Genomic DNA, 57,671 nt, shown 5'->3' with positions numbered 1-57,671 from the left:
ATTATTAAAAAACATCCTATTGATGATAGAAATATGATGAATGATGACCGCTATGAATCACCATACTGAAATTATAGGCGGCCTCATAACCTGAATAATTGCTTTTACTCTTTCCAAAATAGGCGGTTTCTAGCGCAACTTTGTGGATTGAAGTGCCTTCGATGGTATAGGTGCTGGGGTGATGAAATACGCTCAGTGGCAACATCCATAGCCAGCACTTATACCCCTATCTGGCGAGAGAAACATACTTTTATATCAATGAGATACTAGCGCCAAAGCGAGCCATTGCAAGAGCCACTTTTCTTCTGTCTAGCTCTACCTAGTAGCATGGCGTACCAGCCCCCCCGACAGACAGACAGACAGACAGACAGACAGACAGACAGACAGACAGGAAACAGTAGCATTCTGTTAACCGACCTATCGTCAATACGTCATCAACATAGAAGAATATCTGGCGGCAATAAGAGCGTGTTTCATCACCCTCATACCCATTACTTCAAACCACAAAACTGCAGTAAAAGCCGTTTATTTTAAAAAGGGAAAAGCAACTACTCAGGTTATGAAACAGCCTCTAAGAACGCAGACGCTAGTAAGCGATCAGAACCGCATGCCATCGCCATCAAACATACCATCACCGATGAAAATGGACGTAGGGCTATTGCCAACAGCACCCAAGGAGAGGGGGAATGAAAGTGCGAAAGACCCATAAACACACAGGCCCGATGGCATTGCCACCGGGCCTGCATTGCCGCTAGGGGCAATGGATTATTTCAGGCGTTTGAACGCTTCGACCACGGCATCACCCATCTCGGAGGTCGTAACGCGACGAGCCCCCTCCTGCATGATGTCCGCCGTGCGCAGCCCCTGATCCAACACGTCGCCTACGGCGCGTTCGATGCGATCGGCCAGCTCTGGCGCTTCCAGCGAGTAACGCAGCATCATAGCCGCGGAGAGGATCGTTGCCAGCGGGTTAGCGATGTTCTGACCCGCGATATCTGGCGCACTGCCGTGGCTCGGTTCGAACATGCCCTGACCGCTGGCATTGAGGGAAGCGGACGGCAGCATACCGATAGAGCCCGTCAACATGGAAGCTTCATCGGACAGGATGTCACCGAACATGTTGCCGGTCACGATCACGTCGAACTGCTTCGGCGCACGCACCAGCTGCATAGACGCATTGTCGATGTACATGTGGGACAGTTCGACATCCGGGTAGTCCTTCGCGATGTCGTTCATGATTTCGCGCCACAGCATGGATGCTTCCAGCACGTTCGCTTTATCGACAGAGCACACTTTGCGATTGCGTTTACGGGCCAGATCGAACGCCGTACGACCGATACGACGAATTTCTTTTTCATCGCTGATGTACGTGTTGTAGCCATAGCGCGTGCCATCTTCTTTCTCGCCAAAACCACGCGGCTCACCGAAGTAGATGTCACCTGTCAGTTCGCGCACGATCATAATATCCAGACCGGACACTACTTCTGGGCGCAGCGTAGAGGCTTCCGCCAGCTGCGGGTACAGGATGGCCGGGCGCAGGTTGGCATACAGTTCCAGACCCTTGCGAATACCCAGCAGCCCTTTTTCAGGACGATGTTCGCGCGGCTCCAATGCTTCCCATTTCGGGCCGCCAACGGCGCCCAGCAGGATGGCATCGGCATCATGCGCGGCTTTCAGGGTTTCATCGGGAAGCGGTACGCCTGTGGCATCAATAGCATCCCCGCCGACCTTTCCGAACACCAGCTCCATGTCGAAGCCTTCTTCATAACAGGCATCCAGCACCTTGACGGCTTCTGCTGTGATTTCCGGCCCGATACCATCTCCCGGCAATACCAGAATGCGGTTTGTCATCTTTCTTCTCCAGAATGAATGATCGCTATCGGAGGCCTTTTGCATTCAACCTTCGCGATATGCGCCTGTATTTTCAGCGGCCATGATGCCCTATCACACCAGGGCCAGAAAGGGGCCGATCGCCTCGGCCCCTTGGAAGTCATCCCTTAGGCCAGCCAAGGGAACTGTTGATGATAGCGCGCTTCAAAGGTTCGAATAGCATCCGCCTGCTGGAGGGTAATGCCGATGTCGTCCAGCCCCTCTTCAAGACAGTGCTTGCGGAACGGGTCAATATCAAACGAGAACGTTTCACCGCTTGGCGTGGTGACCTTCTGTTCGGTCAGGTCGATATCCAGCGCATAGCCTTCGTTCGCATCAACTTCTCGGAACAGCTGATCGACGATCTCGGCATCAAGACGGATCAGCAACAGCCCGTTCTTGAACGAGTTATTGTAGAAGATATCCGCGAAGCTTGGCGCGATGACCGCACGGAAACCGAAGTCCTTCAGTGCCCACGGGGCGTGCTCGCGAGAGCTACCGCAGCCAAAGTTATCGCGCGCGATCAGCACCTGCGCCCCTTTGTAGCGCGGCTTGTTGAGGACGAACTCGGGGTTGAGCGGTCGTGTGCTGCAATCCTGACCCGGCTGCCCTTCATCAAGGTAGCGAAGCTCATCGAACAGGTTGGGGCCGAACCCCGTCCGCTTGATGGACTTGAGGAACTGCTTCGGAATGATGAGATCGGTGTCCACGTTGGCGCGATCAAGCGGTGCCACGAGGCCGGTCATGCGAGTGAATTTTTCCATGCCAATATTCTCCGAACGGACTGTGGTCAGAAATCAGGCGGTAGCCGCCAACGGTTCAGGGTCGAAATCACGGACATCGACAAAATGGCCCGCAATCGCTGCTGCCGCTGCCATGGCAGGGCTGACGAGGTGCGTACGACCGCCGTATCCCTGACGTCCTTCGAAGTTGCGGTTGGACGTAGAGGCACAGTGCTCACCGTTGCCCAGCTTGTCGGCGTTCATCGCCAGGCACATGGAGCAACCCGGTTCACGCCATTCAAACCCTGCCTCGATCAAAATACGATCAAGACCTTCCTTCTCAGCCTGTTTCTTGACCAGCCCAGACCCCGGCACCACCATCGCCAGCTTGACGGACGGTGCAACATGGCGACCTTTCGCAACGCGCGCGGCTTCACGGATGTCTTCGATACGACCGTTGGTGCACGAACCGATAAACACTTTGTCTACCGGGATATCAGAAATTTTCTGATTCGCTTCAAGGCCCATGTATTCAAGCGCACGTTCGATGCTGCGACGGCGCGTTTCGTCCGCTTCCTTGGCCGGATCAGGCACGGCAGCACTGACCGGCAAGACCATTTCAGGACTGGTGCCCCAGCTGACCTGCGGCTCGATATCCGCTGCGTTAATCTCGACGACGCGATCGAAGTGAGCATCCTTATCGGAGACCCAATGCTTCCAGCTCTCAACGGCCGCGTCCCACTGCTCCGGCTTCGGTGCAAACGGGCGGCCCTTGATATAGTCGATGGTGGTCTGGTCGACGGCGACAAGCCCTACACGCGCCCCCGCTTCGATCGCCATGTTGCACACCGTCATACGGCCTTCCATGCTAAGGCTGCGGATCGCGCTACCAGCAAACTCAATGGCATAGCCGGTACCGCCAGCCGTACCGATGCGGCCGATTACGGCCAACACGACATCCTTCGCCGTGACACCAGCACCCAGTTCGCCCTCGACACGCACCAGCATGTTCTTCATCTTCTGTTGGATGAGACACTGTGTGGCCAGCACATGCTCGACCTCGGACGTACCGATACCGTGTGACAGGGCCGCAAAAGCACCATGAGTAGACGTATGGGAATCGCCACAGACCACTGTCATACCCGGCAAGGTCGCGCCTTGCTCCGGCCCCATAACGTGCACAATGCCCTGACGTTCATCGTTGATCGAGAACAGCGTGACACCAAAGGCGCTGCAGTTATCGTCAAGCGTGGACACCTGAATACGGGCGATATCATCACGGATACCGTCAATGCCTTCCTTGCGTTCCTGCAGCGTCGTCGGCACGTTATGGTCCGCCGTGGCAACGTTGGCACTCAGACGCCACGGTTTGCGACCCGCCAGACGCAACCCTTCGAAAGCCTGCGGTGACGTGACTTCGTGCAGCAACTGACGGTCGATGTAGAGCAGTGAAGAACCATCTTCACGCTGCTGCACGAGGTGCGCTGCCCAGAGTTTGTCGTAAAGCGTCTGTCCTGCCATGTCATTCTCCCAGAATCACCTTTCTTTCCAAGCAACAAACACCTTCATGCTTGCCACAACCACCATTTTATTGCTGTGATTAAGCAAGGAAAGAAACAAGATATCATTTATAGTCAAACACGCGCTATATGCAGCAAGACTACACTGCCACAAAGCATGAAATCAATTCATATTTCTAATACAACCCATTCCATTTTAGAATATAAAATGAAGTGGCCGAGAGACATGCAGCGGCTCTTCCCAAATCAACGATGCCAAGCCAAGGTGATGCGTTATGGATACCCAAGGACTGCGCGCCTTCATTGCCGTTGCAGAAGCCCACTCGTTCTCAACGGCCGCCGAGCACCTTCATCTGACGCAATCCGCCGTCAGCAAGCGCGTGGCTACCTTAGAACACCAGCTGGGCAAGCGGCTGTTCGACCGCATTGGCCGACAGGTACGTCTGACCGAGGCGGGCCAGCGTCTGCTGCCACGCGCGCACCAAATTCTGGAACTGATGGATGACACACAGCGTTCGTTGCAGCATGAGCAGCACGAGATCACCGGGAGACTCACGCTAGGCACTAGCCACCACATTGGCCTGCACCGCTTGCCCTCGATCCTGCGCCAATTTCGGCAGAGATATCCTAATGTACAGCTCGACCTGCGTTTTTTGGACTCAGAAGACGCCTATCACGGCATAAAGGAAGGTGAACTGGAGCTGGCAGTGGTTACCCTTGCTCCCAATGAAGACGCACGTTATGCCGTCATGCCACTGTGGTGCGACAGACTCTGCTTCGTCACCAGCCACGACGACCCTCTGTGCAGCCAACAACCACTGACACTGGAAACGCTGAGCCAGCACGATGCGGTACTGCCGAACCCTCTGACCTTCACGCGCTCTCTGATCATGGACCGTTTCACCCGAGCACACCTTGCCCCACGGGTGGTGATGGCGACCCATTACCTCGAGACCCTCAAGATGATGGCCTCGGTGGGACTCGGCTGGAGCCTGCTACCCGACACCATGGTCGATGACAGCGTAACGCGCCTGACCGTTGACTGCCCCCCTATTGAGCGCTACCTAGGCGCACTGCATCATCGCGACCGTACCTTGTCTGCCGCGGCCAAGCAGATGCTTGCCCTGCTGAGCGCCACGCAGGACAGCACAATTAATTCCAATATCCCATCCCCTCAAAACAACAAAGGTTAAGAAGGCAGGAAGGCAGGAAGGCAGGAAGGCAGGAAGGCAGGAAGGCAGGAAGGCAGGAAGGCAGGAAGGCAGGAAGGCAGGAAGGCAGGAAGGCAGGAAGGCAGGAAGGCAGGAAGGCAGGAAGGCAGGAAGGCAGGAAGGCAGGAAGGCAGGAAGGCAGGAAGGCAGGAAGGCAGCGTTGTCCTTCCCACCGTTAATGGCAATAGCGTTATAAGATGACATCTGTGAAATCCACAATTTCTCTTGATTCGCCCCGCCACTAACGGCCCCTTTCATCCGGCAACAAAAAAGCCTGAAGCAGGATCTGCTTCAGGCTCAGCGTTCTGGACTCATTTATTGCCAGCGGCGTTATAGCTGCGGTAGTACCGGTGTATCGACGTGAACATCACCGCACTGACCACGATGGCGCATCAGGTGATCCACCAAGGTCAATGCCATCATGGCCTCGGCAATCGGAGTAGCACGAATGCCCACACAGGGATCATGACGCCCTTTGGTGACCAGCTCTATCGGCTCGCCCTGGATATCAATGCTACGCCCCGGCGTGGTGATACTGGAGGTTGGTTTTAGCGCCAGGCGCGCAACGATTGGCTGCCCGCTGGAAATGCCGCCTAAGATGCCACCCGCATTGTTGGAGAGGAAACCTTCCGGCGTCATCTCGTCACGATGTTCTGAGCCACGCTGCGTCACGCTGGCGAAACCTGCGCCGATTTCAACACCTTTCACGGCATTGATGCTCATCAGGCCGTGCGCCAACTCGGCATCCAGACGGTCAAAAATCGGCTCGCCCAGACCCGGCGGTACGCCTTCAGCCACGATAGTAATAATGGCACCAATAGAGTCCTGCGCGCGGCGCAGTTCATCCATATAGGTTTCGAGCGCTTCTACCTTGCTCGGATCGGCACAGAAGAACGCATTCTGCTCGACGTGCTCCCAGCCAACGAACGGCAGTTCGATCGGCCCCAGCTGGCTCATGTAGCCGCGCACCTGAATGCCTTTAGCCGCCAGCACCTTCTTCGCCACGGCCCCGGCCGCCACACGCATAGCGGTTTCACGGGCACTGCTACGGCCACCGCCACGGTAATCGCGGCGACCATATTTATGCCAATAAGTGTAGTCAGCATGAGCCGGTCGGAACTGCTCACTTATCTGTGAGTAGTCCTTGGAACGCTGATCCGTATTCTCAATCAGCAGCCCAATCGGCGTGCCGGTCGTCACCCCTTCGAATACGCCGGACAGAATGCGCACCTGATCCGGCTCGCGGCGCTGCGTGGTATGGCGAGATTGCCCTGGTCGACGACGATCCAGATCGTGCTGAAGATCCGCTTCGGTTAGCGGAATTCCCGGCGGGCAGCCATCTACGATCGCGCCTAAGGCCAGACCGTGGCTTTCGCCGAACGTCGTTACAGTGAATAGGGTGCCGAATGTGTTACCCGCCATTTCCTCTACCTTATCATTGCCGTCTGGCGCAGCCGCCGATTACCGTGAAAGCAGCTCCAGATCACTGGCCTGCAAGGCAAACACACCGTGGCCGCCGCGTTCGAATTCGATCCAGATGAACGGCAGTTCAGGGAAAGCGTCTTGCAGGTGGCGCTCGGAGTTGCCAACCTCAACGATAAGAATACCATCATCTGTCAGATACTGGCGCGCTTCTGCAAGCATCCGGCGCGTCAGATCAAGACCGTCAGCCCCAGAACCGAGCGCCAACGCCGGTTCATGATGATATTCAGCCGGCATGGCCGCCAGATCATCAGCATCGACATAGGGCGGGTTGGAAACGATCAGGTCAAAACGCTGACCTTCTAGCCCAGAGAAAAGATCACTCTTAACGACATCCACGCGCTGCTGCAGATCGTAACGGTCGCGGTTGATACGCGCCACGTCCAACGCATCGTCGCTGATATCGGCCAGCACGACGTGGCTGGTAGGCAACGCCAGCGCTGCTGCAATACCGATACAGCCAGACCCCGTGCACAGATCAAGCACACGCGCCGGATCGCGTTCCGGGAACCAGCTCGAAAAGCCGTCTTCGATAAGCTCAGCAATGGGCGAACGCGGAATCAACACTCGTTCATCAACCTTGAAGCGCAGCCCTGCAAACCAAGCCTCACCGAGCAGATAGGGCAGCGGACGGCGCGTTTCGATGCGCAGGCGGGCCAAGCGGATGATGTGATCACGCTCAGCGCGCAGCAGACGCGCATCCAGCACTTCCGGTGCTGCTTCATGAGGCAGATTCAGCGCCCCCATTACCAGCGCCGCCGCTTCATCCCAGGCCGTTGTCGTGCCATGCCCGTAGTAAAGTGGCTTTCCTTGCTGACCCTGCTCGAAGACGCTCGTGCACCAGCGCAGCAGATCGCGCGGCGTCAGTAGCGCCTCGGCCACGATATGATCGCTTAGTTGAAGCGTATCTAGGCTCGGCAGGCGGACGGAAGGCTGCTCGCCGGGCACTGCGGCATAATTATCGAAGTTGGACATAGTATGATTATGATTCGTGTAATTGAGGGATGATTCAATCAGAGATGCGGGAAGTTTACCCCGACGCAAGGGGCAATCAAGCGATAACCTGCATCATTGTGTAATCGAGAGTAACGTGTCGCACAGACATTTGTTCATGCAACCCGCTGTTTTATATAATATCAGTAAGCGCTACCTAATCCGGCACATTTCTAACATGCGCATATCGTAACCGATCCTGCTTTGTAACAAGCATCACGCCGACAACTATAAAAATGGCTTTTGGCATTCAATCATGGTTACAGAAGAATAATGTTTACATGAGATCACTCTATCTTCTGCGCGCCATTATAGCGAGCACACAAGGTATGGGCTATGAGCCGGCACGTTATGGCGCTTAAACATAATGGGATAGCGCAATATCTAAAAGTCTCTTGACCATCTTTTTATGTTTAGAAGACGTTCGAAGTGGTAAAAAAGCTCCTTGCGTGCATTAACAAGAGAGAAACAACAGTGCTTCGTTCCCACTCATACTGAAGCCATCTTATGATCACTCCCTATCGCCCATTGCCAAACGTGCTTTGTGCTTGTTCTCTTAGGGCCATGGCACACGACATTGCCCGAGGGTTAGTCTCCACGCTAACGTTATCGCCAAGAGGGTGGCACGACGACAACCTTCTGGTTGGATAGCCAGTGTTTCCAACCAATTCATGCCCGCGCGATGGTCTTCAACACCGCTGCCACTACGGCTTCAGGCCGATCCTCCTGCATGAGATGACCACAGTCGGGCACCCGTATACAGGACTTATCGGAAAGAGTATCCGCCAGAGAAATACCCTGATGGACAGGCAACCAGCCGTCTTCCTCTCCCCACAGTACAGTGACGGGACAGTCCATTCCCTCGTACTGCTCTTCTATTTCATCGGTATACACCTGATCCATCTGAGCAATCTGCCGGTAGAACGCAGGCTGCCCCACCTCACCGATCCAAGGCGTCATGTAGACAGCCAGCGCTTCTTCGGACAGCGGCTGTACTGCTGCTGTCTGCAGGTACTCACGTAGCACGGCACGATGCATATAGTCAGGCATGCCAGCGAAAGCCTCTTCATGCTGACGGACATGCTGCACAAGCGGCGATCCCCACGGGGCCTGTGAAACTGCATCAAAAAGAGTCAGCGAGGCATAGCGCAGTCCATTCAGATAGTAACCCCGCAGCGCAGTCGCACCGCCAAAATCGTGTGCGAGTACATCCGGTCGCACAAGGCCCCATTCACCAAAGAGTGCTGCCAGCACCCGATTCTGCACGCCCAAGGAGACGTCCTGCCCTTGCCGCATTTCGGACTGACCATACCCCACCAGATCGAAGTAATAGACGGTACGGTGATCCACCAGCTGAGGCACAATGCGCCGCCAGACCTGCGATGAAAAAGGCGTACCATGCAGCACAACCAGCGGAGCCCCTCGCCCCATCTTTCCCCAGCGCACGGCATTACCCTCAATGAAACAGGTATAGGGCAGCGCCAGCATATTCATATTTTTGATCCTTATCGCCTACTTCACTTTCTAATTTTGCAATATGACTATATGATGAACACATGAATAGATCAATGCAAATAAAGGCAATGGCAAGCGAACTGCGGATGACCATCCTTCGGCTGCTGAAAGCCCCCAAGACTCACTTTAGTCATCAGTGGTCGGCTGACCCGGAGGCTTTCGGCGTCTGTATGACGCTGATTGCCGAGGCACTTGGCATCGCTCAGCCGACAGTCAGTCGCCACCTCGACATTCTGAAGCAAGCGGGCTTCATTACCGTCCAGAAACATCAGAAATGGTCCTACTGCATGCGCGATGAGCAGGCCATTCAGGACTATCTGGATTGGCTGAAGCATGAAATAGCACGGGACTGATGAGCTTGGATATCGCACCCCACCCCCACCCTATAGGCCTGTCCGTATGGACCATAGGCGATACGATTAACAGCTGATCGCATTACACATGACAGCGATCGAATCAGACAACAGCTGTTAGAATACGGCGCCTATCGCCGACATCTTCATGCAAGCATATGGTTTTATGTCACTATTATGCTATGTGTAACAATTCGCTTTGGTGACTTTTTTGGAGGCCCCTGATGAACAATGACAGTTTCGACGATGATCTTGACGTGTTCCGTCAGGCACTCAAGGACATCAAGGTACAGCGTCTAGACGAGCGCCATACCAATCGTGTCGACGTACGCGCAACACTGCGGGCCAAGAAAGAACAGGACGAAGCCGTGCTGGCACGCCGGATGGCCGCTACCCATACAGACGATACCCAAGCGCGCTCACGCACCAGCGACGGCCGGGTCGAGCCCGTTACGCCGGGCCAGTCGTTGCTGTTCTTCCTGCCAGACCTTCCCGCTCGCACTATCAGTAAACTGAAAAAAGGTGAGTACGAATGGCAGGCGGGACTTGATCTTCACGGCTATACGCTGGAAGAAGCCCGCCAAGAACTGGAAAACTTCATTCACGATGCCATGACGGAAAGGATGCGCTGCGTGCTAGTCGTGCACGGTAAGGCATGGGGAGGATTGGCGGACTACCCGGTCATCAAGAGCCATGTCAATGCATGGCTACGCGAACTGCCAGAGGTAATTGCCTTCAGCTCGGCCCAGCCCGTTGACGGAGGCACCGGCGCTGTCTATGTACTTTTGAAAAAGGGACGTTATAACGGGTGATTTACGAGCGCAGCGCCTCTGCAGGGTCAGAGGCTGCCGTAGCGCTGATGACCACCGGGCAGGTCATGACTGCGGCCGATAGCGCGAGCGAGCATAAGCACAGCCTGCCGCCCAGACATCTGCCTCGTACTGCACGACCTCTGCCGTAGCGAAAGCATCGCTGCCCACACCTTTCCCTTCTATTAGATAGCGCCCGAGATAGCCCACCAACGGCATATGGCTGACCCAAACCCAGCACTGCGCGTCGTCAGCCGTCATCCATAGAGCATCCCACCCCGCCATTACCGCAGCTACTGGCGTATCAGGCGTCAGCCATGGCTGAGACTCAATGGGAACATTCAACGCCTGAGCAACATAATGCGCCGTCTGCTGGGCTCGCGTGAACGGGCTTGCCAGCAAGCGGACGTTACGCCCCGCCATCTTTTCTGCGAGCCACTGGGATGTTTCGGCGGCCTGCCGATGTCCTCGTTCACTGAGCGAGCGCTGTGGATCAGGTGCATCAAACAGCGCCTCGCCATGGCGCATGATGAAAAGTTGCTGCATGGATAGTGGCCTCGCATTGGATGAAAGGGACTGTACGTCAGACTTTCCTCTCTGGATTTGTGCATCTTCAGAGCGATGCCCAATAATTTCCAGATCGCACACGGCGGTCACTCGATCAAGCGATGGCCGTATGCGACATGCAATATCAGGAAGACGATGTCAGATCATTGTGATGAGAGCGCGTTTCCTCACGCGGCAGAGTGAATTCGACGTCACTACTCAGCTCACCTCGCATCAGCGCTTTCGCCATATAGTGAGGAGGCACCCCTTCAAACATGACCTGGTGAAGACCACTGACCAACGGCATATAGATATCTTCTTCGGCGGCTTTTTTCTGAATGAGCGCTACTGTATTGACCCCCTCAGCCACCTGCCCCAACGCTTCGATGGCTTCCTCCAGCGTTTTTCCTTCTCCCAGCGCCAGACCGACACGGAAGTTGCGCGACAATGCTGACGAACAGGTCACGATCAGGTCACCTACGCCGGCCAAACCGAGGAAAGTCATAGGGTTGGCGCCTTGATGCACGGCAAAACGGCTCATTTCTGCCAGCGCACGCGTGATCAGCATGCTACGCGTGTTCTCACCCATGCCCAGCGAATGCGCCATGCCTGCCGCAATGGCATAGATATTCTTGAGTGCCCCACCCAACTCGACGCCATAGCGGTCATTGCTGGCATAAACACGGAAATAATCACAGCTCAGCGCCTGCTGAGCACGCGTGCGAGTCACCGGGTCATCACTGGCGACCACACTACCGGTCAGCTGGCGGTCAGCGATTTCAGACGCCAGATTGGGGCCCGACAGTACACCGACATGGCGGCTGGGGGTCTCTTCAAGCAGGATTTCACTCATCAATGTGAAACGCTCTGCTTCAATTCCTTTCGTAGTGCTGACCAGAATCTGATCCGGCGTAATCCACTGAGCAGCGCGGCGCACTACCTGCCGGAATGCCTTGGAGGGAATGGCGACCAGCACCAGCTCGGCATCGCTCAGCACGTACTGCATGTCCGTGGAGGCTTCGACATTGTCGTCGATACGGAATGTAGGCAGATAGCGGTCGTTCACACGGTCACGGTTGATACGCTCGACCAGCGCGGGATCTCGCAACCACTGCCGCACCCGTGCGCCCTTTGCCGACGCAATGCTGGCCAATGCCGTCCCGAAGCTGCCACCGCCCAGTACGGCCACCCGTTGTCCTTGCTCAGACATAATCTTCCATTCCTTCCCTGTTGCTAAGACGTCATTACGGCAGCGCGCCCCCATCCGAAGGGCTAGATACGCCATCGTTTTCACCATGATACCCCGCGTCGCCCTGAAGCGTCGCGGCCATTAACTGCTTTATCTTATTTCGCTCGGCACATACGTTCCATTCTGGAACGATGAGGACCGCCGCATGGACTACGCTATCTAGCAATAGCACGCGATCGAGGAAACGGCATGCGCCTATTGCTCAGCATGAATGATCCCACGTCAGAAAAATCTGTCAAAGCGCTTCTGGAAACAGAGGGTTATCACGTTAACGTTATCGAGCAGGATAACCAGCTTCTGAACACCGTGGCCGAAAATGATTTTGCAGCACTTATCATGGACCTTCCGACACCTGCCGAACACGGTGTGCAATTGTTACGCCAGCTGCGTGAAACTTCTACGCTGCCCGTCATGGTGGTTACTCCGCAGAAAGCGCTCGCTGTGAAGGTCAGCGTTCTGGATATCGGCGCCGACGACTACGTACAGGTGCCGTTCGAAGTCGAGGAACTGCTGGCTCGGCTCCGGATGATCATCCGGCGCTCGGCGGGTCGCGCCAGCCGCGTCATTGCGCTCGGCCTGCTGCGCATCGACGAAGGCAAACGCGAGGTGTACTGGCAGGGGCAGTCAATTACGCTGGCCCGCCGTGAATATGCACTGCTGGTGGCCTTTGCCAATCATCCGGATCAAGTGCTGACCAGAGCGTACCTAGAACAGGTAGTCTATGGTCAGCGCGACGAGGTGGATTCAAATGCGCTGGAGGTGCATGTACACCACCTGCGGCGAAAGCTGTCCGCGATGCTAATTGATACGGTTCGGGGGGTGGGATATCGGTTCAATACACCAGAGGGTGATGAATAACGCCCTGCAATATCATCAGTGATCACTATAACGCTGCGTTATGCCGGTATCGTTACAACGATCGGCTATCCGCTATGAGGTACGGCACTTTTGATAGATTGTTGATCCCAGATATGACATCGCCCCTGCTGCGTGACACAGCAAGGGCGATGATGTCGATCGGCAACCGTCGATCGCTGCGGGCTTATACGCGTGGAGCGTTGACGTTGTCAGCCACCATCATGCGATCTTCACTACTGCGCTGATGGTGACGCTCAATCAAGGAGCGGTTGGTCGTCAAAAGCGAACGCAGCTGGGCCAGATACAGCGGCCCACGCTCGGAATAGCGTTCCAGAGAGGCGATCAAGGTACCCGCCTGCACAGGACGACCCTGACGACGTAGCTGGGCGCGCTGCTGGCGCAGCCCTTCATAAGCCGCATGGGTGTTGATGTTCAGCAGATAGGCGCGCACGTTATCTTCAACGGACGCGAACTGCTGGAAGCGCTGGGCCTCGTCAGGGTCGATTCCCTGCTGAGCCACGCCGCAGTTGCGGCCAAAGCAGCGCATGCCAAACAGATTATTGCTTTCGCGTGCAAAACGCGATGTGCCCCAGCCAGACTCTTCGATGGCCTGAACCATCACCATCTGGGAGGGAATCACATCAACACGACTGAGCAGCCGGTCCCAGGGAATCTGGTTGGGCTGGGCGCTGGTGCATGACACACCATAGCGCTTGCAGATAGCATCGAAGCGGGTTGCCGCCTGATTGGTCCATTCATTTGCCCGACGCGCTGTCAGTAACCATTCCCGGTCTCTGGCGATCTGGGCATTCTGTTCCTTGATGATGGGCATCAGTAGACTGATGAAAGCTTCCTTGCGCTCTGGACCTGCAGGCTGATCGCGAAGATCAGGCATGGTCGTCAGGGAAACAGCAGCATGCGCTGCTGCCGGCGTAATGGCAGCCTTTGGCGAGTGCTGTGATACAGGCACACTGGCAATTGCCGATGTACCCAGCGTCACCAACGCCAAGGACAGCATCCATACGGGCCGTGAAAAAGCTCGCGTCATCGTAAAGGTTCTCGGACTAAACACCCGGCAAACCCTACCATAATCCACACGGAATACCGTGCTTTTATGACCTCTATTTAAGGAAACGAGCGTCTTGTAATAATGCCATAACGTAGAGTAAATGATTGCTATCACCCCTCGTCATCAGAAAAACTTCCTTTCAAAACATATCGATAAATCATTTTTCCATTCAATACACGTCGTTTCACTAAAAAAGTGCAAAAAATATGGAAATAACGTCAGCTTATGGAAAACCCGCCACTGAATACGCTACGCGCGCCTGAATCGACAAAACTCAGGCGCGCGCCATGGTCAGAACGACAAAGTAAACAACCGATGACTTAGAGGGTATCGGTCAGCACTTTGTTCAAGCGCCTTACATACGCTGCCGGGTCATCAAGATGCCCGCCTTCAGCAAGGATCGCCTGATCCAGCAGGATGGCCGCCAGATCGTCAAAGCGCTCGTCGGGCGCTCCTTCCAGTCCTTGCACCAGGGCATGGTCTGGATTGATCTCCAGAATCGGACGGCTTTCAGGAATTGGCTGCCCTGCAGCCTCCATAAGGCGACGCATCTGGAAACCGACATCATGCTCATCCAGCACGACACAGGCCGGCGAATCGGTCAGGCGGTGCGTGACGCGAACATCTGCCACTCGCTCGCCCAGCACGCCTTTCAGACGCTCAATCAGCGGCTGTTTCGCCTTAGCCGTTTCTTCCTGCGCTTTCTTCTCTGCTTCGTCTTCGACGTCGCCAAGATCCAGATCGCCCTTCGCCACATCGGCAAACGACTTACCGTCGAACTCACCCAGATGCGCCATCAGCCAGTCGTCAATGCGGTCGGACAACAGCAGCACTTCGATGCCTTTCTTACGGAAGATCTCAAGCTGCGGGCTGTTGCGAGCGGCATTGAAACCATCAGCCACAACGTAATAGATCTTCTGCTGCCCTTCTTTCATTCGGCTCACATAATCAGCCAGCGACTGATCCTGCAGCGGCTGATCGGTGTGGGTCGTCGAGAAGCGCAGCAGTTCGGCAATCTGCTGACGGTTGCTGAAATCTTCAGCAGGACCTTCCTTCAGTACTGAACCAAACGCATTCCAGAAGTTCTGGTATTTCTCGGCATCGTTCTTGGCCAACTTCTTCAGCATGTCGAGCGCACGCTTGGTTAGCGCACTCTTCATTTTCTCGACCTGCGGATCCTGTTGCAGGATTTCACGCGAAACGTTCAGGGACAGATCGTTGGAATCGACCACCCCTTTGATAAAGCGCAGGTACAGTGGCAAGAACTGCTCGGCGTCATCCATGATGAAGACGCGTTGGACGTACAGTTTCAGACCGCGAACACCTTCGCGCTGGTACAGATCAAACGGTGCCTTGGACGGCACATACAACAGACTGGTGTATTCCAATTTGCCTTCGACGCGGTTATGACTCCAAGCCAGCGGTGCATCACCGTCGTGCGCGATATGCTGATAGAAAGAGGTGTATTCGTCATCGGATACATCGCTACGCGGGCGCGTCCACAACGCCTGTGCTTCATTAACGGTTTCCCACACCGGCACCGTTTTTTCTTCACCTTCTTGTTCGCTGCTATCAACCACCGTCTGCATTCGTACGGGCAAGTCGATGTGGTCAGAGTATTTGCGAATCAGATGGCGCAGACGGTATTCCTCCGCGAACTCCAAGGCATCTTCACGCAGGTGCAGGATGATTTCCGTGCCGTGCTCCGCACGCTCTAGCGGTTCTACAGTGAACTCACCTTCACCTCGCGACTGCCACTGCACACCCGTGGACGCTGGCGTCCCCGCTTTGCGAGTATTGACTGTCACTTCATCAGCCACGATGAAGGCCGAGTAGAAGCCGACACCAAACTGTCCGATCAGGCGAGAGTCTTTCTTCTGTTCACCTGTCAGCTGCTTTAGAAACTCCATGGTGCCAGAGCGTGCGATAGTCCCTAGGTTAGCGATGACATCGTCACGGTCCATACCGATGCCGTTGTCACGCAGCGTCAGCGTATGAGCTTCACGATCGGCACTGATCTCAACGCGCAGCTCCGCATCACCTTCATAAAGCGCGTCATTGTCGAGCGCCTGATAACGCAGCTTATCGCACGCATCTGAGGCATTAGAGATCAATTCGCGCAGGAATATCTCGCGGTTGGAATACAGAGAGTGAATCATTAGCTGCAATAGCTGTTTCACTTCCGTCTGAAAGCCGAGGGTCTGCTTGGATTCCACTTTAACCTCCTAAACTGCAGTATTTATTGGCTTAGAGCGCGTTTCTAAACAAGATTCCAGGGCAGATTCTGCAAGAAATCTGGGGGGTAAAGGGGCTGACGATTTCGTCTCCCGAAAGAGCTATATGGTTGCTGAAATGGAAATTCCAAGTGGAACACCCCATGCTTTTTAGAGCTGTAGAAAGCTCGCCTCATCCAGGGAACTGTAGGCACAAGGAACATCAAGGACCGACTTCGGCTGAGATAGAAGATAAAGCGAGAGCCACAGAAAACGGCTTAGAATATTTTTAAGGTTATAGCCAAAATACTCACGAATAACACTATTTGCGATGTCTCCTACCTTCCAGAAACAGCTTATTAGTTACGATCTCAACATTAATAAGCATTATTTGAAATTCAAAACAAAAATGTATTCAATGCGATACAAGGTTATTTCAACAAATATATAAATAATTTATATTAAATTATTATTTATTAAATTATGCTTGCTGGTCCGAGATACTTAACCTTGCCCCACCAAGATCGGAAGTTGACTCCGGCACAATGAACTAGACGATATACTAGATGCTATCAAAACGTAGAGAAAAAATCAGAAGTCGAAATTATCGAACGATATAGCTTTCAAGAAAACACCCTTCCTTAATAAAAATAAGCCAACATTAGATACGCGAGTAAAAATATAACCTATTACTCACAACCATCACTACACCACAAATACCAATAATCAATTTAAAAAAATAAAACCATTACCACCACTACAAATAGTTAAGAAAAACCCAACCTATTTAATAAAATACAGTAAAAATTGTGACATTTCCCGATCCAAAATATATTAATTTATTCCAACCTAGCGCTACAGGGAATTAGAGCGTGTTTAATAACTTTAATATCTCTGTTATTTAGGGAATTTTAAGTCACAAAAGTGCAGCAGAAACCACTTATTCTAGCAAGGTAAAAATCAACCACTCAGGTTTTGAAACGATCTCTTAATGCGCATTATGGTTCTTTATTAGCAGGTACCTAGTATCCCCACTCACTTAATACCCTTTTGCCACCCTGTCTATTGGTTCAGTAGCTGCTGGCATGTAGATTTCTTTACAGTAACAAGCAGCATTAAACCAGTCATAAAGGTACGACAAAATGAACAGCCAATGGCAGATAGACCTATTTGACGGCCTAAACAATGCAACAAATATGCAAGACGTGCTCGATGCCACAGTCAAGATAATAAAACCATTCGGATTCGATTACGCCGGTTGGCGAACTGCCTTGCCAATACCCCTAACCAGAAGAAAGGCAATGGTAATGAATACTGCCGAAGACGAGATGATGAAGAAGGCAGAGGACGGTGGTTATGATGATGGTCCGGGAGTAAGGCATTGCGCGAGGTCGATGGAACCCATTTATTGCAGAGGAACGACAAATGAACCTCTGTTCTTCGAAGCCCCCGAATTATGGGAAGAGTACTATGGATTTGGTCGGAAAGCATGCTGGGCACAGTCGCTCATTGAAAGCGAATCTATATTTAGCATGTTCTGGGTGGACTCAACTGATCGAATGTCTCAAAAAGATATGGATAATATCCACTTTCAAATGCAATGGATTTCCATATCAGTCTTAAGCAAAATGAATCAATTCAAAAACAATGCTACAAATAGAATATCATTAAGCGAAAGAGAAAAAGAAGTATTGAGATGGACTGGTGATGGAAAAACTGCCGATCAAATTAGCCAGATTCTTAGCTTGAGCCACAGCACTGTAAACTTCCATTTGCGCAAGGTAATGCACAAGCTTGACTGCCCGAATAAAACGAATGCCGTTATTAAAGCCATCTACCTTGGCCTTCTTCATTAACTTTATTATTTATAATAACCCGCCTACTGGCGGGTTTATTGTCTCATAACATCTCTAAAAAGACTTTTTTCTGCGCCTCATTCTGACACAATCATTCCCGTGCTCTTTTTACAGAACACGTCAGTACGCCCTCTCACATGCGCCGCCCTCTCTCTTTACAAAGGCGCAAGAGTCTATCTACACGCCACACACGGGCCAAAGCGTACACATGGCTTACTTTGGATGAAGCGCATGCCATTCGCGCCACGGCTGCATAGCATCGTAAAGACGCGACAATAGCCAACCGCAGATCACCACATCGTCAGCCAATCCCCACAGTGGGATAACGTCGGGAATCAAATCAAACGGGCATAGCAGATAGCCGACGATCACGAGCGACAAAATCAGCGCTTTCCACGGCAAGGGCCGATAGCGCCCCAGCAAGCAGTCGCGCCACATGGGCACCAGCAGTTTGAGGGATTTCCCCGCTTGCCAAAGCAATCGCCAGCGACGTGGAGCCAACAGGCGCTTCCATTTTGGTGAGGTATTTCGCGTCATATTCGCCTCGTCTGAAAATTCAAAGCGTGATGGCTATCATGCCTGCATATCCATCCCGCAAGATCAGGTATTATACAGCGACAGCCACCTAGGTACGTCTTATCCTCACTGATAGTCAATGCCCGCTATCACGATGGGTCACCATTGGCACAATCTCAGCGTAATACGGATAATGTCAGCTGTCCCGTTGTCCCATGACACGGCACCGCGTTTCCAGCGTATTGCGCCACACTCAATGAACCCGTGAGAGGTTCTGACACTGCCCCGCCGCCGTTCTCTTTTCAGGTTCAAGCGGAGCAGCGACACTATGTGGGAACGCTCGCCCGTTCCTGCTATTCAAGGAGATGATGTATGAGCGCTTCTTTCGGCACGCTGTCGCTGACCTCGCGACGCTTGGCCTTCTCACTGGCATTGGGCCTGACAGGCCTGATGGGGCCTGCGTTCGCCACAGAGGCGGCATCCGATCAGGAAATGCGTCAGGCGCTCAGCGATGCTCGCAGCAGTGTCTGGGACACGATGGATCAAAAGGCACTTTCTCAGCATGTGCTGGAAGGCTACCTCACCTATCACCGGCTGCTTCAGCAGCTGCCCAGCGTGGCTCCAGCCACCATCAACCAGTTCATCAGCGCTCATCAGGACTCCCCGGTGTCCGAATGGATGCGCAATCAGGCTCAGCTGCAATACGGCAAGGCCAGCAACATGGCAGCGCTATTGGCCGTCAGTAATGAGACGTTGCCCAAGAATCTGCAGGCCCAGTGCTACCTGCTGTCGGCACGTTTAATGCAGGCTGCTCCGGTGGCCAACCAAGCCGCCGCCGATGCCCGCGAGCTGTGGCGCAGCGGCCAGAACATTCCCAATGAGTGCAACGGCCTGTTCACGCAGCTGCGCGATACAGCACGACTGGATAATGCCGATGACTGGCAACGCATGATGGCTGTCTGGCGCAAGGGGGACATGCGACAAGTCGATCAGCTTCGTAAGCGGTTCGAGGGTTCACCGCGCTGGCAAGGTGCGCTGGACGCGTTTGATAACGTACGCAATCAGCCGGAAGCAGTGGCACAATTGCCCGCTCTTAGCACATCTGACGGCCATGCTCGCGAAGCGCTGATCTACAGCAGCCTCTATCGCTATGCACGCCAGAATACGGCTGCAGCACTAAGCTTCTGGCAAGCGCGGGGCAACCAGTTGGTGCTGATGCCTGAACAGCGTACTCAGCTTGAGCATGATCTGCTTCAGCTCACCCTGTCACGCCAGACGCCCGGATTCAATAGCTGGGTCGATCAGCGATTGATGCAGCGCCAAGACGATGATCTGACACTATTGCGCATACGCAATGCGCTGCTGGCCCAGTCTTGGCAGGATGTCATTCGCTGGGTCGATCACCTATCACCGCGCACCCACGGCGATGCTCGCTGGCAATACTGGCAAGGACGGGCTCTGGCCGCACTCGACCGCCAACAGGAAGCCAATGCGGCCTTCAAACAGGCCGCACAGGGACACGATTTCTACGCCTTCGTAGCGGCAGATCGTCTGCACCAGCCCTATGCGCTGCCGATTCAGCCCGCCGCGGTCGACAACGGTACCCGCCAGCGCCTTAGCCAAATACCGGCCATCCAACGCATCCAGGCACTCTACAAAATCGACGAACCATCACTGGCCTTAAGCGAGTGGCAATGGCTGTTGAAAAACGCTTCGCCAGAAGAACGCCGACAGTTCGCGGCTTTTGCGCAATCCCAACAGTGGTACAACCTGACCGTAGCGGCCGCTCTGGATAGGCGCATCTGGGATGCCGTTGAATTGCGCTTTCCGCTGGCCTACCCGGACATGTTCAATCGCTGGGCCACCACACGTCAGCTCGACACCTATCTGCTGATGGGCGTTGCGCGCCGTGAAAGCGCCTATAACCCCGTCATTCAATCCTCTGCCGGTGCGCGAGGCTTGATGCAGCTGATGCCGGCAACGGCCAAGCATGTCAGCCGCAAGGAAGGTATTCCCTATGCGGGCGTCAGCGATCTGAATGACCCTGACACCAACATCGCGCTGGGCAGCGCTTATCTGCGCTCACTGCTCGACCGCTATCAGGGCAATCGCATTGCCGCCGTGGCCGCCTACAATGCAGGCCCCAATCGCGTAGACCGCTGGCTAAGCACCAGCGACCTGCCCTTTGACCTGTTCATCGAACAGATTCCGTTCAAGGAAACACGCGAGTACGTCCTGGCCGTGCTGAGCTACCGTACAATTCTAGAACGCCAAGCCCAACCTGACAGTCAGCTTCCCGTACTGACTGCCCCCGAACGTATGCGTACCTACAATAGTGATCTAGTCAACTTTCAGCCGAATGCCTGAAAACGAACCTTCCTCACCCTAAAGAAACGGCGCTCAAGGGCGCCGTTCGTGATTCTGCTTTAAAAGGGCTACGTTGCGTCCAGCGCCGCCAACCACTTCGGCAGCCACGCCAATGCTTCTTCATCAGGATATTCCGAACCGCTGGCATCCAATTCCAGACGCTCCCCGATTCGAATGGCCCCTTGCTGCGTCAACACGTCATCCAGATGACGCCCTGCGCCACAGAATGTCGGATAGCGACTGTCCCCTAGCGCGATCACGCCATAGAGACACCCGGTAACGGCAATGTGACCTACTTCGATGCCATTGACCAAGGGAACGAGCGCACTCGGGAAATGGCCTCGCCCAGTCGTCGAGGTGCAAAACAGCAGCACGTCAGCATCGGGGATATCCTGTGGCTCATCCTCTAAGATAACGGTATACCCTTCAGATACCAGCACCTCCTGCAGCTGCTCAGCAACATCCAGTGCCGTACCCAGTACGCTTCCCACTATCAGTGCAACAGTCGTCATCACCTCTCCTATTTGCTGGCCCTACTATCGCAGGGCGCCAGCATACCGAGCCTTGGCAACAGATACCATGTTCGGATACGACAATGCCCGCACTGGCGACAAAGCCAGTGCGGGCATTGAGAGTAGAACGGACAAGCGGCCGCGGTACTATGCCTTGCCAGTCGCCTCGCGCTCGCTGCTACCGTCGTCTACGCGCCCTTTGAGCTTCTGCCCCGGGCGGAACGTCACGACGCGACGCGCCGAAATGGGAATCTCTTCCCCTGTTTTGGGGTTGCGGCCCGGACGTTCACGCTTGTCGCGCAAATCGAAGTTGCCGAACCCTGACAATTTCACCTGCTCGTTCTCACGCAGGCAATGGCGAATTTCCTCGAAGAACGATTCCACCAGCTGCTTGGCATCGCGTTTCGATACGTCAAGCGTCTCGTGAAGATGTTCGGCAAGGTCAGCCTTGGTCAACGCACTCATCCTGATCTCCTCCATCATCCTGGAACATCAGCTTCTCAGCGTAGCACCATATCGGGAAGATACTGCGTCTACGGCCTGAGAAACCCATGTTTCGATCTCTTCATCCGTGAGCGTACGTTCGGGATGCTGCCAGCTCAGCGTCAATGCCAGACTCTTGTGCTCGGCAGCGATACCGTCTCCAGCATAGACATCGAACAGATGAACATCGTTCAACCATTCTCCGCCCTGCTCGCGCAGCAGCGCCATCAGTTCGGCTACCGGAACGTCTTCCTTGGCAACGAACGCTAGGTCGCGACGCACTTCAGGGAAGCGAGACAGCGTACCGCCCCACGGCAGTCGGCCCGCCAGCAGAGGAGCCGTTTCCAGCTCGAACAGATAGACGTCGCCCGGTACTCCCAGCTGCGCTGCGACTTCAGGATGCAGTGCACCCAGCCACCCCACAGTACGTGCCGCACCGTCATCCTGCAAGTAGTCGATGCGTGCAGACTGTCCCGGGTGCAGTGCCGGATGCGTATCTGCTACGAAATGCCAGCGTTCGCTGTGTTGCCCCTGCGCCATCAGATTCTCGACGATCCCTTTCAGGTCGAAGAAATCCGCGCGCTCACGCGGTTGGTTCCAATCACTCGGGAAGCGAGAACCATACAGAACACCGCCGATGTAATCGACCTGAGCAACGTTGTCGATGTCACTGCCACGGAAAACCTGTCCCGTTTCAAACAGTGCAACGCGTGTCTGCTGACGGTTGAAGTTGTACATCAGTGCATTGCACAACCCCGGCCACAGACTGGTACGCATCACGGACAAATCAGCAGACAGCGGGTTTGCCAGCGCCGGTGATGTCAGCTCAGGCTGCAGCTGCTGCTGAAGCTCAGGTGCCACGAAACTGTAGGTGATGGCTTCGCTGAAACCCGCGGACTGCATCACACTGCGCAGATGGCGACGGGTCAGCGTTGCTTCACGAGACGCCGCTGGAGCCAATGCCAAACGCGGTGCATGAGAAGGGATATTATCGTAGCCGTGGATACGGGCCAGCTCTTCAATAAGATCCGCAGGCTGTTCGATGTCGAAGCGCCATGTCGGTGCCGTGACCTGCCAGCCTTCGCCTTGCTCTTCTACACGCATACCTAAGCGAGTGAAGATATCGACGATTTCTGCATCGGGCAGCGCAATACCCAGTTTTTTGATTTCAAAACCGCGCGGGAAGAACAGCGTGGACGGCTGCGGTAGGCTTTCTTCAGCCACGGCACCGCCGATCTGACCTGCCTTGCCACCGGCCAGCTGAGCCAGCAGTTCGACAGCACGTTCAAGCGCCAGCTGCTGCAATGCCGGGTCCACCCCACGCTCGAAACGATGGGACGCATCGGTGTGCAGACCATAGCGGCGTGCACGTCCGGCAATCGCGATCGGCGAGAAGAAAGCCGATTCCAACACGACGCGACGTGTAGCCGTCGTCACACCGGTTGCCTTGCCTCCCATGATGCCCGCGATGCCTTGGACACCCTGGTCGTCAGCGATGACCAGGGTATCACTATCAAGCGCAATCTCTTGGCCGTCGAGCAGCGTCAGAGATTCGCCCTGCTTAGACCAACGTGCCGTCAGTGCCCCTTTGAGGATATCGGCGTCATAAGCGTGCAGCGGCTGCCCCAGTTCAAGCATGACGTACTGCGTGACATCGACAACAATGTCGACGCTGCGTACGCCCGCACGGCGCAGACGCTCAGCCATCCACAACGGCGTTTCCGCACCCGCGTTGACGTTTTCAACCACGCAGGTCAAAAGCTTCGGACAGGCAACCTTGTCTGCCAGCTCGACAGGCCATGCGGCCACGCTGCTGTCAAAGGAGGCCTGCGGTTTAACGTCGGTAACCGGTACTCGGTTGAGAACGCCCACTTCACGTGCGATACCGCGGATGCTGAAGCAGTCACCGCGGTTCGGGGTCAGATCGACGTCGATAATGGTATCGTCGAGCGCCAGCCATTCACGGATATCGGTACCCACAGGTGCCGTGCTGGGCAGCTCCATCAGCCCCGCTGAATGCTCTTCTTCAAGCCCCAGCTCTGATGCACCGCACAGCATGCCGTGAGACGGAACCCCACGCAGTTTGGCTTTCTTGATTTTGAAGTTGCCCGGCAGTACGGCACCGATGCGCGCCAGCGGAATGACCAGCCCTTCAGCAGCATTCGGCGCACCACAGACGATCTGATGCACTTCCGTACCGTCGTTGACCTGACAGACTCGCAGTTTGTCAGCGTCGGGATGCGGTTCTACTTTTTCGATACGTGCGATGACGACGCCGGAAAATTCAGCCGCAGCGGACTCGACGCTATCGACCTCAAGCCCTGCCATGGTGATCTGATCGGCAATGCCCTGCGCGTCCAGCTCGGGGGCAACCCAGTCACGCAACCATTGTTCTGAAACTTTCATGATGCCTCTCTGGATAGTGGTCCGGGTTAGAACTGACGCAGGAAGCGCAGATCGTTATCGAAGAAGACACGTAGGTCTTTGACGCCATAGCGCAGCATGGCCAGACGCTCGACCCCAAGACCAAAGGCAAAACCTGATACTTTCTCAGCGTCATAGCCCGCATGTGCGAAGACCTTCGGGTTGACCATCCCGCAGCCCATCACTTCAAGCCAGCCGGAATAGGCGTCCTGATCGGGGCTGACGCGGCGGATATCCACTTCGGCGGACGGTTCCGTGAACGGGAAGTAGGACGGACGGAAGCGCACTTCGATATCATCGCCTTCGAAGAACGCTTTGAGGAAGGATTCAATCGTGCCTTTCAGCTCTGCGAAAGTGACGTTTTCGTCGACGTACAGCCCTTCCACTTGGTGGAACATCGGACTATGGGTCATGTCGGAGTCACAGCGATAAACGCGACCCGGGCAGATGATGCGCAGCGGCGGAGTCTGCTTCTCCATAGTGCGCACTTGCACGGGCGAGGTGTGCGTGCGCAGTACGTGCGATGCATCGAAGTAGAAAGTGTCGTGCATAGCACGCGCCGGATGGTGCGCCGGAATGTTGAGCGCTTCGAAGTTGTGATAGTCGTCTTCGATTTCCGGACCTTCGGCCACTTCGTAACCAATTTCACCAAACAGACGGCTGATACGCTCGATGGTGCGCGTGATGGGATGTTCGGTGCCCCATGCTTCACGGCGACCTGGCAATGTCACGTCGATACGCTCAGCTGCCAGACGTTTTTCCAGCGCCTCACGCTGCAAAAGCGCCTTGCGCGCGTCGATGGCGTCGGCCACGCGGTTTTTGGCTTGGTTGATGGCCTCACCGGCGGCTGGACGCTCTTCCGGAGACAGCTTGCCCAGCCCTTTGAGCTGCGCGGTGATTTCACCTTTCTTACCCAGATAACGTACACGCACGTCATCGAGGGACTGTATATCCTCAGCCGCGGCGACCGCGGACTGTGCGGCTTCGACCAGTCTGGACAGTTCGTCCATCGATTTGCTCCGATTCCTGTAGGCGATTCGCGTCCGCGAACCCACCTGTATTCGAGGCAGGGACTGTTGTGTTGCCCCAGCGCTATGGTATGCCTTGCCCGTTTGGCAGCGTCTGCCATGTGCCAAGCGCCTGACGTGATGATCAGCCACTAGAACAGCACCCTAAAAACAAGAAAGGGAAGAGCCGCAGCTCTTCCCTATCAGGGCAATGCACTTCCGATTGCGTCAAGCCAGCCTGCTCTCAAGAGAGTCTAAGCGGGCTACGATCACAAGGCCGGATTACAGAGCGGCTTTGGCTTTCTCAACGATAGCACCAAAGACCTCTTTCTCGTGAACAGCCAGATCCGCCAGAACCTTACGGTCGATTTCGATGTTGGCTTTTTTCAGGCCAGCAACGAAACGGCTGTAGGACAGACCGTTGATACGAGCAGCAGCATTGATACGCGTGATCCACAGAGCGCGGAACTGGCGTTTACGCTGGCGGCGGTCACGGTACGCATACTGACCAGCTTTGATGACTGCCTGTTTGGCTACGCGGAATACGCGAGAGCGCGCACCGTAGTAACCTTTGGCCAGCTTGAGGATCTTCTTGTGACGACGGTGTGCAGTCACACCACGTTTGACGCGAGGCATAGTCTTCTCCTGACTTCAGATGTCTTATGTGAACCGTATTAAAGGTTCGGCAGCATACGTGCGATCAGCTGACGGTCAGCTGCGTGCAGCTGTTTCATACCGCGAAGCTGACGCTTACGCTTGGTAGACTTGTGAGTCAGGATGTGGCTACGGAAGGACTGCTTGTGCTTGAAGCCTTTAGCAGTCTTCTTGAAACGCTTAGCAGCGCCACGGTTACTCTTGATCTTGAGCTTTGCCATGGAAAATTGCTCCATTCCAATTTCTTGTGCGGACACGCGAAACCGATGGTTATTTAGAAAACCCGAGGCCGATGGAAGGACGCTTTACGCGCCCTTCACACCCGTTCGAAGAGCCAACGGATCACTTTTTCTTGGGAGACAGCATCATGGTCATCTGACGCCCTTCCAGACGCGGACGCGATTCGACTACAGCCAGTTCTTCGAGATCTTTCTCGATACGTTCCATCAGCCTACGGCCGAGGTCCTGGTGAGCCATTTCGCGACCACGGAAGCGCAAAGTGACCTTGCCTTTGTCTCCGTCTTCGAGGAATCGAATCAGGTTACGAAGCTTGACCTGATAGTCACCCTCATCAGTTCCAGGACGGAATTTGACTTCCTTGATCTGGATCTGTTTCTGCTTCTTCTTCTGAGCCGCTTTCTGTTTCTTCTGCTCGAATACGAACTTACCGTAGTCCATGATCTTGCAGACGATCGGATCAGCATTGGAGATCTGGACGAGATCCAGCCCCACCTCTTCAGCCTTTTCGAGAGCGACACGGAACGGAACTACACCCAGCTGTTCGCCTTCGCTGTCGATGAGACGGACTTCGTCCGCACGGATACGGCCATTGATGGGCGGCAGTTTTTCCTGCGGACGCCCGCGTTGATTGTTCCGCTTGATTGTCATGTCTCCATTGACGGTGAAACGAGAGGTCAGGCGCGCTCGGCGTGCAGCCGTTCGATAAAGTCGGCGATGGACAGTGAACCCATGTCCTCACCTGTGCGCGTTCTGACCGCAATGCTGCCATTGTCCATTTCCTTGTCGCCTACGACAAGTAGATATGGAATTTTTTGCAGCGTATGTTCACGGATTTTAAAACCGATCTTCTCATTCCTCAAGTCTGCTTCGGCACGAATGCCTGCTTCTTTGAGTGTTTCAAGCACTTTTTTGACGTACGGTGCCTGATGATCGGTGATATTCATGACCATGGCCTGAATCGGGGCCAGCCATGTCGGCAGTGCGCCTTCATAGTGTTCGATCAGGATACCGATGAAACGTTCGAAAGAACCAACGATCGCACGGTGCAGCATGACCGGCGTGCGACGCGCGCCGTCTTCAGCCACGTACTGGGCACTCAGACGTACTGGCATCATGCTGTCGACCTGCATCGTACCAACCTGCCACTCACGGCCGAGAGAGTCCTTCATATGATACTCGATCTTCGGCCCGTAGAACGCACCTTCGCCCGGCAGCTCAATCCACTCGACGTCGCAGGACGCCAGTGCGGAACGCAGCGCGCCTTCAGAACGATCCCATTCTTCCTCGGTACCTAGACGCTTTTCAGGACGCAGTGCAATTTTGACCTGAATGTCTTCGAAACCGAAATCGCTGTATACCTTCAGCGCCTGGCGATGGAAAGCCTGGACTTCGGAAGCGACCTGCTCTTCCGTACAGAAGATGTGACCATCGTCCTGCGTGAAGGCACGCACACGCATGATACCGTGCAGCGCACCGGACGGTTCATTACGGTGACAGGCACCGAATTCGCCGTAGCGGATCGGCAGTTCGCGGTAGCTGCGCAGACCAGAATTGAAGACCTGTACGTGGCCCGGGCAGTTCATCGGTTTGATGGCGAACTCGCGCTTTTCGGACTCGGTGAAGAACATGTTCTCGGCGTAGTTATCCCAGTGGCCGGATTTCTTCCACAGCGTCACGTCCATGATCTGCGGGCAGCGGACTTCCTGATAGCCGCCTTCCTTGTAGACGTTGCGCATGTACTGCTCGACGGCCTGCCACAGCGCCCAGCCGCGCGGATGCCAGAACACCATGCCCGGCGCTTCTTCTTGCTGATGGAAGAAGTCAAGACGACGTGCCAGCTTGCGGTGGTCGCGCTTTTCGGCTTCTTCGAGACGTTTCAGGTAAGCCTTAAGCGCTTTCTTGTCGCCCCATGCCGTACCGTAGATACGTGTCAGCATCTGATTGGAGGAATCGCCACGCCAGTAGGCACCCGCCAGCTTCATCAGCGTAAAGTGCTTGAGATGACGCGTGTTCGGCACGTGCGGTCCACGGCACATGTCGGTGTATTCCAGATGATGGTACAGACGAATAGTCGCACCGTCCGGAATACCTTCGATAATTTCCTGTTTGTACGGTTCGTCGCGTTTGACAAACGTCGCCATCGCTTTGTCGCGATCGACGTATTCACGCACGACGTCATAATCTTGGTCGATCAGCTCGGCCATGCGTTTTTCGATTTTTTTCAGCTCATCCGGACCGATGGATTCATCGCCAAAATCGACATCGTAGTAAAAACCGTTGTCGATGACCGGGCCGATGGCCATCTTGGCATTCGGATAGAGCTGCTTAACGGCATGCCCAACCAGGTGCGCGCAGGAGTGACGAATGATCTCAAGACCTTCCTCATCACGCGCGGTGATGATGCTGATAGCCGCATCATGATCAACGGTATCGGCGGTATCGACCAGCGTGCCATCGATCTTGCCGGCTACCGCTGCCTTGGCCAGACCCGGGCCAATGGATTCAGCGATCTGCATGATCGTGACGGGGTTATCGAAACTGCGCTGGCTTCCATCTGGAAGAGTAATGGTGGGCATGGAATTTCCTTACGTTTCAGTGGTGCACCCTACCAAAGTGCACATGACGTATGAATGTGCAGAATTGCACGTGGATAGCCGACAATTCTATCACTCGCACCGTCAATCCGTCCATGTCGAATGGCGTTTTACCATGGCTTGAAATACCGCTCTACAACGCGTCGTTTCAAGCACTTCCATGCCAGGCGCCTTTGCGGGTAGCGGCACGATAATTGCTTGCCATAACGACAGATCAAAAGCGTCTTAGCTGGCTTCGGCAGCGAATGATAAGGTGATTCACAACGCTGTTATAACGAGGTTTTTACCATGGCATCACTCGTCTGGGATCACGTAGTACACTACGTCAACGATCTGCAACAGGCCATCAACGCCTTCGAAGCGCATGGCATCGCAGCACACCGCGGTGGCGATCACCCTGACTGGGGCACCTATAATGCGCTCAGCCACTTCGACCTGACCTACGTCGAGTTTCTCGGTATTCGAGATCAAGCCGAGCTGGACGCCATTTCGTCATGGCAGGTGGTGTCACGCGATGCGGGACGCTTCCTTCCCGACCAACAGATTCTCAGCCGTCTGGCACTGCGCACGGACAATATCGACGCGGTTGCTGCCGCTCTTCACGCTCAGAAGATCGACACCTCGCCGATTCTGGAAGGCCGCCGTTACGATACGGAAGGCAACTTGATCGAATGGAAGATGCTAACCATTGATGGCAACTTCCAGGGCGTGCTCTACCCATTCATTATCCAATGGCAGCAGAGCGATGATGCTCGACATGCTGCTCTGGGCGCCAAGGGCCTGCTGCAACCTAACGCCACCAAAGGGCTGACGCTGACACAGGCCGTCATTGAGACTGAAACGCCCCAAGCCCTTGCCGAGCACTGGGCTAAGTTGCTCGATCTACCGCTGAGCAACGATGAACACGGCCCGTATCTGACACTACCCAATGCCACGTTCCTATTCCGCGAAGGTGCTGCCAATCGCATTACGGATATCGGCATCAGTACCGACGATGAAGACCAGCGCGGCACTACCGTCGCCATCGGTCAAGGTGCATATCACCTAGCATAAGCGCCTTATCACCGTCAGACGAAAGTTCTGCCCGATTGTGCTCGCTCAGTGCTGCTGAGCGGGCTTTTTTGCATATTTACGCTTACTCATCAGCGGCAGCTTTTATCACGCGCAGCGAATAAAGCGCTTGCCTTTTGCTACGGCGCACCTCCCGATCAATGAGCGCCGCCATTCTTCCGCTATCTATCTTGCTGTCATAAATGTATTTTTATCAGTATGTTATATTGGCGAAGTAGCCTCGGTCATAAACCGCAAGGAGCGTGCCGGAATCACCCGGCACGCTCCTTGGCGATACTGAAGTCTTAGGCTTGACGGCAGAGGCTATGCAGCACTTCCGCCCAGATAGGCTTCTCTCACTCGTTCATTGTCCGCCAGCTCGGCTCCACTGCCTTGCAGCACGATTTTCCCGTGCTCCATGACATAGGCTCGATCAGAGATGCTCAACGCAGCGCGGGCATTCTGCTCAACCAACAGTACCGTCGTTCCCGTTTCCCGAATATCTCGAACGAGCGCAAAGATTCTTTTGACCAGCTGTGGCGCCAGCCCCAGTGACGGCTCGTCTAGCAGCAGTAGACGCGGGTGACTCATTAGCGCACGGGCAATGCACAGCATCTGTTGCTCACCGCCCGACAGCGTCCCCGCCTTCTGATTTCGACGTTCACGCAACACCGGAAACATGTCCAGCATGGCCGTACGCGTAGAGGCCACCTTAGCGGGCTGCTGAATACCACCGAGAACGAGGTTCTCATCAACGGTCATGTCGGCAAATATCTGACGGCCCTCGGGTGCCTGCGCCAGTCCGGCCTGCACGATGGCGTGCGCCGAACGGCCTTGAATGGGCTGATCATTGAAGAGGATCTCGCCACGCGAAGGACGGTACAGCCCCGACAGCGTGCGCATCAGCGTGGTCTTACCGACCCCATTGGCCCCGAGCACGCTGACAATTTCACCAGAATCGACGTGAAGCGATATGTCATGCAGGATGGGCAGTCCACCGAGCTGCACATCGAGTGAACGTACCTCAAGCAGCATTGGTCACCTCCTCGTCATCGCGGCCCAGATAGATATCTTGCACCAGCGGATTGCGCCAGATGTCATCAGGCGTCCCTTGTGCCACCAGCGCCCCTGAAGCCAGTACCAGCACACGCTGGCACAGCGTTCTGACCAAGTTAAGGTCGTGCTCAACCAACAACAACGTGATACCACTGCGGTGCAGCGTCGCCAAAAAATCTGCCAGCTGAGCGGTTTCGGTATCGTTCAGGCCGGCTGCTGGCTCATCAAGAATCAACAGCTGCGGCGACAGTGCCAGTGCGCGGGCAATTTCCAGATATTTGCGCTGCCCGTATGACAGGTTAGCCGCCAGCTGATCGGCCGCATCGGCAAGCCCCGTCACTTCCAATGCCCGCCATGTCGACTCAGCCACCGCTCGCTGCGGTTTGCCGCGACGTACCAGCGCATCCCAAAGCCGATAGCGGTGCTGTCCCATAGCCCCCACACTGACATTGTCGAAAACGGTCATGTTGGGCAATATCTTCAGGTTTTGAAAGGTCCTCACGATGCCAAGATGGGCGATGCGATGCGCCGACAGCTGCTGGATATCGCGCCCCTGCCAGCGGATGCTGCCGTTGCTCGGCCGCGTGAACCCCGTAATCAGATTGAACAACGTGGTCTTGCCGGCACCGTTGGGGCCGATCAGCCCGACCAGTTCGCCCTGCCGAAGCGTCAAGGACACATCGTCAACCGCCTTCAGCCCACCAAAGGTACGCGACACGTGTTGAAGCGTCAGAAAATCCCCCATCATTTCACCTCCGATCGAGCAGGACGACGCTGCAACCAGCGCAGTGCAAGCACTTCAGGCCAGAGACCACTAGGCCGCAGCACGATGGTTAGAAACATCACCAATCCAACGGTAAACATGCGGTAATCACCCAACGGCCGCAGCACTTCGGGCAAACCGGTCAACAGTACCGCGCCCAATACGGCCCCCGGCAGGCTACCCAGACCACCGACGACGATGATCGCTAAGATCAGGATAGACTGATCGAACTGGAAGGATTCCGGTGCGATGTAGCCCGTGGAATGCGCCCACAGCGCCCCCGCAAGTCCCGCCATGAAGAAGCTGATCATCAGCGCCTGAGATTTTAGTACCAGCGGCGACAACCCAACCGCCTGCACACATTGATCGTCCTCGCGCAGTGCCCGCAGTACGTTGCCGTACAGCGAATGCACTACACGGTGAATAAACCACAACCCAGCCGCCACGATCGCCAGTGTCACCCAGAAGGTCACGGACGTGCTGACGCTGAACAGCGGAGGAATGTCGGAGATGCCCATCGGGCCATTGGTCACGCTGATCCAGTTGAGCAGCGCCACATAGATGATCTGCCCCACCCCCAGCGTTGCCACCGCAAAATACACGCTGGTCAGACGCAGGGCCGGCAGCGTGATCAACACCCCGAAGATCGCCGCAACGATACCCGCCAACGGGATGGTGGCCCAGAGGGGTAATCCCGCAGAGGTGCTCAGCAGTGCACTGGTATAAGCACCAATGCCATAGATCCCGGCATGCCCCAGCGACATCAGCCCGGTCGTCCCCGTCAGCAGATTGGCACTTGCTCCCAATAGCGCAAAGATCAGGATGGTCGTTCCTACGCGATAGGCATAGTTAGAGTCCGCAGCGGCCACGCCGATCAGCGCCAAGCCAATGATGAGCCATATTCCGTATTTAAACGCGTTCACGGCGACCTCCCAGAATACCCCGAGGGAAGAACAGCAGCGTTGCCAGCAGTAGCGCATAGATGATGCCGTCGACCCAGCCAGCATCGATGTAGTTGGTGGCTAACGCCTCCACCAGCCCCAACCCCATGGCGCAGATCACGGCACCGGGTATCGAGTTAAGCCCGCCCATGACCATCGCCACGAATGCCTTGATCGCTACGCTGAAGCCCATGGTCGGCATGATGCTACCGGTATACAGCCCGACCAGTACGCCGGAAACGGCCCCCAGTACGCCACCGAGCATGAAGGTAATGATAATGGTGCGCTCAATGTTGATACCTACGTGCAGTGCACCGTTAACGTTGCTGGCCACGGCTCGCACGGCTAACCCCTGACGCGTTCTGAATAAAAACCACTGCAGACCTATCAGCGCCGCCAGCCCAAAGCCAAAAATGATGAACTGACCGCTGACGAAGGTCACCGAGCCTACTGTAATCGGCTCCATCAGCTGGTAAGCGGCAGGAATCGGCTGCGCATTGGAGCCTTGCAGATTCGACAACAACTCACGCACGACAATGGATACGGCCAGCGACGACAGTAGGGTCGCCTCGCGCACGGCTTTGGATTTCAACGAGGCTTCATCGCTAAATCGCCGTAACGGTTTGAAGGCCAGCCGCTCCAGCAGCGCCCCGCTCATCAACCCCACCACAATCACGGCCAGCACCACCACAAACAGTGGCGGCGCTACCAGCTGGATCACCCACAACCCTGCAAAGGCCCCCAAGGTATAAAGCTGGTCGTGGGCAAAGTTCACCACGTTGAGCACCCCAAAGATCAGTGTGAAACCGATCGCCATCAGGGCATAGACCGTGCCCTGCGCCAGACCGTTGACGATCTGCTGCAGGAAGAATTGATCGAACATCTCGAACATAGCGCTCTTCCTCGCTCGAAGGCGTTCATTAATGGAAGCCATGCAGCACACTCATTCGACAAAGGCGTGAAAGGGCACCCAAAAGTGCCCTTTCAAACACAGCGTCCTGCGTGCGGTATGCACCGCTATTCTTTAACCATCTCAGCGCTCGACGGTAACAAAGGCACCGTTCTTGATTTCCAGACGTTCCTGCTGCTTGGAAGGCTCGCGGGTCTGAGGATCGAAAGTGGTCACCCCAGTGACACCGGGAAAGTCCTTGGTCTTGGCCAGCGCATCGCGCACGCTCTGCCGAGTGGCCTCAGCGCCACCTCCTTTCACAATAGCGTCCAACACGATGTTGGTGGCGTCATAGGCCTGAGCTGAAAACAGGTTAGGGTCGGCATGGAACCGGTCACGGTACTGAGCGATATACGCTTTGGCGGTAGGTGACGCGGCGGCCACGCTGAAGGAAGACGGCAATTTCACACCCTCAGCAGCCGGCCCAGCCAACGTAATTAGCTGCTCTTCGACCAGAGAACTAGTGGCATACAGCGGCTTGCGTACCCCCAGCTGACGCAGCTGCTGCAACAGCGATGCGCCATCTTCATAGAACTGCACCAAGTAGAGCGCATCAGGACGGTTGCGCGCCGTTTTAGTGATGATGGAACGGAAGTCGCGCGTGCCGGGGTTATAGAACTCAGTCGCAACGACCTCGCCGCCCTGCGCCTGGAACGCTTTGGTGAACTCGGCGACCGACGACTGACCCCAATCGTTCTGGATCGCGATGATGGCGATGCGCTTGACCCCGTTTTCATGCGCCCATTCCGCCGTCCGCGGTGCTTCATACGCCATGGTCGTGATATTGCGGAACTGCCACGGACTCAGCTTAACGAAATCAGGGTGCGAAGCGGTTTGCGACAACTGTGGAACATGGGCATTGGCATACACACGCCCCGCCGCAATTGAGGCCGTGGAAGAAAAGTCGCCGATCACACCGACGATCGAAGAATCATCGGCGAACTTGCGCGCAATGTTGACGGCTTCCTTGGCATCGCTTTTGCTGTCTTCAAACTTCAATACGATGCGGTCGTTTGGCAGACGCTTGGAGGCATTGAACTCATCTACCGCTAGCGTAGCGGAGTTGCGGAACGCCTGACCGTACTGGGCGTATTCCCCGGTCAGCGGTGCCTGATAGCCAATGGCGATATCCTTGGCCGTCGCCTGGTGTGCCGCTGCCAGTGACAGTAGCAACGCGCTGGTCTTGCCGACCTGAGTCAGTACTCGTTTAAAGGTCATTATGCTTCTCCTCATAAGGTCATGGACGCCGCGATGTCACTTGCCGGCCAATTCAGTGGTGCGCTTCACCGCTGCCAGTACGCTGCGCTGCAGCCCTGCCGCGAAATCACTGTTGTTGAGTTCATACAGCCCATGCATCCCAACCCCCGCTGGCGAATTGTTGATATCCAGCAGCTGACGCGGATGTTTGCCCGACAGCGTCAGCATTTTGGCGGCCCCGACAAGGTTTTCCAGCACAGCCTGCTTAACCAGCTCACGCGGCAAGCCTGCCAGCACGCCCGCATCGACCATAGATTCGTAGAAGTAATAAATATAGTTGGGGCCAGCGACGGCCACCCCAGTAAACGCGTCGATCAGCGCCTCGTCGATATAGACAACCTTGCCGAACCCATTAATGAAGGCATCCACCTGCTCTTCGCGCGCATACTCGTTCAGCACCGCAGCACTGTAGCCGAGGCCCGTATCCGTCAAAGTATTAGGAATGATGCGCACCACGGCACGCGGGCCTTCGAGCAGGCTGTTCCAGCGGTCGATGGTGACACCGGCCACGATAGACACGGCAACTGCTTCGGGAGCCGCCTGAGCCGAAATCAGCTTCGTCACACCGATCAGATCATCCTGAGGGCGCACCCCGATCACCACCAGATCGGCTTCAGGCAGCGTTTCGTCGCGCGAACGCGCATCCAGTGCATAGCGTTCATTGAGCAATGCCACGCGATCGGCATCAATATCGGAGATGGAAATGGCCTGGCTGTCGTAGGTCCCTTTGGCGATCAATGCACGAATGATCGCTTCTGACATTTGCCCAGCACCAATGAAATGAACAGCCATGAACGCCCCCTATGAATTCTTGTTGGATAACAGTCATTTCGAGTCTATCGAGGGGCAGGCATGCTGTTAACGACCCTTTTCGTCTATCAATAGCAGCGACAGCTATGATACTCAAAACGCATAACGACACATTGCGTTATTCCATTGTATGAAAAGGACTTAGCCGAAAGGCTTATGAAGGTAATTACTTAAGGAAAGGTGATGTAACGAGAAGAAAAACAAAATGAAGGGCTAGAACCGATGAAGAAATGCCAGCGCCCTCTTATAGAAGAGGCCGCTGGCATTATTAGAAACCCATAAACGAAGGAACACTTAGGCCGAGGCTAAACGCTCAAGTGCTGTTAATGCTAGCGTGTGCAGGTAGTGTGCCGTTGGAAACAGCGCACGGTCATCAACGCGAAATGCGGGATGATGCAGCGCATGGGGGCCACCAGAGCCAATCATGACGAACACGCCCGGAATTGTCTGCTGATACAGGGCAAAGTCTTCCCCGATGGGGCTTGCATCGACCCGGCGCGCCTCGAATCCTTCCTGCTTGCCAACCGCCAAGGCCACATCGGCCCACTCCGCGGTGTTATCAACCGATGGCGGCCCCGGCTGCCAGTCCAGCGCCAGTTTGGCATTGTAAGTATGCGCTAGCCCATCCAGCATGCGCCGCAACTCTGCCTCAATCAGCGCCCGCGTTTCGGCACTGAAAGTGCGAACGGTACCTTCCAGAGTGGCGGTATCAGGAATGACGTTCCAAGTTGAGCCACTTTCAACGTGCGTGATCGAAACGACCGCACTTTCATCCGGAGCCACACGACGGCTGACGATGCCCTGCACAATAGAAATCAACTGACCCAAAATGATGATCGGGTCATTGCCAGCCTGTGGACGTGCCGCATGGGAACCCTTAGCCGTGATGGTGATACCGAAGCGATCGACACCCGCCGTCAGCGCACCGGCCTTGGTACCCAACACGCCAACCGGCAGCGTAGGGTCGTTGTGAATGCCAAAGATCGCCTGCACGCCCTCCAGCGCCCCCGAGTTGAGCACGTCAATGGCACCTTTCGCCACCTCTTCGGCAGGCTGAAACAGAATTCGCACACGCCCTTTGATCTGCGGCTCAATGGCCTTAAGCAGAATAGCCGCCCCTAGCGCTGCGCTGGCATGAAAATCGTGACCGCAGGCATGCATCACCCCGGTGTTCAACGACTTCCACGGCACATCGGCCTCCTCGACGATGGGCAGCGCGTCAATGTCCGAACGCAGTGCGATCAACGGCCCTTCCTGCTGACCGCCAATTTCTGCAACCAGCCCGGTTTTCAGCGGCACGTCCAGCACACGAATGTCATGTTCTTCCAACGCCACCCGCAAACGCGCCGTGGTTTCGTACTCTTCGTTGGACAGCTCGGGGTGCTGGTGCAGCGTCTGACGAAACGTTTCAAGATGGCGTGCAAGCGTTTGGTGATGAGCAGCGATCTTCATGCCGAACTCCTGTTGTCGATGGGCCGCCTCTAACGAGGCATCTGCAAAAGGGACGTGGCGCACTCCAGCCAAGGAATCCCACGGTCTATATCTATTTCATACCCTACCCTGCCCGTCATGGAAACAGGCTTCACCAAGCAATCGGGCATAAGCTCGGATCAAAACCTTATGCACAACCACGAAAAAGCCCCCGAAGGCAATCGCCATTCGAGGGCCGAACGCGCGGTTCATGCGGTTCAATCGTTGCGCAGTGCCTTGACGGATTTGGGCGTCACATTCATATCGCCACGCCCGAACTGCTGGCTGAGGTAGTTAGCCAACGCCGCGATATCCTCATCGGACAGCTCATCGCGGAAGGCTGGCATCAGCACGTCGTTGCCTGGGGTCTTGCGCTTCACGCCATCCAATACCACGTTGATGAGGTTGTTGTGGTAATCGGTACCGATGACGCTGTTATGGAACATCGACGGATAATAGCCATCAGGCGAGCCTTGTCCGGAAGGCCCGTGGCAAGCCGCGCAGTTCTCCAGATACACGCGCGCCCCTCGATCCGATGCGGCATCTTGAGCAACGGGCTGGGCCCGAAGGCGCAGGAAGTCATCGCCAGGAGCGCCATAGCTATAGCGTGGACGGGTATCGCCATCGTTGACGGCAGGCACCGTCTTCATATACACCGCGATAGCATGCAGATCTGCATCGGTCATATGACTGAAGCTGTGTTCAACCGCCTCACCCATCTGCCCTCCGGCCTGCCCCTTGCCACGCACATTGCCATCCTTCAGATACTGCACCAGCTCATCGGCACTCCAGCCGCCGATCCCACTGTTGATGTCCGAAGTGATGTTGAAAGCATGCCAGCTCGCGATATCAGCGCCCGCCAAGTACTCGTCGCCTGTCTCATCATAAGCGCGCTCCTGCATTGCCAGCCCGCGCGGAGTATGGCACGTGCCACAGTGCGCAGGCCCCTGCACAAGATAGGCACCCCGGTTCCATTCATCGCTCTGCCCGGCCTTGGGCTGATAGGCACCTTCATCAAGAAACATCCAGTTCCATATCTTCAAAGGCCAGCGAATGGTCAGCGGCCAGTAAAAGTCCGGCGCCTTGTTTTCCTGATGAATCGGTTGAACCCCATGCATGAAATAGGCATACAGCGCCTCGATTTCATCATCGGTCATCTTGGTATAAGACGGATACGGCATCGCCGGATAAAGGTTGCCTCGATCCGGCGTCACCCCTTCACGCAGCACACGCTTGAACTCCTCCAACGTATAGCTGCCGATCCCAGTATCCTTATCCGGCGTGATATTGGTCGAATAAATGTTGCCCATCGGCAACCCCATCGGCAAACCACCCGCAAAGGGCTTGTCATGATCAGTGGTATGGCATGCCACACAGTCCGCCGTCCGCGCCACATACTCACCTCGTTTCACCAGCTCGGCCTGTCGCGTACTAGCATCTTCCGCTGCCGCCACACCGCTCATCCACAGGGCCGCCATCGCCCCCACACCCAGCGACACCCGCCAAAAGTTGCTCGCCATCATCACACCTCCGCCTTGATGACTTCGGCCATGCGCAGCGACAGTGCCGCCACAGTCAGCGTACAGTTGACCGTTCCCACCGTCGGCATGACGCCACTGGTGGCCAAAAACAGGTTCTCGTGATCGAACGTACGGCAGTGCTGATCCACTACCCCAGTTTCGGCCGTTGGCCCCATCATCACCGTACCGCAGATATGCTGGTTATTAGCAAAGTCATCGGCATACTGAATATCCGTACCCCCCATGACCTGTGCCGCACGCGCATACATCTCGCGGGTATGCGCTGCCCCCCGCTTAACGTAATCGTCGATGCGGTAGAAAAATTCAGGCTTGGGAATCCCCAGTTTGTCCGTATGCACCTTGCTCGGCACAATGCGGTTTTCAGGAAGCGGCAGTATTTCGTGGAAACTGTCGAACTGCACGAAGCGTGCTGCGCGATCACGGATCTGCTCTTCCAGCGCGTTTCCGAAAATCAGCTGATCACCGGCAAGGAGCTCTTGGGTGACCTGATCGACACGCGACAGGTTGGATAGGTGGATCTTTTTGCCCGCTGCCGTGCGTCGGAAATCCCCATCGCGCCACGCAACCGCAGAGGTCATTTCCTGAGGCCCACGGCCCGGCCACAACGGTTCCTTGGCATAGAAGCGTACGCCGATCCCCGGGTGGTCCATCAGGTGGCGACCCACCCAGCCAGAGCTGTTGGCCACACCATTCGGATTGCGGCTATCGACCGAAATCTGCAACAACTTCGGCGTTTCGATGCCGTTTGCCGCGATGACGAAGTATTTACCTTCAACGCGGTGCGACTCGCCTTTCGGATCCTTGTAATGCACCGCCACGATACGGTTGTCATCGCCCGTCTCGATGCGGTACACCACCGCCTCGGGAACGACTTTAGCCCCCGCCTTTTCGGCTTTTTCGACATGGACGATACCGCCATACATCGCGCCAATAGGGCAGATCGGCATGCAGTTGTTATTACCGCAGCAGGTGGGGCGATCATCGTAGGGGCGGCTATTGCGCGCCACCGGCTCCGTCACGATCCCGAACCCCTGCGCATTGAGGCGCGTCTTGATCGTGTGTTCGTTATAGGACAGCGGCAGCGGCGTCATTGGATAAGGCTGGGAACGCGGTGAACCTAGCTCTTCATCATTAGGCCCCCACACACCCAGTGCTTCTTCAGCACGCTGATACCACGGCTCCAGTGCATCGTAGTCGATGGGCCAGTCAACCCCGACACCATAGGTGCTCTTCAGCTTGAAATCGACCGGCAGATAGCGCCACGCCGATGCCGCCCAGTGCCAAGTCGTACCACCAACCAAGCGCAGGTACTGCGCATCGTAGGAGTGCTCACCGCTTTGGATGAAGTAGTCGTTCTTGGGGTGCATCGTCGGAATCGGCGCATAGTCGGTACACGGGTATGGCGATTGAAAATCCGACTTGAACGCACTGGAACGAAAGTTGCCAGTAATTTCACCACGTGTCAGACGCGGCCCCGCTTCCAGCATCAGTACACGCTTGCCCGCCTTGGCCAGCTGATGTGCAATCAGAGCACCGGCCACCCCTGTGCCAACGATGACAACGTCAGCCTTTTGAATTCCTGCCATGAATCACACTCTCCATCCTGAAGGTTGGCTGGCCCAGAAACCGGGACGATTGGGGCAATAGCTGCGCACAATGAAGATATCCTTCGTCGCCGAAAACTGGAGCGCACCTTCATACGTCACGACACGCATGGTGTCTCCGCTCCCGATCAACCCGGTGTACCAGACGGAGGTTATTTCACGCGCCAGCGTCGTCATGGAAGCACTCCACTGCGCTGGCGGCTGATGGATAACGCCCGCTAAGGAAGACAGCTGATCAGCAAAGGCCGGATCTTCTTTCTTCATTTCACCGAAGATGAGTCCTGACAGCACCGGGTTGAGTTGCTGACGTGCTGTCAGCACACCTGATACGCGGATGAAGTCAGCCAGCGCGCTATCTTGGGCGTTGTCTGCTGCCTGCGCTACGGGAAGCGCACCTAGCGTAATCGCTGCCAGTCCCAGCGCGGCACCACCCAATAGGCAGCGACGCGATACGCCGACAGGCTGAGAGAAAGCAGGCGCCACCGCACCAGCATCCGTAAGGGGGGTGTCATCTTTCACAGTGATCTCGCTTCGTCGATTGAACACAGCGGGGAATATGGCCGGCCCACTCATCCCTGAGCCAAGGCATCGCTAAGCGATCATGCACATTTCGGCCATGTTGATATGAATGTAGTAAAGAAATGCCGACCGCACATACCCTCGGTCACAAACACCGACAGTGGGTAAAAATACTACGACCGCCATGACATGCGACATTTCGCCACAATCCAGCCACCATACTCGGGCCGGTAAGGAATTACAAAACGGCGCGCACGCCAGAAGAGCGTGCGCGAAGGGAAAATCTCAGGTCAGTCACCGCACATCATGCGCGATCAATCGGAAACGGCAGTACGTCAGCGAGGGAAGAAGCGCCATAGGCCAGCATGATCAACCGATCCAGCCCCAGCGCTACACCAGAACCCTCCGGCATGCCATGCGCCAGCGCAGCCACCAAGGCCTCATCAACCGTCACTTCTGGTCGTCCCAGTTCGCACCTCTGCTCGTTATCAGCCAGCAGACGCGCATGCTGCTCCTCAGCATGGGTCAACTCATCATAGCCGTTGGCCAACTCTACCCCTTGCCAGTACAGCTCAAAACGTCCGGCCACCGTCACACCATCTTCAGGGTCGATATGATGCCGAGCCAACGCGGCCTGTGACGCCGGATAATCCACCACAGCATCAATGACGACTGGCCCGTCATCGGTCATTATCGGCCCCAAGTGCGGTTCGATATCATGGCTCATCAAGATATCGAGCAACGCATCACGCTCCCAGTGACAGGCATCATGACCAACATGCCGCACGGCAGCTTCCTTCAGCGTCTCCAATGAAGCTGTAAACGGATCGAAGGCCAGATAGTCGCGGAACAGCTGCCGATAGCGATGGCAGCGCAGCACCACCGGGCACTGCAACACAGCTTCGATCAGCTCGACGGTTTCATTCATCAAAAGTGACAAAGAGTACCCCGGCTGATACCACTCCAGCATCGTGAACTCGACATTGTGACGACGACCCGCCTCGCCATCCCGAAAAGCATGAGCAATTTGATAGATCGGCCCACTGCCTGCGGCCAGAAGGCGCTTCATACACGCCTCGGGTGATGTCTGCAACCACATGGTCATCGGACCTTCTGGGGTCATCACCTCGGTCTTCACGATATCCATGAACGGATCCGTCGTCCCTGCACGGCACACAACAGGGGTGTCGACTTCAAGCACATCGCGTTCAAGAAAGAAACGGCGCACGATGGCCATGCAGCGCGCCCGAAAACGCAGCGCCTCAAGCGACGCCGAAGGCGCCCAAGGATAAGAAGAAGCGGTCATGCATCACACCTTTTGAAGATATCGTGAGCACGCACCATAGCAGCTCCGACAAACAGCGCCCACTCCCCTATCACCCACGTAGATAATATATTACTCTGCTAACATTGCAGCCTATAGCACACCTGCACACGGCTTTTATATTACCCACTGCCTGTATTTGGAGGTTCCCATGAGCCGCAAAATCCTGCTGATCAACGGCAAAAAATCCTTTGCCCACTCGCATGGCCGCTACAACGACACCATGCATGACACTGCGCTATTCTTTCTTACGGGCCAGAACCATCAGATCAAGACCACCTTCATTGATGATGGCTATGATGCCGAAGAAGAAGTCGAGAAATGGCTGTGGGCTGACACGATCATCTACCAGATGCCTTGCTGGTGGATGGGTATACCGTGGATCGTCAAGCGGTATATCGACGAAGTGTTCACCGAAGGTCACGGCCGCCTGTACGCCAACGACGGACGCTCACGCAGCGCCCCAGAACGCCACTATGGCAGCGGCGGCCTGATACAGGGCAAGCAATACATGATCTCCGTAACGTGGAACGCACCAGAAAGCGCATTCACTGACCCCGACGATTTCTTCGAAGGGAAAGGTCTCGATGCGGTCTATTACTCCTTCCACAAAGCGCATGAGTTCTTGGGTATGACCCACCTGCCTTCCTTTATCTGTAATGACGTCATAAAAGAGCCGAATCCCGAACGGGATGTCGAACGCTACACTGAACACCTCAGGACCGTGTTCTCAAGCCCCAATGCCTGACAGCAGCTAGAGGCAAGAAGAATGCCCTACAAAAGCGAGCGCTTGATGCAGAAGCGCTCGCTTTTTTTCATGGCCGCAAAAAAAGAGCTTCAAATGTCGAGTGGTCCGTCCCATATTTCAGGTCCATCACCTGATGTCAGCACATCGCCTGAAAGCAACACTCAAGAATAATGCAGCCCTTTAGCTCAGCGATCACGGGCAGGCAGGCAGGCAGGCAGGCAGGCAGGCAGGCAGGCAGGCAGGCAGGCAGGCAGGCAGGCAGGCAGGCAGGCAGGCAGGCAGGCAGGCAGGCAGGCAGGCAATACTCACTCAGCAGCACTATGTATTGCAAGCAAATAGAGGCCGCATGCCCAGCCACCGAGCCACAGGGAAACCGCCTCTTTATTCAAAGGTATGGCCCTCCGTCATTGAAATGCCACCAACGTTAAACGCCGATGAAATCATCTCATGCTACGCAAGCAGAAACCCCTTCACGTTTCGAGTGTATCGCCCCCCAAGACGGGCATGCCTAGCGGCGTTCATCCGTGGTACTAGGCACAGTGCCTTTCCGCACAACATCAATAAGCACCCCTTGTGACCACCCTGCAAACTAACGTGCGATGTCGCACGGAAAAGACAACGCCGTAATAGTTTTGTGCCTCATAAACCCATCCATAATTTCTTTTTGTTATTTTTATCGTAATAGCTATTCCATAAAGCTCACATAAGTTTTTCTTAAACAGGTCTTGCACATCTAAAAAAAGAGCCTTATTCCAGCTCTTTTTCCCCATCGGGCATTCGACTAATTCACGATCTAAAAAAACGATCAGTGAGCATAATGTCGCACCCGGGCAATGAAAAATAGCTTAAAACACAGCACTACAACGTGATGAAAAGCTCACAAAATCCTTGCATTTCTCTCAACACCTTGCACATTCATCAGCGCCATGCAGGCCCAGCAGATTATTTTGGTAACAGGTGCTGTTTAACCCTAAAGGAACTATTTTTTCAAAGAACTCCCGACACACCCTTTTATCTCGCCTATTCCCACTCAAACGTTACAGAATAAAAAGCAAAATGCTTATATTACCTTTGGGTAAAAATGATTATTTAAAAACTGCACAATTGCGCCATCAAACTCCAAATACCCATATGGAACTTATGTCAATAACGCTAAAGCACAATGAACAAAAGGAGTATGCCCTCCACCTTCACTATCGTCATAGACTCGCCGCGCTGCAGACACATACATGGTGTTTCTAGGATATTCAGGTACGACGCTTCTCTCATATGGATACATCATCTTTTTGATTGCGCCACGATATGCGCAAGCGTTTTCTGCAAGCAAAGAACACGGAACATGAGCGGCTATCGTCCTTCTACCCTACCTGCGAATCAATCAGCACATAGGGTCTAAGAGGCACGATGGCATCTCGGTTCACTCTCATCCTCGACGATGAATTAATGGAGGTTTACCCCTGATGTATACCGTTGGTATGTACTTGGCAGAACGCCTAGCCCAGATCGGCCTGAAACACCACTTTGCCGTGGCCGGTGACTACAACCTGGTGTTGCTTGATCAGCTCCTGCTGAACAAAGACATGGAGCAGGTCTACTGCTGTAACGAACTTAACTGCGGCTTTAGCGCCGAAGGTTACGCTCGTGCACGTGGTGCCGCCGCTGCCATCGTCACGTTCAGCGTAGGTGCTATCTCTGCAATGAACGCCATCGGTGGCGCCTATGCAGAAAACCTGCCGGTCATCCTGATCTCTGGCTCACCGAACACCAATGACTACGGCACAGGCCACATCCTGCACCACACCATTGGTACTACTGACTATAACTATCAGCTGGAAATGGTAAAACACGTTACCTGCGCAGCTGAAAGCATCGTTTCTGCCGAAGAAGCACCGGCAAAAATCGACCACGTCATCCGTACGGCTCTACGTGAACGCAAACCGGCTTATCTGGAAATCGCATGCAACGTCGCTGGCGCTGAATGTGTTCGTCCGGGCCCGATCAATAGCCTGCTGCGTGAACTCGAAGTTGACCAGACCAGTGTCACTGCCGCTGTAGATGCCGCCGTAGAATGGCTGCAGGACCGCCAGAACGTCGTCATGCTGGTCGGTAGCAAACTGCGTGCCGCTGCCGCTGAAAAACAGGCTGTTGCCCTAGCGGACCGCCTGGGCTGCGCTGTCACGATCATGGCTGCCGCAAAAGGCTTCTTCCCGGAAGATCATCCGAACTTCCGCGGCCTGTACTGGGGTGAAGTCAGCTCCGAAGGTGCACAGGAACTGGTTGAAAACGCCGATGCCATCCTGTGTCTGGCACCGGTATTCAACGACTATGCTACCGTTGGCTGGAACTCCTGGCCGAAAGGCGACAATGTCATGGTCATGGACACCGACCGCGTCACTTTCGCAGGACAGTCCTTCGAAGGTCTGTCATTGAGCACCTTCGCCGCAGCACTGGCTGAGAAAGCACCTTCTCGCCCGGCAACGACTCAAGGCACTCAAGCACCGGTACTGGGTATTGAGGCCGCAGAGCCCAATGCACCGCTGACCAATGACGAAATGACGCGTCAGATCCAGTCGCTGATCACTTCCGACACTACTCTGACAGCAGAAACAGGTGACTCTTGGTTCAACGCTTCTCGCATGCCGATTCCTGGCGGTGCTCGTGTCGAACTGGAAATGCAATGGGGTCATATCGGTTGGTCCGTACCTTCTGCATTCGGTAACGCCGTTGGTTCTCCGGAGCGTCGCCACATCATGATGGTCGGTGATGGCTCTTTCCAGCTGACTGCTCAAGAAGTTGCTCAGATGATCCGCTATGAAATCCCGGTCATCATCTTCCTGATCAACAACCGCGGTTACGTCATCGAAATCGCTATCCATGACGGCCCTTACAACTACATCAAAAACTGGAACTACGCTGGCCTGATCGACGTCTTCAATGACGAAGATGGTCATGGCCTGGGTCTGAAAGCTTCTACTGGTGCAGAACTAGAAGGCGCTATCAAGAAAGCACTCGACAATCGTCGCGGTCCGACGCTGATCGAATGTAACATCGCTCAGGACGACTGCACTGAAACCCTGATTGCTTGGGGTAAACGTGTAGCAGCTACCAACTCTCGCAAACCACAAGCGTAAGTTGATGTAGTGAATTAGGCGGGGCCTATTAGGGCCCCACCACATAGCCCCTCTTACGGCGCAATACCCGTAAGAGGGGCTGTTTTATATAATTAAAAGCCATATTAAAAACTAAATTAATATAGGCCGTGTTTCAAAACCTCTTGAAAAAATGCATGTCGTCCAAAAATCTCACCGCCTGGCCACTTCCCTACCTCATGACGAACTCTTGCATATCGTCCAACCTTTTCTCGCTGAGCACACTCAGAAGGCCTCGTGTATCTGACCAACAAGCCCTGCCCGGCATCCTGTTCATACTGATGACGGGATTCCTTGGCGGCATTTGCCTATCTCTCTAGGCTTTGGCTCCGGCCTCACCTGGTGGCGACGTTTGAAAGAGTGGCATGAGGCAGGTGTTTGGCAGACCCCTATCAGGCAGGAGCTATTACAACGCCTGCATCTGGCAGATCGCATCGACTGGGAACGCGCCTGCGTGCATGGCTCATCCGTAAAGGCGAAAGGTGCTCGCGACCGACCTCGGAATTGCCCAAACAAGCTGCACGCTGACAAAGCCTATGACTATACGCGTTGTCGAGAAACCTGCGTTCGCCGAGGCAAGGACAGCCGCCTCACGACGCTAGGCAGCTAGCCGTTCGGTACGAACACCAACTCGATATTTACTGCGCCTTCGCATTGCTGCAATGTGCCATAGTCTGTTTTAAAAAACAGACGTCAGGGTTTTGAAGCTCTCTTCTAATAGAATAAGGGAGAGTGAGCCCCATAGATTTAGTATTACAGCCCAAGGTATTTTTGCCCGACCCCCGAGCTTCTAATGGATCAGGTTCATTGCAGCAGCGGACTTACTTTACAGATACACCTGCATGGCTAAGGTATAGGGGACGATAAAGGTGCCCTACCCTAGCACAGCAAGCTTTGCATGATGCCACTCGCCATAAAGAGAAAAGATAAGAGTACAAAGCAAGGGCGTGTTGAGGCGTTATGCCAAGCGGGATCCATCAACAAACGGACCGTAAAGCAGCAGCGTAGGCGCTTTGAAGGATATAAAAGAGGTAAGCCTGCGCATCGCAGAGGCCGTCGCCCAGCAAGCCGTTGAAGAAGGCGTGACCGAAGGCCGAGATAGTACGCCTTTGAAGGAACGCCTTGAGGCACACTTCTGGACACCCGCGTACGCTTGCTACGGCTAGAGCTGCAGCATTCGTCTTGCGATAACTAAACACCCCGATGATGGCCTGAGTAGCGGATCATCGGGGTATTTTCATGACGGCATCTAGTAGCTGTTGGCTGTTTGGGACAGATGAGCGATCGGCAGACGATGGAGCGGTGCGTTACTGAGGTGTCTGCCGTTTTTGGAGGCAGGGCCTTAGGGTTACGCTGCCGCTCTTCTTCTCTTGGTTCTAGTCACTCATCTGCGCTTCTTAGCCACGGCGACGAGGGCGGGCACGGCCGTTATCACTCGTCTGCAACCTTAGCCTGCTGCCTTGGCCCCTAGCTCCCAAAGCAAATACCCCCGACCATTGCTGGCCGGGGGTATTCAGTAGAGATGCTTGACGATGACCTACTCTCACATGGGGAAGCCCCACACTACCATCGGCGCTGAGCGGTTTCACTTCTGAGTTCGGCATGGGATCAGGTGGTACCCGCTCGCTATGGTCGTCAAGCGTATTCGGTTCGGTCTCGATGCCTAAGGCACCGCAACCTAAATCTGTAAATCATGCTGGGCCGAGATCGTCTCGTAGCGTATCCGTTGTTTTCGGATCGTGTCTATAACCCTTTGGGGTTATATGGTCAAGCCTCACGGACCATTAGTACACGTTAGCTCAACGCATTGACTGCGCTTCCACACCGTGCCTATCAACCTCGTAGTCTTCGAGGGTCCTTTAGGGGGCTCAAGGCCCCAGGGAAGTCTCATCTTGAAGGGGGCTTCCCGCTTAGATGCTTTCAGCGGTTATCCCGTCCGAACATAGCTACCCGGCAATGCCACTGGCGTGACAACCGGAACACCAGAGGTTCGTCCACTCCGGTCCTCTCGTACTAGGAGCAGCTCTTCTCAAACTTCCAACGCCCACGGCAGATAGGGACCGAACTGTCTCACGACGTTCTAAACCCAGCTCGCGTACCACTTTAAATGGCGAACAGCCATACCCTTGGGACCGACTTCAGCCCCAGGATGTGATGAGCCGACATCGAGGTGCCAAACACCGCCGTCGATGTGAACTCTTGGGCGGTATCAGCCTGTTATCCCCGGAGTACCTTTTATCCGTTGAGCGATGGCCCTTCCATACAGAACCACCGGATCACTAGAACCTACTTTCGTACCTGCTCGACGTGTCTGTCTCGCAGTCAAGCACCCTTATGCTCTTGCACTCACTGCACGGTTTCCAACCGTACTGAGGGTACCTTCGTGCTCCTCCGTTACTCTTTGGGAGGAGACCGCCCCAGTCAAACTACCCACCACACACTGTCCTTCTACCGGATAACGGTAGCAAGTTAGAACGCCAATGATGTCAGGCTGGTATTTCAAGGTTGGCTCCACTGCAACTGGCGTCACAGTTTCAAAGCCTCCCAGCTATCCTACACAGACAACATCAGCATCCAGTGTGAAGCTATAGTAAAGGTTCACGGGGTCTTTCCGTCTAGCCGCGGGAACACTGCATCTTCACAGCGATTTCAATTTCACTGAGTCTCGGGTGGAGACAGTGTGGCCATCATTACGCCATTCGTGCAGGTCGGAACTTACCCGACAAGGAATTTCGCTACCTTAGGACCGTTATAGTTACGGCCGCCGTTTACCGGGGCTTCGATCAGGAGCTTCGGACGAGTCCTAACACCATCAATTAACCTTCCGGCACCGGGCAGGCGTCACACCCTATACGTCCGCTCACGCGTTAGCAGAGTGCTGTGTTTTTAATAAACAGTTGCAGCCACCTGGTATCTTCGACCGGTTGGGGCTCTGAGAGCGAGTCTCTTCACCTTACGCCGGCGCACCTTCTCCCGAAGTTACGGTGCCATTTTGCCTAGTTCCTTCACCCGAGTTCTCTCAAGCGCCTTGGTATTCTCTACCTGACCACCTGTGTCGGTTTGGGGTACGGTCACACAGTACCTGAAGCTTAGAGGTTTTTCCTGGAAGCGTGGCATCAATGACTTCCTGAGTCCGAGGAATCAGTTCGTCTCGTATCTCGACTTTAAGCAAGCGGATTTGCCTACTTGCTCAGCCTACATACTTTCACCAGGACAACCGTCGCCTGGCTCACCTAGCCTTCTCCGTCACCCCATCGCAGTACTGTCTGGTACAGGAATATTAACCTGTTTCCCATCGACTACGCCTTTCGGCCTCGCCTTAGGGGCCGACTCACTCTGCTCCGATTAACGTCGAACAGAAAACCTTGGTCTTCCGGCGAGGGAGGTTTTCACTCCCTTTATCGTTACTCATGTCAGCATTCGCACTTGTGATACCTCCAGCATGCCTTACAGCACACCTTCGCAGGCTTACACAACGCTCCTCTACCGCTCAACACTTAAGTGTTGAACCCGTAGCTTCGGTACTTGGTTTGAGCCCCGTTACATCTTCCGCGCAGGCCGACTCGACTAGTGAGCTATTACGCTTTCTTTAAAGGGTGGCTGCTTCTAAGCCAACCTCCTAGCTGTCTGAGCCTTCCCACATCGTTTCCCACTTAACCAAGATTTTGGGACCTTAGCTGACGGTCTGGGTTGTTTCCCTTTTCACGACGGACGTTAGCACCCGCCGTGTGTCTCCCATGCTGCACTCACCGGTATTCGGAGTTTGCCTCGGGTTGGTAAGTCGGGATGACCCCCTAGCCGAAACAGTGCTCTACCCCCGGCGGTGATACATGAGGCGCTACCTAAATAGCTTTCGAGGAGAACCAGCTATCTCCGAGCTTGATTAGCCTTTCACTCCGATCCACAAGTCATCCGAATCTTTTTCAACAGATCCCGGTTCGGTCCTCCAGTTGATGTTACTCAACCTTCAACCTGCTCATGGATAGATCGCCCGGTTTCGGGTCTATTCCCAGCAACTATGTCGCCCATTTAAGACTCGGTTTCCCTACGCCTCCCCTATACGGTTAAGCTCGCTACTGAGAATAAGTCGCTGACCCATTATACAAAAGGTACGCAGTCACAGAACAAGTCTGCTCCCACTGCTTGTACGCACACGGTTTCAGGATCTATTTCACTCCCCTCACTGGGGTTCTTTTCGCCTTTCCCTCACGGTACTGGTTCACTATCGGTCAGCCAGGAGTATTTAGCCTTGGAGGATGGTCCCCCCATGTTCAGTCAAAGTTTCACGTGCTCCGACCTACTCGATTTCACCTTAATTGCATTTTCGCGTACGGGGCTATCACCCACTATGGCGTGCATTTCCAAACACTTCCGCTAATACAACTAAGACTTAAGGGCTAGTCCCCGGTCGCTCGCCGCTACTGGGGGAATCTCGGTTGATTTCTTTTCCTCGGGGTACTTAGATGTTTCAGTTCTCCCGGTTTGCCTCCATACCCTATGTATTCAGGTAAGGATACCCGTCTTATGACGGGTGGGTTTCCCCATTCAGAGATCACCGGATCAAAGGTCATTTGCCACCTCCCCGATGCTTATCGCAGGCTATCACGTCTTTCATCGCCTCTGGCTGCCTAGGCATCCACCGTGTGCGCTTAATCGCTTGACCATATAACCCGAAAGAGTCATAGATCACGATTCAAACGAAAACAATTTTCGCCGGATACGCTTGAGACGTATCTCATTTGCCAATGTCACGGCCTATCGGATGCTACTTCCGAGGAAGTAAAATCTGACGGCGTTCCATTGGACTTGGCATCAGCATGATTTACATTGTTAAAGAGCAATACTGCGAGCAAGAAGCTTACAGTCAGGAAACAACATGCATCACATGATGTGGTATTGATTATTACACTCTCTAATAATCAATCATCAGGCAATGAAGATTGGTTCGTGACTAGAAGCTAGATCACTAAACTAAGTACTGGGTAACCGGCCATCAAGACAGTCAGATGGTGGAGCCAAGGAGGATCGAACTCCTGACCTCCTGCGTGCAAGGCAGGCGCTCTCCCAGCTGAGCTATGGCCCCATATAATAATGGTGGGTCTGGGCAGACTCGAACTGCCGACCTCACCCTTATCAGGGGTGCGCTCTAACCAACTGAGCTACAGACCCGGCAACTGCTTGCGCACGGCCAGGGAATATCCCCTGCAGTACTTCGCTCTATCAAGATCAGGCAATTTGTTGTGGGTACTTAAGATCACGAGGTGATCATTTTACGTTTAAGGAGGTGATCCAGCCGCAGGTTCCCCTACGGCTACCTTGTTACGACTTCACCCCAGTCATGAACCACACCGTGGTAACCGTTTTCCCGAAGGTTAAACTAGCCACTTCTGGTGCAATCCACTCCCATGGTGTGACGGGCGGTGTGTACAAGGCCCGGGAACGTATTCACCGCGACATTCTGATTCGCGATTACTAGCGATTCCGACTTCACGGAGTCGAGTTGCAGACTCCGATCCGGACTGAGGCGAGCTTTCTGGGATTAGCTTCACGTCGCCGCTTCGCAACCCTCTGTACTCGCCATTGTAGCACGTGTGTAGCCCTACTCGTAAGGGCCATGATGACTTGACGTCGTCCCCACCTTCCTCCGGTTTGTCACCGGCAGTCTCCTTAGAGTTCCCGACCGAATCGCTGGCAAATAAGGATAGGGGTTGCGCTCGTTACGGGACTTAACCCAACATTTCACAACACGAGCTGACGACAGCCATGCAGCACCTGTCTCAGAGTTCCCGAAGGCACCCATCCATCTCTGGAAAGTTCTCTGGATGTCAAGAGTAGGTAAGGTTCTTCGCGTTGCATCGAATTAAACCACATGCTCCACCGCTTGTGCGGGCCCCCGTCAATTCATTTGAGTTTTAGTCTTGCGACCGTACTCCCCAGGCGGTCAACTTAGTGCGTTAGCTGCGCCACTAAATCCTCAAGGGATCCAACGGCTAGTTGACATCGTTTACGGCGTGGACTACCAGGGTATCTAATCCTGTTTGCTACCCACGCTTTCGCGCCTCAGCGTCAGTGTCAGTCCAGAAGGCCGCCTTCGCCACTGGTATTCCTCCAGATCTCTACGCATTTCACCGCTACACCTGGAATTCTACCTTCCTCTCCTGCACTCAAGTCTGCCAGTTCCAAATGCTGTTCCCAGGTTAAGCCCGGGGCTTTCACATCTGGCTTAACAGACCGCCTACGCGCCCTTTACGCCCAGTAATTCCGATTAACGCTCGCACCCTCCGTATTACCGCGGCTGCTGGCACGGAGTTAGCCGGTGCTTCTTCTGTGGGTGATGTCCTTCCTGAAACGTATTAGGTCTCAGGCTTTCTTCCCCACTGAAAGTGCTTTACAACCCTAAGGCCTTCTTCACACACGCGGCATGGCTGGATCAGGCTTTCGCCCATTGTCCAATATTCCCCACTGCTGCCTCCCGTAGGAGTCTGGGCCGTGTCTCAGTCCCAGTGTGGCTGATCATCCTCTCAGACCAGCTATGGATCGTTGCCTTGGTGAGCCATTACCTCACCAACTAGCTAATCCAACATGGGCTCATCCGATAGCGAAAGGTCCGAAGATCCCCTCCTTTCTCCCGTAGGACGTATGCGGTATTAGCGTGCGTTTCCACACGTTATCCCCCACTATCGGGCAGATTCCCATGCATTACTCACCCGTCCGCCGCTCGCCACCAGGAAGCAAGCTTCCCGTGCTGCCGCTCGACTTGCATGTGTTAGGCCTGCCGCCAGCGTTCAATCTGAGCCATGATCAAACTCTTCAGTTTAAATCTTTCATTGGTCATTAGGTGACCAATCCGGCTCGAGTATCGAAACAACTCATTGAATTGATGAGTTACTTGATGCTCGAAATGATGATTCACTTCGAAAACCTCAAGCACCCACACAAATTGCCTGATCATCTTGTTAAAGAGCGTCTTGCGAGCGGCGTTTGCTGCTCAGCAAGTGGAAGCACATTCTACATTTCCTGAAGATTTTGTCAACCGCCGATTTGGCGATTATTTCAGGAGACGATACGGCTATCTCAACTGAAACCTCTTCAAAAAAAGCGAAGACCTACAAGAGGTTAGCTTCCGTGCCACCCGGCGTTTGCCCTGGCAGCGAGGGCGTACTTTACAGAGATCACCGGGGGTTGGCAAGGGCTTTGTGATCTTTATTTCAATCACTCGGCCCACTTCTTGCTAGGAGGTTCTGCTTCTGCTTCTGCTTCTGCTTCTGCTTCTGCTTCTGCTTCTGCTTCTGCTTCTGCTTCTGCTTCTGCTTCTGCTTCTGCTTCTGCTTCTGCTTCTGCTTCTGCTTCTGCTTCTGCTTCTGCTTCTGCTTCTGCTTCTGCTTCTGCTTCTGCTTCTGCTTCTGCTTCTGCTTCTGCTTCTGCTTCTGCTTCTGCTTCTGCTTCTGCTTCTGCTTCTGCTTCTGCAGTATGTGATCACCTCAAGTGCCCGACGCAAGAGATTAATACTCTTACCAGAATGACTTTTATATTTTATTAATTACAATCCATACTCTTACATGCCAATAAAATTGGCCCACAATATTATCAAGCATACTCTAGCAGGACCACCACTCCATGATTTCAAATTATTAAAACAAATAACGACTTAATTAACACACAGCCTCAATAGAAAATTTATACAAAGCCAGAAGCCAGAAGCCAGAAAAAAAATACTTCCAATATAGAGTGCAATTTATTTTATAAATAATGAAGCATGATTATAATCTCTCCATTATTATATAACCATAGTTCGTTGAACATGTCCTTATGACTTGACTGATTTCTATCTCTCACTCCCACACATAGGCACATCTCCTTCGTGCTTAAGTCCGTAACAAAACAGCCACGCAATTGACATTCAAAGCGGCTTTCAACATAAAAAAAAGCCATCACATCATTCGACAAAGCGCGAATGCCATGATGACTTTCTGGACAGCTGTCGGCATCACCGCCGATGAATACCCTCTAAACCATTAGGCACGGCTGACGTAGTCGCCCGTACGGGTATCGATTTTCAACACTTCACCCTGGTTGATAAACAGCGGTACGCGAACAACAGCGCCAGTAGACAGGGTTGCAGGTTTGGAACCACCCTGCGCGGTATCACCTTTCAGACCCGGGTCAGTTTCAATAACTTCGAGCTCAATAAAGTTCGGCGAAGAGATGGAAATGGGGTTATCGTTCCAGAGCGTCACGATGTAGGACACTTGCTCTTTCAGCCATTTCACATTGTCACCAACGGCTTTGGCATCAGCAGCGAACTGTTCAAAAGAACCGTCCGTTTTCATGAAGTGCCACATTTCGCCGTCGGTGTAGAGGTATTCCATGTCGAGATCAACGACGTCGGCACCTTCAATGGACTCACCGGACTTGAACGTACGTTCCCAGACGCGCCCTGTGATCAGGTTGCGCAGTTTGACGCGGTTGAAAGCTTGCCCTTTGCCCGGTTTGACGAACTCATTTTCGAGGATGCTGCATGGATCACCATCCAGCATTACCTTGAGACCGCCCTTGAATTCGTTGGTAGAATAATTCGCCATGAGTCCCTCAACTATCAAATGAAGACCTGGCGCGCGGGATCGCGCCAGATCGGAATCCAGCTTACTTTTCAACCCACCCCATGTGGGCTGATCTTACGGTACAAACGCAAGATGATAACCCGAAGCAGGCATGCTGTGCAGATTATCGACGCAGATACAGAGATCAACAAGCCTTCCGTTTCCTGGCAGACACAGCTCAAGGATGCGATTCGAACGCCTGAAGCACTGTGCAGCTTTCTAGGGCTCGATAATAGCGTCTGGCAAACGGAAGCCCAAGAGGGCCATGCCTTGTTTCCAATACGCGTACCTCTTGCCTACGCGCGACGCATTCAAGCAGGAAATCCTGACGACCCTCTGCTCAGACAAGTACTGCCCATCGCGCGAGAAACAGATAGCATTCAAGGTTTTATCAGCGACCCCCTGGAGGAAGCCGAACATACTCCTCGCCCAGGATTGATCCATAAATATCACAACCGCGTACTGCTGATCGCAAGTGGTGGCTGTGCGGTAAACTGTCGCTACTGCTTCCGGCGTCACTTTCCTTATCAGGAAAATATGCCTTCACGTGCAGAATGGTATGACACTCTTGAGTATGTCCATCAGCATCCAGAAATCACTGAGGTCATCCTATCCGGTGGAGACCCTTTATTGAGCACAGACGATCGGCTGTCCGAGCTCATTACCCACATAGAGCAGATTCCGCACGTGGTACGACTGCGCATTCATACCCGCTTACCGGTCGTTATTCCGGATCGCGTGACTGAAGCGCTCTGCCAGAAACTTTCCTCCTCACGACTGCAGCGCGTTGTCGTGCTGCACATCAACCATCCAGCAGAGATAGACGAAGGCGTTGTCAGCGCCGTGCAGCGACTTTCCAGCGCTGGGGTCACGACACTCAATCAGAGCGTACTACTGCGCAATATCAACGATAGCGTCGCTGTGCTGGCGACACTCTCAGAGCGACTATTTGCGGCAGGCATTATGCCCTACTACCTGCATGTGCTGGATCCTGTCGCGGGCGCAGCACACTTCGATGTTCCAGACAGCGAAGCCGTTGAGCTGATGGACGAACTGCGTACTCACCTTGCAGGCTTTCTGGTACCCAAGCTAGTACGCGAAATACCAGGTAGGCTAAGCAAGACGCCACTGTATTAGTGCACTACGAAAGCCCGCATCACATAGAACGCCGAAGCAGGCATCATGGTCGGCAACCCACTTTTTTAGATAGAAATGACTGCGTGAGTACTGATAGGCAAACAAAACCCCGCAGGTGAAAATCATCTGCGGGGTCTCGGCATCAATCATTGGCAGGCAGTGCAGTACCTATCAATCGTGATTGACAACTTCCTTCTCGTCTTCTTCTTCAGCCAACTTGCCAGCATCATGAATCAGCAGCGGCTTACTTTCGCCCTTGATGACATTAGCATCCACGACGACTTTGCTGATATCGCTCTGAGAGGGAATATCGTACATGGTGTCGAGAAGTACGGCCTCCATGATGGATCGCAGACCACGAGCCCCTGACTTGCGCTCAATGGCTTTGTGCGCAACGGCACGAAGCGCATCATCACGGAAGTCCAGTTCAACGCCTTCCATCTCGAAGAGACGCGCGTACTGACGAACCAGAGAGTTGCGCGGCTCAGTCAGAATGCGAACAAGCGCATCTTCATCCAGCTCATTGAGCGTTGCAACAACCGGCAGGCGACCAATAAATTCGGGAATCAAACCGAATTTGATCAGATCTTCTGCTTGAACATCCTGCAGTAGCGCGCCGACATCACGTGCTTCGTCCTTACTCTTGACGGACGCATTGAAACCAATGCCACCCTTTTCAGAACGATCACGAATAACCTTCTCCAGACCAGCAAACGCACCACCGACGATAAACAGGATGTTACCCGTATCGACCTGCAGGAACTCCTGCTGCGGGTGTTTACGACCGCCCTGAGGAGGAACGGATGCCGTCGTACCCTCTATCAGCTTCAACAGCGCCTGCTGAACACCTTCGCCTGACACGTCACGCGTGATCGACGGATTTTCGGACTTACGAGAAATCTTGTCGATCTCGTCGATATAAACGATACCACGCTGCGCCTTTTCGACGTCATAATCACATTTCTGCAACAGCTTCTGGATGATGTTCTCGACATCTTCACCAACATAGCCGGCTTCGGTCAGCGTCGTGGCATCCGCAATGGTGAACGGTACATTTAGAAGACGAGCAAGCGTTTCAGCCAGCAGCGTCTTACCGCTACCCGTCGGACCGATCAACAGAATGTTGCTTTTACCCAGCTCGACATCGTTGTCCTTGCGGCTAGCACCCGCGCGCAGACGCTTGTAGTGGTTATATACCGCTACTGCCAGCACCGTCTTAGCACGCTCTTGGCCGATGACGTATTCGTCAAGGGTTTCACGGATTTCGTGTGGCGTCGGAAGGCGATCGTCAAGGTCACCTTCTTCGTTTTCAAGCAGTTCTTCACGAATGATATCGTTACACAGATCGACACATTCGTCGCAGATGTAAACGGACGGCCCTGCGATCAGCTTACGAACCTCATTCTGGTTCTTGCCGCAGAACGAGCAGTAAAGCAGTTTCCCGCTCTCGTCCTTGTCTTTTCCATCGGCCATTCGTGCACCTCTATCTGGACGGCGCTGCTGACAGCACCAGAGATTACCTAAATTCACGCTCGCCGGTCATGACATACAGCCTAGCGCAGCAGCGTACGCTCCGCCTTATGCCTTCGGCGGCTCAGGGCGTCGTTCCAGAACCGCATCAATGAGACCGTACTCTACAGCGCGCTCACCATCCATGAAGTTATCACGGTCCGTATCGCGAGCAATGGTCT

45 protein-coding genes, 2 tRNA genes and 3 rRNA genes (1 of these 50 cut by a window edge) are annotated in these 57,671 nt (G+C 54.5%); 12 read left to right on the top strand and 38 right to left on the bottom strand.

What is annotated here, in order from left to right; all coding sequences use genetic code 11:
* Positions 1-765: 765 nt before the first annotated feature.
* The 3 genes from leuB to leuC form a co-directional block, all read right to left on the bottom strand.
* Positions 766-1,851: a 3-isopropylmalate dehydrogenase gene (gene leuB, locus ZBT109_RS05335; protein ID WP_027705386.1), complete on the bottom strand. Its 1,086-nt coding sequence runs from the start codon at positions 1,849-1,851 to the stop codon at positions 766-768.
* A gap of 146 nt (positions 1,852-1,997) precedes the next feature.
* The gene (leuD, locus tag ZBT109_RS05330) at positions 1,998-2,633 is read right to left on the bottom strand and encodes a 3-isopropylmalate dehydratase small subunit (protein ID WP_027705385.1); all 636 of its coding nucleotides are present in this window, start codon (positions 2,631-2,633) and stop codon (positions 1,998-2,000) included.
* Between the two features lie 33 nt (positions 2,634-2,666).
* Entirely contained in the window at positions 2,667-4,112 is a 1,446-nt protein-coding gene (gene leuC, locus ZBT109_RS05325) for a 3-isopropylmalate dehydratase large subunit (RefSeq protein ID WP_027705384.1), read from the bottom strand.
* Positions 4,113-4,386: 274 nt separating this feature from the next.
* On the opposite strand from leuC, the gene ZBT109_RS05320 reads away from it, so the two are divergent.
* Complete coding sequence (locus tag ZBT109_RS05320; RefSeq protein ID WP_027705383.1) at positions 4,387-5,304, top strand: LysR family transcriptional regulator; 918 nt, start codon at positions 4,387-4,389, stop codon at positions 5,302-5,304.
* A 348-nt stretch (positions 5,305-5,652) separates the two neighbouring features.
* Here the strand turns inward: ZBT109_RS05320 and aroC are convergent, their stop codons facing one another.
* The 3 genes from aroC to ZBT109_RS05300 form a co-directional block, all read right to left on the bottom strand.
* A complete protein-coding gene (aroC, locus tag ZBT109_RS05310) occupies positions 5,653-6,744 on the bottom strand; it encodes a chorismate synthase (RefSeq protein WP_027705382.1) in 1,092 nt (363 codons plus the stop codon).
* A 39-nt stretch (positions 6,745-6,783) separates the two neighbouring features.
* Positions 6,784-7,779 carry a 50S ribosomal protein L3 N(5)-glutamine methyltransferase gene (prmB, locus tag ZBT109_RS05305; RefSeq protein ID WP_084261829.1) on the bottom strand — a complete coding sequence of 332 codons (996 nt, stop codon included), beginning with the start codon at positions 7,777-7,779 and terminating at the stop codon, positions 6,784-6,786.
* 687 nt (positions 7,780-8,466) lie between these two features.
* Complete coding sequence (locus tag ZBT109_RS05300) at positions 8,467-9,291, bottom strand: alpha/beta fold hydrolase (protein WP_232012872.1); 825 nt, start codon at positions 9,289-9,291, stop codon at positions 8,467-8,469.
* 62 nt (positions 9,292-9,353) lie between these two features.
* On the opposite strand from ZBT109_RS05300, the gene ZBT109_RS05295 reads away from it, so the two are divergent.
* Both ZBT109_RS05295 and ZBT109_RS05290 read left to right on the top strand, forming a co-directional pair.
* Positions 9,354-9,665 (top strand): ArsR/SmtB family transcription factor, encoded by a 312-nt coding sequence (locus ZBT109_RS05295; protein ID WP_051523878.1) that lies wholly within the window; start codon positions 9,354-9,356, stop codon positions 9,663-9,665.
* A gap of 224 nt (positions 9,666-9,889) precedes the next feature.
* A complete protein-coding gene (locus tag ZBT109_RS05290; RefSeq protein WP_027705378.1) occupies positions 9,890-10,477 on the top strand; it encodes a Smr/MutS family protein in 588 nt (195 codons plus the stop codon).
* A 63-nt stretch (positions 10,478-10,540) separates the two neighbouring features.
* Here the strand turns inward: ZBT109_RS05290 and sixA are convergent, their stop codons facing one another.
* Both sixA and ZBT109_RS05280 read right to left on the bottom strand, forming a co-directional pair.
* Positions 10,541-11,020 carry a phosphohistidine phosphatase SixA gene (gene sixA, locus ZBT109_RS05285; protein WP_027705377.1) on the bottom strand — a complete coding sequence of 160 codons (480 nt, stop codon included), beginning with the start codon at positions 11,018-11,020 and terminating at the stop codon, positions 10,541-10,543.
* Between the two features lie 145 nt (positions 11,021-11,165).
* Positions 11,166-12,230, bottom strand: coding sequence for an NAD(P)H-dependent glycerol-3-phosphate dehydrogenase (locus ZBT109_RS05280; protein ID WP_027705376.1), 1,065 nt, complete (start codon positions 12,228-12,230; stop codon positions 11,166-11,168).
* Between the two features lie 228 nt (positions 12,231-12,458).
* Here ZBT109_RS05280 and ZBT109_RS05275 point away from each other — a divergent pair, with 228 nt between their 5' ends.
* Entirely contained in the window at positions 12,459-13,127 is a 669-nt protein-coding gene (locus ZBT109_RS05275; RefSeq protein WP_027705375.1) for a winged helix-turn-helix domain-containing protein, read from the top strand.
* A 184-nt stretch (positions 13,128-13,311) separates the two neighbouring features.
* On the opposite strand, the gene ZBT109_RS05270 is transcribed toward ZBT109_RS05275, so the two are convergent.
* Together ZBT109_RS05270 and htpG are read right to left on the bottom strand one after the other, a co-directional pair.
* The gene (locus ZBT109_RS05270) at positions 13,312-14,175 is read right to left on the bottom strand and encodes a protein bax (RefSeq protein WP_232012871.1); all 864 of its coding nucleotides are present in this window, start codon (positions 14,173-14,175) and stop codon (positions 13,312-13,314) included.
* A 341-nt stretch (positions 14,176-14,516) separates the two neighbouring features.
* Positions 14,517-16,412 carry a molecular chaperone HtpG gene (gene htpG, locus ZBT109_RS05265; protein WP_027705374.1) on the bottom strand — a complete coding sequence of 632 codons (1,896 nt, stop codon included), beginning with the start codon at positions 16,410-16,412 and terminating at the stop codon, positions 14,517-14,519.
* Between the two features lie 1,139 nt (positions 16,413-17,551).
* Here htpG and ZBT109_RS05260 point away from each other — a divergent pair.
* Positions 17,552-18,265: a helix-turn-helix transcriptional regulator gene (locus ZBT109_RS05260; protein WP_051523876.1), complete on the top strand. Its 714-nt coding sequence runs from the start codon at positions 17,552-17,554 to the stop codon at positions 18,263-18,265.
* Positions 18,266-18,478: 213 nt separating this feature from the next.
* On the opposite strand, the gene ZBT109_RS05255 is transcribed toward ZBT109_RS05260, so the two are convergent.
* On the bottom strand, positions 18,479-18,802 hold the full coding sequence (locus ZBT109_RS05255) for a YkvA family protein (RefSeq protein WP_027705373.1): 324 nt from the start codon (positions 18,800-18,802) through the stop codon (positions 18,479-18,481).
* A gap of 351 nt (positions 18,803-19,153) precedes the next feature.
* On the opposite strand from ZBT109_RS05255, the gene ZBT109_RS05250 reads away from it, so the two are divergent.
* Complete coding sequence (locus tag ZBT109_RS05250; RefSeq protein WP_027705372.1) at positions 19,154-21,148, top strand: transglycosylase SLT domain-containing protein; 1,995 nt, start codon at positions 19,154-19,156, stop codon at positions 21,146-21,148.
* Between the two features lie 68 nt (positions 21,149-21,216).
* Here the strand turns inward: ZBT109_RS05250 and ZBT109_RS05245 are convergent, their stop codons facing one another.
* The 8 genes from ZBT109_RS05245 to thrS all read right to left on the bottom strand — a co-directional run bounded on the left by ZBT109_RS05245 (position 21,217) and on the right by thrS (position 29,044).
* A complete protein-coding gene (locus ZBT109_RS05245) occupies positions 21,217-21,660 on the bottom strand; it encodes a flavodoxin domain-containing protein (protein ID WP_027705371.1) in 444 nt (147 codons plus the stop codon).
* 147 nt (positions 21,661-21,807) lie between these two features.
* Positions 21,808-22,125: an integration host factor subunit alpha gene (gene ihfA / locus ZBT109_RS05240; protein WP_038278415.1), complete on the bottom strand. Its 318-nt coding sequence runs from the start codon at positions 22,123-22,125 to the stop codon at positions 21,808-21,810.
* Between the two features lie 27 nt (positions 22,126-22,152).
* Positions 22,153-24,549 (bottom strand): phenylalanine--tRNA ligase subunit beta, encoded by a 2,397-nt coding sequence (pheT, locus tag ZBT109_RS05235; protein ID WP_027705370.1) that lies wholly within the window; start codon positions 24,547-24,549, stop codon positions 22,153-22,155.
* Between the two features lie 26 nt (positions 24,550-24,575).
* Positions 24,576-25,577, bottom strand: a complete 1,002-nt coding sequence (gene pheS, locus ZBT109_RS05230) for a phenylalanine--tRNA ligase subunit alpha (RefSeq protein ID WP_027705369.1) — start codon at positions 25,575-25,577, stop codon at positions 24,576-24,578.
* A gap of 279 nt (positions 25,578-25,856) precedes the next feature.
* Complete coding sequence (gene rplT, locus ZBT109_RS05225) at positions 25,857-26,210, bottom strand: 50S ribosomal protein L20 (RefSeq protein ID WP_027705368.1); 354 nt, start codon at positions 26,208-26,210, stop codon at positions 25,857-25,859.
* A 38-nt stretch (positions 26,211-26,248) separates the two neighbouring features.
* On the bottom strand, positions 26,249-26,449 hold the full coding sequence (rpmI, locus tag ZBT109_RS05220) for a 50S ribosomal protein L35 (protein ID WP_027705367.1): 201 nt from the start codon (positions 26,447-26,449) through the stop codon (positions 26,249-26,251).
* Positions 26,450-26,570: 121 nt separating this feature from the next.
* Positions 26,571-27,116: a translation initiation factor IF-3 gene (infC, locus tag ZBT109_RS05215; protein WP_084261827.1), complete on the bottom strand. Its 546-nt coding sequence runs from the start codon at positions 27,114-27,116 to the stop codon at positions 26,571-26,573.
* 26 nt (positions 27,117-27,142) lie between these two features.
* A complete protein-coding gene (gene thrS / locus ZBT109_RS05210) occupies positions 27,143-29,044 on the bottom strand; it encodes a threonine--tRNA ligase (protein ID WP_027705365.1) in 1,902 nt (633 codons plus the stop codon).
* Positions 29,045-29,350: 306 nt separating this feature from the next.
* Between thrS and ZBT109_RS05205 the strand changes: the two genes are divergently transcribed.
* The gene (locus ZBT109_RS05205) at positions 29,351-30,115 is read left to right on the top strand and encodes a VOC family protein (protein ID WP_027705364.1); all 765 of its coding nucleotides are present in this window, start codon (positions 29,351-29,353) and stop codon (positions 30,113-30,115) included.
* 321 nt (positions 30,116-30,436) lie between these two features.
* Here ZBT109_RS05205 and ZBT109_RS05200 read toward each other — a convergent pair whose 3' ends face one another.
* From ZBT109_RS05200 to epmA, 11 genes are all read right to left on the bottom strand, one after another.
* Positions 30,437-31,147 carry an ABC transporter ATP-binding protein gene (locus ZBT109_RS05200; RefSeq protein WP_197714369.1) on the bottom strand — a complete coding sequence of 237 codons (711 nt, stop codon included), beginning with the start codon at positions 31,145-31,147 and terminating at the stop codon, positions 30,437-30,439.
* A complete protein-coding gene (locus ZBT109_RS05195) occupies positions 31,137-31,916 on the bottom strand; it encodes an ABC transporter ATP-binding protein (RefSeq protein WP_084261826.1) in 780 nt (259 codons plus the stop codon). Before ZBT109_RS05195 ends, ZBT109_RS05200 begins: the two co-directional genes overlap by 11 nt.
* A complete protein-coding gene (locus ZBT109_RS05190; RefSeq protein ID WP_038278412.1) occupies positions 31,913-32,854 on the bottom strand; it encodes a branched-chain amino acid ABC transporter permease in 942 nt (313 codons plus the stop codon). The genes ZBT109_RS05195 and ZBT109_RS05190 overlap by 4 nt, the downstream gene beginning before the upstream one ends.
* Entirely contained in the window at positions 32,841-33,764 is a 924-nt protein-coding gene (locus ZBT109_RS05185) for a branched-chain amino acid ABC transporter permease (protein ID WP_197714368.1), read from the bottom strand. The genes ZBT109_RS05190 and ZBT109_RS05185 overlap by 14 nt, the downstream gene beginning before the upstream one ends.
* A 141-nt stretch (positions 33,765-33,905) precedes the next feature.
* Positions 33,906-35,039, bottom strand: coding sequence for an ABC transporter substrate-binding protein (locus ZBT109_RS05180; RefSeq protein ID WP_027705360.1), 1,134 nt, complete (start codon positions 35,037-35,039; stop codon positions 33,906-33,908).
* A gap of 36 nt (positions 35,040-35,075) precedes the next feature.
* Positions 35,076-35,870: a pyrroline-5-carboxylate reductase family protein gene (locus ZBT109_RS05175; protein WP_027705359.1), complete on the bottom strand. Its 795-nt coding sequence runs from the start codon at positions 35,868-35,870 to the stop codon at positions 35,076-35,078.
* 312 nt (positions 35,871-36,182) lie between these two features.
* A complete protein-coding gene (locus tag ZBT109_RS05170; protein WP_027705358.1) occupies positions 36,183-37,340 on the bottom strand; it encodes an amidohydrolase in 1,158 nt (385 codons plus the stop codon).
* A 236-nt stretch (positions 37,341-37,576) separates the two neighbouring features.
* Positions 37,577-38,881 carry a cytochrome c gene (locus tag ZBT109_RS05165; RefSeq protein WP_084261824.1) on the bottom strand — a complete coding sequence of 435 codons (1,305 nt, stop codon included), beginning with the start codon at positions 38,879-38,881 and terminating at the stop codon, positions 37,577-37,579.
* The gene (locus tag ZBT109_RS05160) at positions 38,881-40,485 is read right to left on the bottom strand and encodes a GMC family oxidoreductase (protein WP_027705356.1); all 1,605 of its coding nucleotides are present in this window, start codon (positions 40,483-40,485) and stop codon (positions 38,881-38,883) included. Before ZBT109_RS05160 ends, ZBT109_RS05165 begins: the two co-directional genes overlap by 1 nt.
* Before the next feature lie 3 nt (positions 40,486-40,488).
* A complete protein-coding gene (locus tag ZBT109_RS05155) occupies positions 40,489-41,022 on the bottom strand; it encodes a sugar dehydrogenase complex small subunit (RefSeq protein ID WP_051523873.1) in 534 nt (177 codons plus the stop codon).
* A 304-nt stretch (positions 41,023-41,326) separates the two neighbouring features.
* The gene (gene epmA / locus ZBT109_RS05150; RefSeq protein ID WP_027705355.1) at positions 41,327-42,328 is read right to left on the bottom strand and encodes an EF-P lysine aminoacylase EpmA; all 1,002 of its coding nucleotides are present in this window, start codon (positions 42,326-42,328) and stop codon (positions 41,327-41,329) included.
* A gap of 169 nt (positions 42,329-42,497) precedes the next feature.
* Here epmA and ZBT109_RS05145 point away from each other — a divergent pair, with 169 nt between their 5' ends.
* The 3 genes from ZBT109_RS05145 (at position 42,498) to ZBT109_RS13780 (ending at position 47,409) form a co-directional block, all read left to right on the top strand.
* Positions 42,498-43,094, top strand: a complete 597-nt coding sequence (locus tag ZBT109_RS05145) for an NAD(P)H-dependent oxidoreductase (protein ID WP_038278409.1) — start codon at positions 42,498-42,500, stop codon at positions 43,092-43,094.
* Between the two features lie 1,460 nt (positions 43,095-44,554).
* Positions 44,555-46,225: an alpha-keto acid decarboxylase family protein gene (locus ZBT109_RS05135; RefSeq protein WP_232012870.1), complete on the top strand. Its 1,671-nt coding sequence runs from the start codon at positions 44,555-44,557 to the stop codon at positions 46,223-46,225.
* Between the two features lie 1,031 nt (positions 46,226-47,256).
* On the top strand, positions 47,257-47,409 hold the full coding sequence (locus ZBT109_RS13780; RefSeq protein ID WP_156934024.1) for a hypothetical protein: 153 nt from the start codon (positions 47,257-47,259) through the stop codon (positions 47,407-47,409).
* Positions 47,410-47,767: 358 nt separating this feature from the next.
* On the opposite strand, the gene rrf is transcribed toward ZBT109_RS13780, so the two are convergent.
* The 5 genes from rrf to ZBT109_RS05105 all read right to left on the bottom strand — a co-directional run bounded on the left by rrf (position 47,768) and on the right by ZBT109_RS05105 (position 53,060).
* Positions 47,768-47,883 (bottom strand): 5S ribosomal RNA (gene rrf, locus ZBT109_RS05125).
* 123 nt (positions 47,884-48,006) lie between these two features.
* Positions 48,007-50,906, bottom strand: a 23S ribosomal RNA gene (locus tag ZBT109_RS05120).
* Between the two features lie 344 nt (positions 50,907-51,250).
* A tRNA-Ala gene (locus ZBT109_RS05115) sits at positions 51,251-51,326 on the bottom strand.
* Positions 51,327-51,335: 9 nt separating this feature from the next.
* Positions 51,336-51,412, bottom strand: a tRNA-Ile gene (locus tag ZBT109_RS05110).
* A 108-nt stretch (positions 51,413-51,520) separates the two neighbouring features.
* Positions 51,521-53,060: ribosomal RNA gene (locus ZBT109_RS05105) — 16S ribosomal RNA — on the bottom strand.
* The 16S, 23S and 5S rRNA genes sit together here with 2 tRNA genes alongside, the layout of an rRNA operon.
* Before the next feature lie 411 nt (positions 53,061-53,471).
* Here ZBT109_RS05105 and ZBT109_RS13775 point away from each other — a divergent pair.
* Positions 53,472-53,783, top strand: a complete 312-nt coding sequence (locus ZBT109_RS13775; RefSeq protein WP_170144690.1) for a hypothetical protein — start codon at positions 53,472-53,474, stop codon at positions 53,781-53,783.
* Positions 53,784-54,258: 475 nt separating this feature from the next.
* Here ZBT109_RS13775 and efp read toward each other — a convergent pair whose 3' ends face one another.
* Complete coding sequence (gene efp, locus ZBT109_RS05095; RefSeq protein WP_027706144.1) at positions 54,259-54,825, bottom strand: elongation factor P; 567 nt, start codon at positions 54,823-54,825, stop codon at positions 54,259-54,261.
* A 111-nt stretch (positions 54,826-54,936) separates the two neighbouring features.
* On the opposite strand from efp, the gene epmB reads away from it, so the two are divergent.
* Entirely contained in the window at positions 54,937-55,980 is a 1,044-nt protein-coding gene (gene epmB, locus ZBT109_RS05090) for an EF-P beta-lysylation protein EpmB (RefSeq protein ID WP_027706143.1), read from the top strand.
* A 171-nt stretch (positions 55,981-56,151) separates the two neighbouring features.
* Here the strand turns inward: epmB and clpX are convergent, their stop codons facing one another.
* Together clpX and clpP are read right to left on the bottom strand one after the other, a co-directional pair.
* On the bottom strand, positions 56,152-57,453 hold the full coding sequence (clpX, locus tag ZBT109_RS05085) for an ATP-dependent Clp protease ATP-binding subunit ClpX (protein WP_027706142.1): 1,302 nt from the start codon (positions 57,451-57,453) through the stop codon (positions 56,152-56,154).
* A gap of 105 nt (positions 57,454-57,558) precedes the next feature.
* Positions 57,559-57,671: the 3' portion of an ATP-dependent Clp endopeptidase proteolytic subunit ClpP gene (gene clpP / locus ZBT109_RS05080; RefSeq protein WP_027706141.1), read on the bottom strand. Its footprint extends 517 nt past the window's final position; the window shows 113 of its 630 coding nt (coding positions 518-630); its start codon lies off the right edge, out of view; it ends in the stop codon at positions 57,559-57,561.

Source organism: Zymobacter palmae, from assembly GCF_003610015.1.
GTDB lineage: Bacteria > Pseudomonadota > Gammaproteobacteria > Pseudomonadales > Halomonadaceae > Zymobacter > Zymobacter palmae.
Note: the sequence above shows the minus strand (reverse complement) of the source record. Positions and strands in the feature narration are given on the sequence as shown.

What these genes read in the sequence shown, in the direction of transcription:
- epmA (WP_027705355.1), bottom strand. Translation starts at nt 42,328, where the DNA reads ATGACCGCTTCTTCTTATCCTTGGGCGCCTTCGGCGTCGCTTGAGGCG.
- ZBT109_RS05170 (WP_027705358.1), bottom strand. Translation starts at nt 37,340, where the DNA reads ATGAAGATCGCTGCTCATCACCAAACGCTTGCACGCCATCTTGAAACG.
- sixA (WP_027705377.1), bottom strand. Translation starts at nt 11,020, where the DNA reads ATGCAGCAACTTTTCATCATGCGCCATGGCGAGGCGCTGTTTGATGCA.
- ZBT109_RS05185 (WP_197714368.1), bottom strand. Translation starts at nt 33,764, where the DNA reads ATGTTCGAGATGTTCGATCAATTCTTCCTGCAGCAGATCGTCAACGGT.
- ZBT109_RS05290 (WP_027705378.1), top strand. Translation starts at nt 9,890, where the DNA reads ATGAACAATGACAGTTTCGACGATGATCTTGACGTGTTCCGTCAGGCA.
- infC (WP_084261827.1), bottom strand. Translation starts at nt 27,116, where the DNA reads ATGACAATCAAGCGGAACAATCAACGCGGGCGTCCGCAGGAAAAACTG.
- ZBT109_RS05165 (WP_084261824.1), bottom strand. Translation starts at nt 38,881, where the DNA reads ATGATGGCGAGCAACTTTTGGCGGGTGTCGCTGGGTGTGGGGGCGATG.
- ZBT109_RS05175 (WP_027705359.1), bottom strand. Translation starts at nt 35,870, where the DNA reads ATGGCTGTTCATTTCATTGGTGCTGGGCAAATGTCAGAAGCGATCATT.
- ZBT109_RS05320 (WP_027705383.1), top strand. Translation starts at nt 4,387, where the DNA reads ATGGATACCCAAGGACTGCGCGCCTTCATTGCCGTTGCAGAAGCCCAC.
- ZBT109_RS05200 (WP_197714369.1), bottom strand. Translation starts at nt 31,147, where the DNA reads ATGCTGCTTGAGGTACGTTCACTCGATGTGCAGCTCGGTGGACTGCCC.
- ihfA (WP_038278415.1), bottom strand. Translation starts at nt 22,125, where the DNA reads ATGAGTGCGTTGACCAAGGCTGACCTTGCCGAACATCTTCACGAGACG.
- ZBT109_RS05280 (WP_027705376.1), bottom strand. Translation starts at nt 12,230, where the DNA reads ATGTCTGAGCAAGGACAACGGGTGGCCGTACTGGGCGGTGGCAGCTTC.
- ZBT109_RS05275 (WP_027705375.1), top strand. Translation starts at nt 12,459, where the DNA reads ATGCGCCTATTGCTCAGCATGAATGATCCCACGTCAGAAAAATCTGTC.
- leuC (WP_027705384.1), bottom strand. Translation starts at nt 4,112, where the DNA reads ATGGCAGGACAGACGCTTTACGACAAACTCTGGGCAGCGCACCTCGTG.
- ZBT109_RS05255 (WP_027705373.1), bottom strand. Translation starts at nt 18,802, where the DNA reads ATGACGCGAAATACCTCACCAAAATGGAAGCGCCTGTTGGCTCCACGT.
- ZBT109_RS05300 (WP_232012872.1), bottom strand. Translation starts at nt 9,291, where the DNA reads ATGAATATGCTGGCGCTGCCCTATACCTGTTTCATTGAGGGTAATGCC.
- epmB (WP_027706143.1), top strand. Translation starts at nt 54,937, where the DNA reads ATGATAACCCGAAGCAGGCATGCTGTGCAGATTATCGACGCAGATACA.
- thrS (WP_027705365.1), bottom strand. Translation starts at nt 29,044, where the DNA reads ATGCCCACCATTACTCTTCCAGATGGAAGCCAGCGCAGTTTCGATAAC.
- ZBT109_RS05205 (WP_027705364.1), top strand. Translation starts at nt 29,351, where the DNA reads ATGGCATCACTCGTCTGGGATCACGTAGTACACTACGTCAACGATCTG.
- ZBT109_RS05270 (WP_232012871.1), bottom strand. Translation starts at nt 14,175, where the DNA reads ATGACGCGAGCTTTTTCACGGCCCGTATGGATGCTGTCCTTGGCGTTG.
- ZBT109_RS05145 (WP_038278409.1), top strand. Translation starts at nt 42,498, where the DNA reads ATGAGCCGCAAAATCCTGCTGATCAACGGCAAAAAATCCTTTGCCCAC.
- ZBT109_RS05195 (WP_084261826.1), bottom strand. Translation starts at nt 31,916, where the DNA reads ATGATGGGGGATTTTCTGACGCTTCAACACGTGTCGCGTACCTTTGGT.
- leuB (WP_027705386.1), bottom strand. Translation starts at nt 1,851, where the DNA reads ATGACAAACCGCATTCTGGTATTGCCGGGAGATGGTATCGGGCCGGAA.
- pheT (WP_027705370.1), bottom strand. Translation starts at nt 24,549, where the DNA reads ATGAAAGTTTCAGAACAATGGTTGCGTGACTGGGTTGCCCCCGAGCTG.
- rplT (WP_027705368.1), bottom strand. Translation starts at nt 26,210, where the DNA reads ATGCCTCGCGTCAAACGTGGTGTGACTGCACACCGTCGTCACAAGAAG.
- ZBT109_RS05160 (WP_027705356.1), bottom strand. Translation starts at nt 40,485, where the DNA reads ATGGCAGGAATTCAAAAGGCTGACGTTGTCATCGTTGGCACAGGGGTG.
- ZBT109_RS05260 (WP_051523876.1), top strand. Translation starts at nt 17,552, where the DNA reads ATGAACAGCCAATGGCAGATAGACCTATTTGACGGCCTAAACAATGCA.
- pheS (WP_027705369.1), bottom strand. Translation starts at nt 25,577, where the DNA reads ATGGACGAACTGTCCAGACTGGTCGAAGCCGCACAGTCCGCGGTCGCC.
- rpmI (WP_027705367.1), bottom strand. Translation starts at nt 26,449, where the DNA reads ATGGCAAAGCTCAAGATCAAGAGTAACCGTGGCGCTGCTAAGCGTTTC.
- leuD (WP_027705385.1), bottom strand. Translation starts at nt 2,633, where the DNA reads ATGGAAAAATTCACTCGCATGACCGGCCTCGTGGCACCGCTTGATCGC.
- clpX (WP_027706142.1), bottom strand. Translation starts at nt 57,453, where the DNA reads ATGGCCGATGGAAAAGACAAGGACGAGAGCGGGAAACTGCTTTACTGC.
- aroC (WP_027705382.1), bottom strand. Translation starts at nt 6,744, where the DNA reads ATGGCGGGTAACACATTCGGCACCCTATTCACTGTAACGACGTTCGGC.
- ZBT109_RS05295 (WP_051523878.1), top strand. Translation starts at nt 9,354, where the DNA reads ATGAATAGATCAATGCAAATAAAGGCAATGGCAAGCGAACTGCGGATG.
- ZBT109_RS05135 (WP_232012870.1), top strand. Translation starts at nt 44,555, where the DNA reads ATGTATACCGTTGGTATGTACTTGGCAGAACGCCTAGCCCAGATCGGC.
- prmB (WP_084261829.1), bottom strand. Translation starts at nt 7,779, where the DNA reads ATGTCCAACTTCGATAATTATGCCGCAGTGCCCGGCGAGCAGCCTTCC.
- ZBT109_RS05250 (WP_027705372.1), top strand. Translation starts at nt 19,154, where the DNA reads ATGAGCGCTTCTTTCGGCACGCTGTCGCTGACCTCGCGACGCTTGGCC.
- ZBT109_RS05245 (WP_027705371.1), bottom strand. Translation starts at nt 21,660, where the DNA reads ATGACGACTGTTGCACTGATAGTGGGAAGCGTACTGGGTACGGCACTG.
- efp (WP_027706144.1), bottom strand. Translation starts at nt 54,825, where the DNA reads ATGGCGAATTATTCTACCAACGAATTCAAGGGCGGTCTCAAGGTAATG.
- ZBT109_RS05180 (WP_027705360.1), bottom strand. Translation starts at nt 35,039, where the DNA reads ATGACCTTTAAACGAGTACTGACTCAGGTCGGCAAGACCAGCGCGTTG.